The following is a 57,149-nucleotide window of genomic DNA, read 5'->3' as shown; positions in this document are numbered from 1 at the left end:
ACGTTGTGGTTCATGTCATGCAAGACGAAACCCGAGATTTTTATCAGTTAGAAAAAATTTGGAATTAAATGCACATTAATGTCGTTGCCGTGGGCAACAAAATGCCAGACTGGGTCAGCCGTGGCGTAGAGGAGTATTTGCGCCGAATGCCACCTGACTATCGCGTATCATTCACCGAAATCCCACCTGGCAAACGCACGAAAAATGCTGATATAGCTCGAATTCTGCAAAAAGAAGGCGAGCTTATCCAAAACGTCATTCCCAAGGGCAACAGAGTGATCGCTTTAGAGGTAACTGGCGCTGCGTGGGACACCCATAAGCTGGCACAGAACATGGAAAAGTGGCAACTGGACGGGCGCAATGTTAGCCTTATGATCGGTGGCCCGGAAGGATTATCCAAAGATTGTTTGAACCTTGCTGAACAAAAATGGTCACTATCTCCATTGACACTTCCTCACCCTCTGGTGCGCATTATCGTTGCAGAGAGTCTTTTCCGGGGTTGGTCACTGAACAATAACCACCCATATCACAGAGAGTAAAGGATGGCGCCAAAGCGCGTAGTCATTAGAGATCATTCGGCTGAAGCTAACCTGTTTGCTCGTCGAGCCTTAATCGCCATGATAGTTATTACTATGATGGCAGGCGCATTGCTCTTTAATTTATATCACTTGCAAGTGACCCGTTACGACGATTATCAAACTCGCTCCAACGGCAATCGCATCAAGGTTTTGCCGGTCGCCCCTAATCGGGGGCTGATTTATGATCGCAATGGCGTATTACTAGCGGAAAATAAGCCCGTTTTTAGTTTGCAGCTAGTTCCAAATGAAGTTAAAGACCTCAAATCAACGGTGTCTGAATTAGCGCAATTACTCTCTATTTCAGACGCCGACGTAGAAGATTTTTATAAAGATTATCGCCGCCAAAGACGCTTTAAACCCGTCACACTGCTGAATCGCTTAAGAAAAGAAAACGTCGCTTTATTCTCCGCACAACAACACCGTTTTCCCGGCGTATCGATTGAGGCGCGCTTGACCCGCCACTATCCCTTTGGCGATACCTTCACTCACGTTTTGGGTTACGTGGCGAAAATCAACCAAAAAGACTTAAAGAAACTTCAGGAAGCCGGGCAAGAGGCCAATTACGCAGCCACTTATGACATTGGCAAACTCGGCATCGAAAAATACCACGAGAGGATTTTACACGGGCAAGTGGGCTCTCAGGAAGTAGAAGTGAATAACCAGGGCCGTATTATCCGCACCCTCAATTTTGTTCCACCAGTTCCTGGCAAGGACATCACGCTCAACATCGATGTTAAGCTACAACAGGTAGCTCAAAAAGCCCTCGAAAATAACAGAGGGGCCGTTGTGGTGATTGATGCAAGAGATGGCGGTGTACTGGCGCTATATAGTAACCCGGCTTATGATCCCAATTTGTTCGTGCATGGTATCAGCTCCAAAAATTATCGCGGCCTGCTTAACTCTGCAGATAAACCGCTGATCAACCGGGCTACCCAAGGGCAGTATCCACCGGCTTCCACGGTAAAGCCGCATTTAGCACTACTGGGCCTGGAGAAAAACTACACCCGACTCAATAGCACTATTTTCGACCGAGGCGTATTCCAATTAAAAAACGTTAGCCATAAATGGCGAGATTGGCTGTCTTGGGGTCATGGTCACGTCAATGTTACGGCAGCAATTGAACAATCCTGCGACACTTATTTTTATGATCTGGCCTACCGTATGGGAATTGATGAGATCAGTGGTTATATGGCGCAATTCGGCTTTGGTGAATACTCCGGCCTGGATCTTTATGAAGAGTCGAGTGCCATCTTACCTTCTCGAGGTTGGAAAAAAGCCCGCATGAATGAGCCCTGGTATATGGGAGATACCATTGTCGTGGGCATTGGTCAGGGCCCGTGGACGGCAACGCCAGTGCAGCTCGCAAGCTCAGTAACCGCATTGGTTAACCATGGCAAGCGCTTCGTACCGCAAATCTATAGAGGCATCTATCAGGAAGGGCAAACCATTGTTGCAGAGCCGAAAACCCGAGCTCCGATAGAAATCAATGATGTCACCAACTGGCATATTGTGTTGGATGCCATGTACGGTGTTAACCATCGCGAAAAAGGCACGGCGCGAAAGTCATTTAGTGATGCACCTTATGTTTCTGCGGGTAAAACCGGGACAGCTCAGCTAGTTTCCATTGCCCAAGGAGAAAAGTATGATGCTGAAAAACTGGACGAAAGGCATCGAGACAACGCCATGTATGTTGGATTTGCCCCCTATGACGACCCTGAAATAGTGGTAGCTGTGGCGGTAGAAAATGCGGGCAGTGGCAGCGCCGAAGCCGGTCCGGTGGCGCGCATGATTATGGACCAATATTTTGCCACTGATAATGTGACGATTGCCCAAAATACGGCTAAGGAAAACCATGAGTTCTGAGAAGTTAGACTCCCGGAATCAATCATTTCTGTACAAGATCCACATTGATGGGCCCCTGCTTTTGGGCCTTTTGACCTTGATGATTGTCGGCTTATTTACCATCTACTCTGCCGGTGGACAAGATTGGGCATTAGTGCAGCGCCAGATTATCCGATTGGGTGTCGCCACCACAGTTATGCTGGCGTTGGCACAGGTATCACCTACCGTATTTCGACGATTGTCAGTTTACATTTACCTCACAGGCATACTGCTACTCATCGCGGTATTGGTAGTGGGGGTAACCGGTAAAGGTGCCCAACGCTGGCTGGATTTGGGCTTTTTTCGCTTCCAACCTTCAGAATTATTGAAATTGGCAGTACCCATGATGATTGCCTGGTACATCGGCCGGAAAAACCTGCCCCCCAGAACGCTCAATGTATTTGTCGCTCTGATACTCGTGTTAACCCCCACATTGCTTATTGCCAAACAGCCGGATTTAGGGACTTCCTTACTTATTGCCAGCTCCGGTATTTTTGCCATATTTCTGGCGGGATTACGCTGGAAACTGCTTAGTATGTTTGCTATTGCACTATCAGCATTTACACCGATATTGTGGTTTTTCCTGATGAAGGACTATCAAAAACAGCGCGTGCTGACCTTTATGAACCCTGAGTCGGACCCATTGGGCTCGGGTTATCATATTATCCAATCAAAAATAGCTATCGGCTCGGGTGGTATGGAAGGAAAAGGCTGGCTGCAAGGTACTCAATCTCAACTTGAATTTTTACCAGAACGTCACACCGATTTTATCTTTTCTGTGTTTAGTGAAGAATTTGGCTTTTTAGGCGTGCTTTTATTGGTAGCTTTGTACTTATTTATCGTATCGCGAGGCATGCTTATCGCATTTCGTGCTCAAGAGGCCTACAGTAAATTACTCGCAGGCAGTATCACCCTCACCTTCTTTGTTTATGTGTTTGTCAATATGGGCATGGTTTCGGGTATTTTACCGGTAGTAGGTGTGCCTTTGCCTTTAGTGAGTTATGGTGGCACATCAATGGTGACATTGATGGCAGGATTTGGCATTCTAATGTCTGTAGCAACCCGACGAAAGTTGCTATCCAGAGAATAATGATAATTTTCGTTTAACAATAATCAGACCAAAGCAACGTGGAATAAAAACAAAAACAAAATTCCACTAACAACGAGGCTATTGGCATGTGTGCGCTAAAAAATATCAGCAGGCAATATCTCATTGCACTGCTTGGCTGTGTATGTCTATCCACGCCAACTTCAGCAATGGCTCAAAATACTGAGTCAAGAGATGCTGAAACCGAGGCAAAGGTGGAAGCTTTTATCAACTCTACTGTCCAGGAATACGGGTTAGATCCTGAGTTCGTGCGCAGCACAGTTAACCGGGCTCAAAAAAATAGTCAGGTGCTTGAAGCAATTGCCCGACCATGGGAAGCCAAACCCTGGCATCAATATCACCCTATTTTCCTCACCGAAAAACGCCTTGAGCGAGGTACCGCCTTCTGGCAAAAACACCGTGAAACACTGGAACGGGCCGAAGCTGAATTAGGTGTGCCTGCCCATATTATTGTGGCCATCATCGGTGTAGAAACCTTCTATGGCTCATACACGGGTAAATACTCTGTGTTAGACTCGCTGTACTCGTTAGGTTTTTATTATCCACCTCGTTCCAAATTCTTCAAAAAGGAACTGGCGCAATATCTGAAACTGGTACAAGAAGAACAGTGGGATCCCCAGGCCGCTATGGGCTCTTATGCTGGTGCTATGGGCTGGGGACAGTTTATCAGTTCCAGTTATCGTCATTACGCAATCGACTTTGATGGCGATGGCAAACGCGACCTGATGAATAACCCGGTAGATGCCATCGGCAGTGTGGCTAATTACTTCAAATTACACAAATGGCGTGCAGGACAACCTGTAGCCTACCGAGCATCGGTTACCGATAAAACAGCATTGGATTTACTGGATTCTGACCTCGCTATTAAGCACACCTGGCAAGAACTGTCAGATGCTGGTGTTGTACTGCAAGATACAGAGCTATCGTTATCTGGTTCGACTCCTGCCAAATTGCTCTCTCTGGAATTAGAAGAAGGCCAAGAATACTGGCTGGTACTGGACAATTTTTACGTGATCACCCGCTACAACCACAGCCCACTTTACGCCATGGTGGTATATCAATTCAGTGAGCAACTCAAAGCGGTAATGCAGAGGTAAGATCATGACTCGGCTATGGATTCTGACAATCATTGTTGCGCTTAGTGGCTGTGTGTCTTCCGGTCGCTATAGCCAAAAACACGATTCTGCGCCGCGCCATATTCCGGTGGAAGTGAACCTTAATGCAGCTGAGCCACAATATGTGGAGTATAAAGAAGCCAACAGTCGCCCCTACACCGTATTAGGCAAACATTACTTCCCCATGTCTGAAGGCAAAGGTTACGAAGCCGAAGGCGAAGCGTCCTGGTATGGCCAAAAGTTTCATGGCCACCTGACAGCCAACGGCGAAGTCTATAACATGTATGAGCTGACGGCGGCCCACAAAACCTTACCACTGCCCTCTTTTGTAAGAGTCACCAACACTGACAATAACAAATCCACCATTGTCAGAGTTAATGATCGCGGTCCTTTTCACAACAATCGGATTATTGACCTCTCATGGGCAGCAGCTCGTAAATTGGATATTCTTAAAACGGGCACAGCCCATGTTAAGTTAGAGGTGATCCACGTAGATAAAAACGGTACGGTCACCATTGGTCGTGAAGAAGTAAAACCTGAACCGGAGAGTAGCGACAAAGGCACCTTCATTCAGGTGGCCGCGTTAGCCGATGAACAGAGAGCCAATGAATTGGCGCGAGGCCTTGCGCAACTTTATCAAGTACCCACTTATACGCCTGAAACAGACGGAGTTTTCCGCTTGCGCCTGGGTCCATTGAGCGGTGATATCGATCCTGAGAAATTATTACAGGATCTGCGCAGCTCCGGTTTTGTGGAAGCCTTTAAATTAATACAAAATGAATGAAGCGCTAACACCACACAAAATTTAACGATTGGTTTTTCATTACACCCCGTGTATCTGTTATATTACCGCGGGTTTGCATAGTCTTCACGGAAGAGACTCAGTTTTCAACACAGATAAGTCGGATCGAAAATGACTAAAAACAAGAAACTTTTTTCTTTTATTGCAGCTGTTGCGCTCTCGGTTAGCGCCATCTCAAACACCATTGCAGCTGTTATTGTGCCTCCACCACCAGAGGTAAATGCCCAGGGCCATATTTTACTGGACTACACCACTGGTCACATTATTTCTGAGCACAATGCGGATATCAGATTGAATCCGGCCAGTTTAACCAAAATGATGACCTTGTACGTGATTGGTCAGGAGCTCAATGCCGGTAATATCCAGTTAAACGATATGGTCACCATATCCGAAAATGCCTGGGCTAAGAACTTCCCTGATTCCTCTAAAATGTTCATCGAAGTGGGCACTGAGGTGTCAGTTGAAGACTTGATCCACGGTATCGTTGTTCAAAGCGGTAACGACGCTTGTGTCGCCATGGCTGAGCATATCGCTGGTAGTGAGTCCGCGTTTGCCACTATGATGAATTCTTATGCCGCCAAACTAGGCATGAGCACCACCAATTTTGTTAACTCTCACGGCTTACACGATGAAAGCCATTATACTTCGCCTCGCGATATGTCTTTACTTGCAGCTGCACTTATCAGAGACGTACCCGATGCCTATAAGTATTATTCCGTTAAAGAGTTCACCTACAACGGCATTAAGCAATACAACCGCAATAGCTTGCTGTGGGATCGCAGCATGAGTGTTGACGGTATCAAAACTGGCTATACCTCAGATGCTGGCTACAGCTTGATCACTTCTGGTACGCAAGACAACATGCGCCTAATCAGCGTAGTAATGGGTACCGAGAGTGAAAGAGCGCGTAAAGTAGAAAACAAAAAACTCCTTAAATACGGCTTCCGCTTTTATGAAACCGTCGTTCCCTACACCGCCGGCGAGAGTTTTGTCTCCCATCGTATCTACATGGGTGACAGAGAAACCGTAGATCTGGGAATAACGGTAAATACGCCCATCACCATTCCTCGTGGTCAGCGCAAAAACCTGCAAGCGAACTTTGAACTGAACGAAAAACTGGAAGCGCCTTTAGAAAAAGGTGAAGTTGTGGGTACGCTTTACCTGCAACTGGAAGGTGAAGACATCGCGGAATACCCGCTGGTGACGCTACAGTCTGTTGCAGAAGGTGGCTTCTTTAGTCGCATGATGGACTATGCAAAACTCAAGCTAGGCTTGGAAGACTAATTCTTTAACTTCTCCCCCATCAACTCAAGTTTACAGTTATGTTGCCCCAACGGGGCAACATCGCTCTGAGATATAGCTTCTCAATATACCATTCCACTACCAGTATCAGGTATAATCCCCCGATTGTTTTAAGTTTTAGAGTTGAAGTCATGGATACACGTTTCGATGAACTATTAGAATTTCCTTGCAACCAGACCTTTAAAGTCATGGGTGTTGCCGGTGAGCAATTGCCTTTGGATGTGATCGCCTGTTTACAGAAACTGGCGCCGGGAGATTATAATCCTACGATCAAACCCAGCTCAAAAGGCAACTACCACTCGGTTTCAGTGAGTGTTCGAGTCACCAGTAAGGAGCACATGGAAACGGTTTACACAGAATTGGGTAACCTCGAATTGGTAAAGGTTGTGCTTTAATTCCATGATTATCCGAGAACTTGGCAGACAGGACTACATTCCGATTTGGAATGCCATGCAGTCTTTTACCGACGAACGAGACAAAGACACGCCAGATGAAATCTGGTTGGTTGAGCACAATCCGGTTTTTACCCAAGGTCAGGCAGGAAAAGCAGAGCACATCCTCGCTCCCGGCGATATCCCCGTAGTTCAAGTCGACCGCGGGGGGCAAGTGACCTACCACGGTCCGGGTCAGCAAATGATGTATATTTTGCTGGACATCAGACGTTTAAAAACAGGCGTCAGAGAGCTGGTTACAGCGCTGGAACAATGTATTGTGAATACCCTGGCGAAAAACAACGTAGAAGCCTATGCCAAGGCTGATGCGCCAGGTGTTTATGTCAACGAGCAAAAAGTCTGTTCCGTTGGTTTGCGCATCAGAAAAGGCTGCTCTTTTCACGGTCTGGCATTTAACGTCAATATGGATTTAGCGCCTTTTCAACGTATTAATCCGTGCGGTTACCAAGGGCTTGAGATGATTGACAGTGCCCGTTTGGGTGCGGTGGCTGAACTGCAAAGTGCCGGACGAATGATTGTAGAAGAATTTTGTGCCCTGACAGGTATTCAGGAATTCACTTATAAAGAAGGTTTCAATGAGTAATGCAAAACCAGCAGCAGGCGTAAAGCTGCGCGATGACGAAAAAGTAAAACACATTCCCATCACTATTATTCCCACTGAAAAAGCGGAAATGCTGCGCAAGCCTGAGTGGATCAAAATAAAGCTGCCCAGAACCACTGACCGCATTGAAAATATTAAAAAAACCCTGAGAGCAAACAAGCTGCACTCAGTGTGTGAAGAAGCCAGCTGCCCGAATCTGGCAGAGTGTTTCAATCACGGTACCGCCACCTTCATGATACTGGGCGATATCTGCACCAGACGTTGCCCATTCTGCGACGTGGCCCACGGTAAACCTCTACCACCTAACGCAGAAGAGCCTATTAAACTGGCTAAAACCATTGCTGAAATGCAATTGAAGTACGTGGTGATCACCTCCGTAGATAGAGATGATCTGCGCGACGGTGGCGCTCAGCATTTTGTAGATTGTATTAATGCCATCAGAGAGCACAGCCCCAGCACCAAGATTGAAGTGTTGGTACCGGATTTCAGAGGGCGCATGGACAGAGCCTTGGAAATCTTTAAAAACGGCGTGCCGGATGTATTCAACCACAACCTGGAAACCATTCCTCGTTTGTACCGAGAATGTCGCCCCGGGGCTAACTATCAATGGTCTTTAGATCTATTGAAGAAGTTCAAAGCACAACACCCAGACGTCGCGACAAAATCAGGCTTGATGATGGGTATGGGTGAAGAGATCGAAGAAATCGAAACGGTACTGGCAGACTTGCGTGCCCACGATGTGGATATGCTCACCTTGGGCCAATACTTACAGCCCAGTAAGCACCACTACCCGGTTAAACGCTATGTGCACCCTGATGAGTTTAATGCGTTAAAAGACAAAGCAGATGAACTTGGCTTTTTACATGCGGCTTGTGGCCCGCTGGTGCGCTCCAGCTACCACGCAGACAAACAAGCGGCGGGTGAAGAGGTTAAATAACCCAATAAACGGAGTCTGCGCTCGCAGGCTCCGATACTCTCACAAACTAAAGCTCTGCCTGAAGTCGTTGGGAAAACTCTTTAGCGTGAATGGCAAATTGCTCCAATAGTTTATCTTCCTCTGTAATCGGCTCCCAATGGTCCACCTCGACAGGCGCGCCATCATCATCCACCGCCACAAAAGAAATAATGCAAGTACAGGTTTCCTGTAAATTGAGCTCTTTGGGATCGCCTGCATTAACCGTGATAAAAATATGCATACTGGTTTTGCCGGTGTGTACCACTTTGGCATTCAGTACCACTTTCTGTCCCACCAGTATTGGCTTTTTGAAGCGTATCCCACCGACAGATACAGTAACACAGTAACTGCCACTCCATTGCGAAGCACAGGCGTAGCCCGCCTGGTCCAGCCACTTCATCACCATGCCGCCATGCACTTTGCCACCGAAATTTACATCAGTGGGCTCTGCCAGAAATCTAAAGTCTATTTCGCGCTTGTGTAACATCCGCCCTACTCTTTAACAAACTCTACTTCCAGTATTAGTTAGAAAGCGCCACAGAGCAATCAATCAAGGCAAAAACTTAACGCCAGTTATTATAACGCTGCCACCACTTTTGTGCGGCCGGCACATTGCCAATTTCTTCCAGAGACTGGGCGATATTGATCGCTGCAGGCCGGACGTGTTCTTTGGATAATAAGCGTTCCCGCCAGACGGATTTATAGATTGGAGGGATGTAGCCAGTGTCATGAAACTCCATAAAAGTCATTCTACCGGACAATTTATAGGCTTGGGCACTGTGATTTTTACAGGTATTGGCGCGCGACAAGGCAATATCTTGCTCAAAGCCTTGCCAATACTCGAGGTTTATCGATTCCGCAGTGCTTTCTTCGGGCACCACTATCAAGTTGGGGAACTCTCGCTGCCCATCACAATAATAATGAGCAAAATCCTCACTCAATGGGTATTCGTCAACAAAGCCCACAAAATGCGCCAACTCATGCACAAAAACCGAGTATTTGTCTGCCAGATCCAAATACATAACGCCATTAACCACATTGGCTTTGCCTTGCCTGGTAAACACGGTGAGATGGGTAAAGCTATCGGGCTCAAAGATATCATCCAGCACAAATAACGGACATTCGATGCGGTAATTGTTGCTTGCCCTATGCTGGCACTGAAATTCCGGCTGTTCCACCCACACAGGTGTATTCAGGCATATTGGTAGTGTGCTCAACTCCCTATCATCGTCAAAGCGCTGATAAAAATCATTTGCCTGTTTCATGCTATCAAGGGATGTGGCCACAAACTGCAGTTGCATGGCACATTGAGGGGCTTGTGTTGCATTGTTTTTTTGCTTCTGCCAATAGCGGGCAATCAAATTCAGATACTGCGTAGCCTCTTCACTACCCAGTGATTGGGCATGCTTGAAACTGTGTTTCGCCATTTCGCGCTTGCCCGTTCGCCACAGGTGTAACGCCAATGTTAGCGCGGCATTGCCATCTTGTTGAGCTACTTTACGCAACCAGGGCAAGGCTGACTTGTAATCCTCATGAAACCAATACCACTGATACAAGGCTTGCTGTGCCGGGAAGTAATCAAGTTGGGCCGCCTGCTCCAGGAAGTACACTTTAGAGTCGGGGGAATTATCGTGGATACCCAACTCAAACAACGCCTCCAGATGGTGTTTTTCTGCAGCGGCAATTAGGTGTCGGCGCTTTTGAGCCGGACTTTGCGTTTGCATGGCAAGATAATAGTGGGCTTGGGCAAAGCCTTTATCTGCCAACATCTGCATCCAGTGCAGATGTTGTTGCGACTCAGCTAACTTGTGTAAACGTTGTGCAGCCGCTGCAGAGCCACGCTCCGTAGCAGCAAACAGATGAATTTCAGGCGCAATGGATTGCTCCGCCCAAGCTTCTAGCCTGGGTACATAGCCACAACTAGACGCCTGTAATAGCGAACACATTAAAAAGGCTAAAACCAGATAAGCTTTAGCCTTGAGGAGTATTATTAACCTGGCGATAGCGCGTTTATCTCATATCAATTTACGTCTTGGTCACGAAGCAAGTTCAATTCCAATCGAGCGTAGCGATGTTCAACATATTGGTACACATTGGTACTCAATGTTAGCTTAAAATAATTTGAAGCCTTGCCGAATCTGTCATGTGCCGAATGATATTTGCCCAAATAAAAATAGGCTTCACACAATCTATCAGTGAGTTGCTCTTGCGAAGTCACGCCATTGACCAGCACTGACAACAGCTGGTTTTCGCTGATCTCTCCCAGATAAAAATCGACAATTTGCGTCGCCCAGTTTTCGTTGCTTAACTGGGCCCGTGCCTGACGCAGTTTTTCTTGTGCTTGCAACTCGTTCAGTTCACTGGCAATGATGTATTGCCATAAAGCTCGATAAGGATCGCGAGTATCTTTTTCATAGAAACGAGTTAAGTCATCAATGGCTAATTCCGGACGACCACCGTAATACAAGGCAATACCGCGATTGAGCAATGCAAAATCATGATCAGGTTGAATCTCCAGGGTGGAGTCAAACGCATCATAAGCTTGTAGAAAGTCGCCGTTTTGAGTGTAGTGAATCCCCATAAAATTATGGGCTTCGGCCATGTCAGGTTTAAACTTCAGGGCACTGTCAAAATCGTATTGCGCAAGACCTCGCAAACCCACACTGTCGTACAAAGTACCGCGCTGATAAAGTAACTCCGCCTTTTGCTCGTCGGTGATCTGCTCAACTTCTGCCAGTACCTGATTTAATCTGGCCAGCGCCATCTGGCTTCTGTAACTGGCAGGGGCAGGCTCAGCCAACAACAAATTACCCATTTGTTTGCGCGACTCACCATTATCCACCACGGTATTATTGGCGGCACAGCCACTGAGTAAAGAAAGTGCTAACAGCACACTCACTTTTATAGATGAAAGCTTACATTTCATTAATTGTGGAATCTCACCCTTTTTTGTTTTGTCGCGCTTCAAACGCGGCCATCTGCTCTGGTGTCGCTGGAAGTTGATGTTTATCTTTCCATTCGGAATACGGCATCCCGTAAACAATTTCCCTGGCTTGCTCATAGTCCAGCTCTACGCCCTCTTCTGCTGAGGCTTTAACATACCATTTTGACAGGCAATTTCGACAAAAATCAGCCAGAATCATTAAATCAATATTCTGAACTTCTTTATGATTGTCCAGATGTTGCAGTAATTGTCTGAAGACCTTGGATTCGATCTTATCTTGCGTTGCTTTATCCATTTGGAAAAATCCGTGTATTAATACAATACAAACAAAAATGGGAGCGTTAGCTCCCATTTCAAGTCAGGTTGTAAGCTTTATTTACTCAGCGTCTGATTCTTCAGCAGCTGGCTTAGCTTCTTCAGCCTGTGGCTTTTCAATCAGCTCTTTGATGCTAAGACGTACGCGGTTCTGACGATCAATCTCCATCACCTTAACGTCTACCATCTGACCTTCACTCAGGTAATCAGCAACTTTGTTCACTCTTTCGTGAGCGATTTGTGAAATGTGTACCAGACCTTCTTTACCAGGCAACACCTCAACAAAGGCACCAAAGTCAACGATGCGCGTTACTTTACCGTTGTATACTTTACCTACTTCGATATCAGCAGTAATCGCTTCAATGCGAGCGATGGCTTTTTCAGCCTTAGCTAATTCAGTAGCGAAGATCTTGATAGAACCATCATCTTCGATTTCGATATTACACTCAGATTCTTCGGTGATCTGGCGAATAGTCGCACCGCCTTTACCGATAACGTCGCGGATCTTGTCCTGGTCAATCTTCAGAGTATAGATGCGTGGTGCAAATTCAGACATTTCGGTTCTGTGACCACCGATAGCCTCGTCCATTACACCCAAGATGTGCAATCTGGCTTCTTTAGCTTGCTTAAGCGCAATCTGCATGATTTCTTGCGTGATACCTTCAATCTTGATATCCATCTGCAATGCAGTAATACCGTTAGACGTACCCGCTACTTTAAAGTCCATGTCGCCCAAGTGATCTTCATCACCCAAGATGTCAGACAGAACCACGAAGTTGTCATCACCTTTTACCAGCCCCATTGCAATACCAGCAACCGAAGCTTTAATCGGTACACCCGCGTCCATCAATGCCAATGAAGTACCACATACAGACGCCATAGAAGAAGAACCGTTAGACTCAGTAATTTCTGAAACAACACGAACTACATACGGGAAGTCTTCAGCACTTGGCATAACCGCTTGGATACCACGCTTAGCAAGACGACCGTGACCAATTTCACGACGCTTAGGCGAACCCACCATACCTGTTTCACCAACACAGTAAGGAGGGAAGTTATAGTGCAACATAAAGCGGCTGTTAGTTACGCCACTTAACTCATCAATCATTTGCGCATCGCGCTCAGTACCTAAGGTAGCTGCAACGATAGCCTGTGTTTCACCACGAGTGAACAAGGCAGAACCGTGAGTTCTAGGTAAGATGCCCGTTGATACGTCAAGAGCACGGATCATTTGCGGATCACGGCCATCGATACGCGGCTCACCTGCAAGGATGCGCGAGCGAACAACATCACTTTCAAGTTCGTGCAGTAAATCACGTACTTCTTTTTCTTCCAGTTCTTCATCAGCTTCTAACAAGGCTGTAGCCGCTTTGTCAGTTGCCGCATCAACTGCCGCTTTACGCTCAAGCTTGTCAGATATCTGATAAGCCGCTTCCATTTCTGCACCAGCAGCTGCTTTGATTTTGTCTTTAAGGTCGGTATTTTCTACCGGAGGCTGCCAATCCCATGCAGGTGTATTAACTTCTGCTGCAAATTCGTTTACCGCATTAACAACAGCTTGCATCTCCTGGTGACCGTACATTACCGCACCCAGCATCACTTCTTCAGACAGAATGTCTGCTTCAGATTCTACCATCAGTACAGCGTTCGACGTACCAGCGACAACCAGGTCAAGTTGACTGTTTTCTTGCTCAGAAGCTAGCGTGTTCAATACGTATTGATTGTCTTGATAACCAACACGAGCAGCACCTAGTGGACCATTAAATGGGATACCAGAAATAGCTAACGCAGCAGATGTACCAATCAACGAGATGATATCGGTAGGGATTTCCGGGTTTGCAGAAACCACGGTAATGATAACTTGTACTTCGTTTTTAAAACCGTCCGGGAACAGAGGACGAATAGGACGGTCGATTAAGCGAGCAGTAAGGGTTTCGTTTTCAGAAGGTCTTCCCTCACGCTTGAAAAAGCCACCAGGGATTTTACCAGCGGCATACGTTTTTTCCTGATAGTTTACTGTTAATGGGAAAAAATCCTGATCAGGTTTCGCATCTTTTTTACCTACAACAGTTACTAAAACTGCCGTGTCATCCATGCTAGCCATAACTGCTGCAGTGGCCTGACGAGCAATAACACCCGTTTCCAGTGTTACTGTATGTTTTCCATATTGGAAGGTCTTTGTAATAGGAGTCACAATGTATCCTTTATTTTCTTACTTTTACTTTCATTTTGCGGCGCACAGTATAGCTAGTGTTGTGCATTAAAAACAGTCAAAAAACCGATCAAACGCCTTTTTTATTTGACATTTGCTTTCACGTATTTGTAACAAAGCTCAAATGAACTCCACAACCAGCGCTAAACACACCGCTGTGCTGTGCAGATCACTTTCGAAAATAGGCTTGGCCTGTTACGATTTAACGACAATTAGCGGCTTAGAAGCGCAAACTTTTATCTAAAGCACTGTATATTATGTTTAGAACTCTTTTTTTGCTCATTCTCATCCTTTTTCCAGTGTTTAGCTCTGCCAACCTGGCCAAATACGTTCATATCAGAGAAACTGTTTTCTGGCAGCAGCTTTATAATGAGAAATATCACACCTTATACTGCGCCATTCACAAAACCGGACAACAAAATTCGGTGGTAACGCATGCCTACCCACTCTCCTGGATGGCCAATGCCATGGAGTGCTCTTCTGAAGCGCAATGCAATTACGCACGTTACAAAGATGCCGCTGCCGATCTTCACAACCTATGGCCCGTCGAAGAAAAAATTCTGGCCATGCGCAAACATTACGTCTTTTTTGATGGTGACGAATCTCAGGGAAAAAAGAGTGATTGTAACTTTGTAACTTACCCCAGAGGCGTGGAGCCGAGAGATTACGCTAAAGGCGAAATCGCCCGTTCCATGCTTTACATGATGTGGCGCTATCGCATGCCAGACTATGAGCAACTGCCACTCATGATGCAGTGGCATAAAACCTATCCAGTCAACAGCGAAGAACGCTGGCGCAATGAAAAAATCAAAGCCATCCAGGGCAATGAAAATCCTTTCATAAACAAACCTGAATACGCTGATAGCTTTTTTGGGCCAGCGCTTAAATCACGCGAAAAATGAATTATTATTCACTGGTAATACCAGAATCAAAAATGAACCAAGAACCACCTCAGTTACATTTAAGTAATTGACTAATAAGAATAATTATCGTTCAATTAACCTCAACTCTCGTGGATAAATATCCATATATTCAAAATATTTTTGTCCACACTCATGACTGAGTGTCATTTCAATATTGATGCGTTCACAAGACAAGACAGGAAAGCGGTTCATGGAAGCAAGCAATTTCAACACTGGTATTTTAAAGACGCTGAGAAAAGAAGCTGGCTTGTACCAAAAGGATCTTGCTCAGCAGTTAGGTGTAAGCCGTGAAACGGTATTGCATATTGAAAAAGGTAAGCCCGCAAGCGTACGTTCTCTCGAACTTTCACTGCTACAACGCTGGTTCCAGGTTTGCAGTGAAAAAGCCTCCCCTCTAACAAAAAAGCACTTTGCTTTAGAGATCTGCGAATACTTCAGCATTGTCTCGGAACTTGAATTAGAGCTGTAATTTTGCTTACTGCAGGTAATGCAGCGTCACCAGCCATTCTCAACTAGCAACAACTATTTAGCCAGCACCATTAAGTCGGCTACTGCGCGATTCTTCAGCTTTTCCTGTCACCTGACAGGCGATAAAAATCGCGCACAATACCATTAAAGGTATTTCTAAAATCAGAAAACCGATTGCCTTTGCTTAAGGCTCCACTGAAATGCCTTTCCCCAGTTCGCAGACACCCGATCCGAGATTTTGTTGGCTGTTACAGGTTGCGATCGTCTCAGGGATATCAGGATTAAGCAACTCACTCTGCCACGAGCCATCCGCTGCCACAGACACCGACATGTATCCAAAAGACGGATATTGCGAACCATTGAGCGTCAGGCTGTCTGAGGTGCTAAGCACCAACGCTTTTTCACCATCAACCTCTGTCGTATTGGCGCCATAAGGTGCCCCGGAAGACAAGCTTACACCACTGGAACCCACCACTATATTAGGCGCTCTATTACTGCCGGGAAAACTAACACTTTCAAAGCGATGCATGTGACCAGTAAAAATCAATTCCACCGCAGAAGGCAAGCTTTTTGACTTCATTTGATTCAGGGCAGCCTGCATCATCTGATTAATACAGCTAAAGTCATTTTTGCTGGTACAGGGTGCCGAATTCGATCCCGGGCCTTCAACTCCGTATATCGGACGATGGGTCATCAACCAGGCGGGATTTCCGCCAACGGCATTCTCAAGTTCGCTGAATACTTTTTTGTACTTTTTGGTAAATGGAGATTGACTGGAATTGTCACAAGCATTGGCAGAATCAATTACCGCGATATCCAGATGCTCAAAACTCACTACGTAATTGGGAATTTGCACCGTATTGTGTTCAGCGTCTTTTCCGGCGTCAGGGATGGGGCAACTTAATTGTTTACTGCCCGTCAGGCGGGTGTTGTGATCTAAAAAATAAAAATAGCCCGGCCCTGCCCGACTGCACAATTCATGATTACCCCGCGCCACAATCCACGGCGCGCTTGCCATCAAGCTATCGGCCGGTAAAAACAAATCGTCCTGCCAGTTTTCCCAGATATCAGGGCGATTTGAATTGCTGGCCGACTGACTCAGGAATGGTTGCCCGGGCACCTGACCACAATGTTCACCCAAAGATTCACCATCGCCAGCATCATAGGTATATTCCTCAGATTGCTGCCACTTGCCGTCCTGATAATCGGAGAAGAAGGTTTTTCCAGACGTGCCGCGATAGTTGTAATCGCCCATGTGCAAGACCAAGTCAGCTTTTTTTGAAGCGCCGGCATCGGCGAGGGTTTTAAAGGGTTCAGCCGCAGTACCCGCGGCGCAATGGCTGCAGCCAGTATCACCGTATACCAGAATGTTTTCCGGGTTGGATTTGGCCATTGGCAATACCACAGCGCCGGAAGCAAAGTTAATTTGGTAGCTTTTATCAAACTCAATCAAAGCTTCGCACACTAACACACTGAAATGATTGGGATTGTCTCGGGAAATCATTGTGATATCAGACCCACCTCCCACTTGTGATACTGTCGGACAGGTTTGATTGGTATCGATTACCGTGCGTGCGATAGCAATATTATCACCAGAAGCCCCCTCCCCTAAAATCACATAACTGCCATAACTGGTGTCGGTTGCTGAGGCATGGATAGATGCCAAAGCAGCTAAAAGCAGCGCGATTGCCGAAATAAATCGGGGTTTAAAATGATGTCGAAGTGAGTTGTTGTGCATGGAGTTCCCTTGCTGTTTTGTTTCAACAAGGTATAGCAGCAGATCGGTGCAAGAGCGAAGTTTTTTTCACGGGTGATAGTTTTATGTTTTCAGCCCTAAGCCATCTATTTCAGTAAGTGATTGTCATAAATGAGGGGCTTTGCACGCCAGGTGCCAATACTTCAACTTTTGATATTATTTTGCCGGGGCGCCGGCAGCGCCTCAAGGAATGCTGCCTGCGGCACTCCTTGAGAATCCTCCGCAGCCCTTGACACGCAAAGCGTAACCGTCGCATTCAGCACAACAATGACCATCAATGACAGCACTTCCCTGTGCTGGCATTGATTGAGGTATCTTCCCTGATACCTCTCATTGTTGTTTCATCTGAATACTTAGCTTACTGCGTGTAAAGGGAACCCCGAATAGCACTTCGAACTAAACAAAGTGCAGATTTTCAGAAGCTATCTGCAAGGTAGTGTTGAACTGTGAAAAAACTCTTTTTTGTAAAGAACAAATCAAAACAGCCGAAGGCTGGCTTGCGCAGCAAGTGGACCACAGGAGTGTGGGACATAAAATTGTTCCAGACGATTTTGTACTCGGGCTATCCCTGCCCTCGCCTTTCAGGCCATCGTCGTTCCTCCGATGTTCTGGATTGTTCCCTACAATCCAGTCGAACCGAAGGGTTCTCACCACATACTCTCTCACCGCCATATACGAAAAAACCCGCATTGGGGGTATTCAGGCTTTTGAGTTGTTTTCATTACCGTACCCGGGATTACGGAATTAAAACCACTAATAAACTACATTGGGAACATGCAGGCAGCGAGAGGGATTGTAAAATACTTCCCTGTATTTGATTTACAGGGATGTAAAGAATGCAGATTTTGCAGGAGCAAAAACCTGCGGTCGCTTCGCGACCATCGCAAGCGATGTCCACCAAGATTTGTAGGAACAAATCAGAACAGCCGAAGGCTGGCTTGCGAAGCAAGTGGACCACAGGGATGTGGGACATAAAATCGTTCCAGACGATTTTGTCGAACCGAAGGCTTCTCACCACATACTCTCTCACCGCCATATACTAAAAAACCCGCATTACGCGGGTTTTTTAGTATATGGCGGTGAGAGAGGGATTCGAACCCTCGTTAGGGGTTAACCTAAACACACTTTCCAGGCGTGCGCCTTCAGCCAGCTCAGCCATCTCACCTATTAACTTGTTCTATTTGACGTTTAAACTTCAGTGTAATCTAAACGTCGGCGCACTACTCGTGCGCGTTACTCCGGCATCCTGCCTCCGCCCTTCGGGCCATGCTTCGCATGGTCTAATTTGTTCCAGACAAATTAGTCAGCCATCTCACCTATTAACTTTTACTCTGGAGGGGTGTCCCCTCAAACAGGTCGCGTATATTAGGGTTTTCGTATTGGCGAATCAAGCCCTAATCTGCAATTAATTGCCTAACTGAGTAATTGCTCGTCAATTAAGCCATATTGGCTTTAAAATTCAGCATTCTGTTTAGTGGGATCAAGGCTTTTTCGCGCAACGCCTCATCCACAAAAATTTCGTGACCAGAAGTATCGGTTAACGCATTCTCGATCGCACCTAAGCCATTCATCGCCATCCACGGGCAATGTGCACAGCTTCTGCAGGTGGCACCGTTGCCGCCCGTGGGCGCTTCGATAAAGGTTTTTCCTGGAGCCAGTTGCTGCATTTTGTAAAAAATGCCTTTGTCGGTGGCGACGATCAACTGCTGATTAGGTAATTCTTGTGCCGCTTTGATCAGTTGTGACGTAGAACCAACTGCGTCCGCCATCTCAACTACACTGGCAGGTGATTCAGGGTGTACCAAAATCGCCGCATCAGGATAAACCTTTTTCATATCTAACAAGGCTTTAGCTGAGAACTCATCGTGAACGATACACTCCCCTTGCCACATCAGCATATCTGCACCGGTTTGCTTGGCAATATAATTACCCAGGTGACGATCAGGTCCCCAAAGGATTTTTTCACCTTGGCTGTCCAGGTGCTCAACAACTTCCAGGGCAATACTGGAGGTGACCACCCAATCTGCTCGTGCTTTAACAGCAGCAGAAGTATTGGCGTAAACCACAACGGTTCTGTCAGGATGTGCCGAACAAAACTCATCGAATTCTTTAATGGGACAACCCAAGTCCAATGAGCAGGTAGCGTCTAACGTTGGCATCAGAACAGTTTTTTCCGGGCTCAATATTTTAGCGGTTTCGCCCATGAATTTAACGCCTGCCACGATTAGTGTGTCTTGCTCTGCATTTTTACCAAATCGCGCCATTTCCAGTGAGTCAGAGATGAAACCACCGCTTTCCTCTGCCAACGCCTGGATTTCAGGATCAGTGTAATAATGCGCAATCAACACCGCATTCTTCTCTTTCAGCAAAGACTTGATGCGTTGCTTGTACTCTTGCTGCTGCACCGCAGTTAATACAGGGGGCTTCACAGGAAAAGAATAATCGATATCAATTTTGGCTGGTTGGTTCATGCAACCCTAAACTCACTTAATCAAAAATTGGGCGCGAAATTATACTTTAACAAAGAAATAATTAAAGTTAATTCTGTCTAATAAAACAGCAGTAACGGTATTAAAGATCAAAAAAGCGGCCATACGGATGCCCCAATCGAATTACATCAATAATAAAACTCGCATTCAAACTCTCAAAAACTAGCTTGCACAGCAGCTATGGCGTAACCTGACGTAAAAGTGACGTAGACAACAACAGCCTGATTAATAAGACTTCTGTTTTAATAACCAAGAGGGCTGAAAGATGGATATGAAAATAAACGCAAGCAAAATTGTAAACTATCGCAAAGAAAAAGCCTGGAGCCAGCAACACCTGGCCGATGTTTCAGGGTTAAGCTTGCGCACTGTACAACGCATTGAAAATAATGGCTCTGGCTCACCAGACTCAATCAAAGCAATTGCGATGGCGTTTGGGCTTATTCCCGGCGATCTAATGGAGTCGGTACCAGAGATTGCTCCCTCCCCTATATCCGTTATTAAACGCAAAAAAGCATTAATCGCCGTTACCTGTATGTTAGCGAGTTTAGTATTGATTGCACCGCTTACCCTACTTTCCGAAACTGGCACAACCGCAACAAGCGATGAAACGAGCACTCTTGAACTGCAAGATGACAGTAATTCAACAGAAAAAGCCATAATTCAGCAACATGCCCTGAATTGGCTTAGCCTGATTGATAATGGTGATTATGTTGCCGGTTGGCAAGTAGCTGACGCTTTAGTTCACAGTCAGGTAACAGCACAACAATGGCAAGAAGCGGTTAGTCAGGCACGCAGTGTTTTCGGAAAGAACAAACAGCGCAGCATACAATCTCTAGATGTCATGACCCAATTACCCGGTTTACCTGACGGCGAGTATGCGATGCTGGTTTTTAATTCCAAATTTGAAAACAAAGCCAACTCCATTGAGACCCTGCCCATGAGTAAGGCAAGTGGAGAGTGGAAACCCATAGGTTATTTTATCCGATAAGTCTTTCTGGTCTTTCATTATTTCCCCTCTCCTTCCTGGACCTGAAAACAGCATATTGTCTTTCGGGTTCGCGCTCGTCTATTTTTGCTCCCTGCAAAATAGACATTCACGCCATCCATGGCGCTCGTCTAATTTTGCTCCCGGCAAAATTAGACATTCACACCATCCATGGCGCTCAAGCAAGATCCACAACTCTTGTTATTAATGAGAGTAGATGATGAATGCTGATCCCCCGTTTATGGGGTAGAGCCCAAAATGGAAATGATATCCAGACGCGCTTATGGCTTCAGAAATTTTGAAAATTATCGAATAAGAGTAATGACCCATTGTGGATGGGATGGAATAATAAATAGAACTAGATGAATGCTGATCCCCCGTTTATGGGGTAGAGCCATGATGTATAAGTGGTGGGTCGTGCTGGATTCGAACCAGCGACCAATTGATTAAAAGTCAACTGCTCTACCAACTGAGCTAACGACCCACATATCAGATTGTATTAGATAGATTTTTTAGAAGAAGTGGTGGGTCGTGCTGGATTCGAACCAGCGACCAATTGATTAAAAGTCAACTGCTCTACCAACTGAGCTAACGACCCTTTTCTTCTGTGCCTCTCGGCGACGGACGCGTATAATACTTAAATCTTGGCGAGGTGCAAGGATAAATTACACAAATATTGCAGAAATAGGATCGAACGATGAATATCTCCACAATTCGACCATATTTACAGCACTAATTAGCGCCTTCTCTTATATTTTTTAAACGCGTTTCAGCCAATCGTTTTTCCGAGGCATTCGGATATTCAGCAATGACCTGCTCAAATAATTGTGTTGCTTTGGCAATATTAGAGCGCTTTTGCGCAATTACGCCCAACTTCAATATTGAATCAGCACGTTTGCCTGAATCAGGGTAGAACTTAACCACCTGTTCAAAGTGCTGCTCAGCAGCGCCCCAATCACGTTTATTAAATAATAACTGCCCTAACCAGTAATGTGCATTGGGTGCATATTCTGACTGTGGGTAGCTCTTTAAGAACGCCCGAAACTCTGGAATGGCTTCATCGTACTTCTTCTCTTTGAGAATAAGATTTACAGCACCATCGTACATCTCTGACTCTAGCTGAGTTTCGTTAACCACAGGCTCGGACACATCAACTGAAGAAACGGGGGCTTGAGCCAGAGATTCAACACGACGGTCAATCTCCAGATAAAGCTCGCGTTGCCGTTGCAGTATTTGTTCGAGCTTATGGGTATGAAGTTCAACGGCACCACGTAGCTCATTCACTTCCAACTGCATTTCATCCAGTTGAATTTGAATCACTTGCTGTGCATCGTTTCGTGCGGAGATTGTGCGCTCCAGGATCGTTAAACGTTCCATCAAGCTTTTGGAATTGAGGTTTTCAACTGGTGCTTGAGCTACTGCAGAAGCCCCCCACAGCACCAGTGAACAACAAACTAACTTGTTTAATTTCATTGGTTAGCTTAGTTGTATACCAAAACCGCTCTACGGTTTAGTTTGAAAGCGCGCTCAGTGTCACCCATCGCTACTGGCTTTTCTTCACCGTAGGAAACTACAGAGATTTGAGAAGCACTTACACCGGCGTTTTGCATGAAGGTTTCAACTGACTTAGCACGACGCTCACCCAAGGCGATGTTGTACTCTGGTGTACCGCGCTTGTCGCAGTGACCTTCGATAGTTACACGCTGTGACGGGTTGTTGCGTAAAAACTCTGCATGCTCATTTAACAAGCTGTAGAATTCGCTGTTTACACTTGAACGGTCAAAATCAAAGTACACAACTTGATTGCGCATCAAGGCTTCTTTTTGCTCCTGACGAATCTCTTCAGGTGACTTCTCTTTAACTACAGTGCCGACTTCAACACCAGAGTTTTCAGAACCGCTAGTAGAAGAGCTGGCACTGGAGTTAGACGCGTTACGTGCAGCTTCAGCGTCTGATGAACTTGGGCTGGATGAACAAGCCATAAGTGTGACGACTGGTAGAGCGATGAACACCCCTTTGATTATTTTATTTAGTTGCATCCTCTTGATCCTTATAATTTATGAATCTCATTTAAAAATCTTCGTTACAGTAGAAAGGGAGACCAACTGGGAGATTTCACCTCACCCTCTGCTGCAGGTAATCTTGCTTTAAAACGACCATCCAACGACACCAATGACAACACTTGTTGGCCTTGATGTAATGTACTGTAGATAATCATAGCTCCATTTGGTGCAATGCTCGGCGACTCATCCAGATAAGTCTTCGTTAATACTTGCATTGTACTGGTTTTAAAATCTTGTCGGGCAATATGATAGTTACCTTGAGTGCGGTTTACCATAACCATGTCCGCTCCGTCTGGAGTGACAGTTCCACCCAAGTTCATTTCGCCCTGAAAAGTTAACCTACGAACTTTACCAGATGCTAAATTTACGCGATAAATCTGAGGTTTACCACCCCGTTCTGATGTAAATATGATGCTTTTTCCATCCGGAGTCCAACTTGGTTCTGTATCTATATACCTGTTTCGGGTCAAACGACGGGTTTCTCTACTTGCAATATCCAAAAGATAAATTTCAGTATTGCCGTCTTTAGATAAAACCATGGCGATTTGGCGACCATCTGGTGAAAACACTGGTGAGCCATTAATACCATCAAAATCAGTCAGACGAGTTCTGCTGCGATTGTAGATGTCCTGCATGAAAATTTGCGGACGACGATTCTCAAAACTGACATAAACCAGTTTGTTACCATCAGGAGACCAGGAAGGCGACATCAACGGTTCTGGAGACTTCAACAAAATGCTCTCGTTTTCACCGTCATAATCGGCAACAACTAGTTGAAATGGGGTTTTATTACCCTCTTTGCGGTTCACCGTAACATAGGCAATTCGAGTTCTGAATGCCCCCTTGATGCCGGTTAACTCTTCATAGATGACATCACTAATGTAATGGGCATGGCGACGAAACTTATTGCCATCCACCACAATCTGTCGCGAGTCCAGTATATGGTCTCTGGAATCAACCAGTTTGCCTGCACTGAGTACGCGGGCGTTTCCACCGGTGATCTGTCCACGGATCACGTCGATTAGCTCAAAGCTAACAAGGTAACGATCTAAGGAATAAGGCTCTACCGTGCCAACCAGGATCACCTCAACGCCTTTTGATGCCCAAGCGGTGTAATCCACTTCGCTATCAGCCGTTGGCATTTGTGGCATATCTGCCTGGGATAGCGGATTGAATTTTCCGCTGCGCATTAAATCGGCAGAAATTACATCGGCTAACGTACCGGGCATAATGCCATCGCCCTTCCATTTAAATGGCACTATTCCCACGGGTCTCGCTGAATCTATGCCTTCGGTGATAACTATCTCTAAAGCACTGTATGCCTTGCCTGTCACCGCTAACATCGCCAGCAATAAAATTAAATTCAATTTATTTACCAGTGTCTTATGAAAACTCATTATCTTTCCAGTCACTTGCACACCATCATGGTTTTAACGTTAAATTAATTTCTTTCATTTCAGCAAACACCTCCGGATCAGATGACACAGGTAATGTATCTGACTTTAGCACCGCAGAATGGGCAGACCGGCAAACATTAGCATCGCCTTCCAGGGTAGTCACTTGAGTCACCAAACCATTGGATGCCAGGCGAATATTGAGTCGACAAGACTTGCCCTTCATAGACGGATCCACAATCCAGTTGCGCTTGATGGTTTGCTCAATCAATGCCGTATATTTACCAATCTCCGACATGACCTGTCTTTGTCGTCTGGCATTTCGAGCCGCTTGTTCAGTCTTCAATTGTTCTTCTAATATGCGCTCTTGTTCTGCCTTTTCAAGCGCTTCCTGTGCTTTTCGTTCAGCTTCCTCTCTGGCCTTTTGTTCGGCTTCCTTGCGTTTTTTTTCTGCCTCAGCTTTTTTGCGCTCAGCTTCTTTGCGCTCGCGTTCTTTGCGTTCCCGCTCAGCTTTTTCGCGTTTGGCTTTTTCTGCGGCTTCCCGCTTTTTGCGCTCAGCTTCAGCAGCTACTCGCTTTTGTTCTTCCTGCTTGCGCTTGCGCGCCTCGGCTGCTGCTTGTTCAGCACGGCGTACTTCTTCTTCCCGCTCGCGGATCCGTCGTTGTTGTTCTTCTTTCTTACGTCGCTCGGCTTCTAGCTTTTGTTGCTTTTCTTGTTCTATTTTTTGTAATTGTTGATTAATCTCCGCGGCATCCACAACCACGGCATTTATGGGTTGAGCTGTATTATTAGATTCAGGTAGCTGAGGGGTGGGTGAAAAGTGCACACTCACCACCAACACCGTGCCCAGGACAAGGTGTAAAACAAAAGATTTACCTACGGGATGCAGCAACCAGTTCATGCTTCAGGCATATCAGTCATTAATCCAACCGACGGTGCACCAGCTCGTTGTAGCAACACCATAAGTTGCACTACATTATTGTAAGGTACATTGCCGTCACCTTTAACCACCACCGGGGTATCGGGCTCTTTTTGCAGATGCTTAGCCACCAACACTGCCAAATCCTCTGCTGATAAAGGATCTTTCTGGGTGTCTCCCACATTGAGATAGTATTTACCCTCAGCATCCACAGAAGCAATAAGCGGCGGTTTGCTGTCCTCTTTTAAAGGCTCGGCTTCTGCTTTGGGCAGATCCACTTTAACGCCTTGAGTAACCAGTGGCGCTGTCACCATAAAAATGATCAGCAACACCAACATCACATCAATGTAGGGAACGACGTTAATCTCAGAAACGGGACGTCGGCGCTTTCTCACATAAACAACCATAAGGAGACTCCCGGTTATTGCCCGTCTTTACTGTTTGCCAGCGCTTGTCTGTGCAGAATACTGGAAAACTCTTCCATGAAATTGGCGTAGTTATTCTCTAACTTCTCAACTTGATGGCTGAAACGGTTGTAAGCTATCACCGCAGGAATGGCAGCAAACAAGCCCATTGCGGTGGCAATAAGCGCCTCAGCAATACCTGGCGCTACCATGGCCAGTGTCGCCTGGTGTTGACCACCTAATGCGATGAAGGAATTCATGATACCCCACACCGTTCCAAACAGGCCGATATAGGGGCTGATGGAACCTGCCGTTGCGAGGAATGGCAGATGGCTTTCAAGGCTGTCCACTTCGCGAGATAGTGATACCCGCATGGCGCGATGGGTACCGTCCATAATGGCGTCTGGATGAGTGGTAGAGCTTTTACTCAACCTGACAAATTCCTTGAATCCGGCACAGAACAAGCTGGCCAAGCCGCCAATTGATTGCCTGGCAGATAATTCTTGATAGAGTCTATTCAAGTCAGCCCCAGACCAGAAGCGGTCTTCAAATTTCTTAATTTCTTTGCTGGCTTGTGATAGCGCTTTATTGCGTTGAAAAATAAATGCCCATGAAACAACGGATATGATGAGTAGCGCCAGCATTACCAGTTGCACAAGAATACTGGCCTGCCAAAACAGGTCGAAAAAGGATAGCTCAGACGACACGAGTAAGTTCCCCTAATATTGATTTCGGTATAGCCAGAGGTCGCATCTTTTCTAAATCGACACAAGCTACCCGGATTAACGCACTGGCCAACTTATTATTGCTTTGATTGTGTATATCCTGCTGGAATACCAAGCTGGCTCGTTTTAATTCTACAATTTGGCTGGAAATACACAACAAATCATTAAATTTGCCGGGCTGTAGATTTTCAATTTCCACCTTTCTGACCACAAAACCGATAGATTGTTGCAATAAATCTGTCTGTTCAATACCGAGACTTCTCAGCCACTCCGTTCTGGCTCGCTCCATAAATTTGAGATAGTTAGCGTAATAAACAATTCCGCCCGCGTCAGTATCTTCGTAATACACCCTGACTTGCCATTTATGCATATTGCGTCTCTGACTATTTTTGTCATTAAGATTTGGCTGTAAGATAACACAGTTGTGAAAGGCTTGATTCAGTTTAAATTCATTTATCGGTGTCTTTTACTTTTAAAGGGTTAAAGGCAATCATTGCAAATGCCACCCAATAACCTGAATTTCAACATTAAAGCATTGAAATTGTTATACATATTAAAATTCCAAAGCAATTAGCCTTAGCTTCAATGGCCAAAACAAGTCCTTAATAATTAAATTTTTTGAAACAAATAACAAATAACTCAGCCACTTCCACAAACCTCACCATTAAAACAGGTAGCAAGACATTAATTCATGAGTGGACAAGCACCACAAAACATCGCAAGCCATTGTATTTAAAGGGTAATTATTATTTTTTGCGTATATTTAATACAACACTAAAGAATATTAACGAATGATTAACATTAGTTTATCTAATGCGAATGATGAATTTATTTCAGTTGAAGCATTGCTGGATCACTGTACAATGCACACAACTTCAGAGAGGCAGGTAACTGTTTAATTTGCACAGCAGTTCTTCAACTTGATTCTCATGGATATGTTCCTTGGATTTATTTTCCTTCAACACTTGTTGTTTTCGCCCGCTTAACTTTTAAGCGGGCATTTTTCTTTCTGTGTCCCTGAAAATTTCTCATCTGCTACAGCAGAAATATCCGTTAATTTGATTCGGGATTTTCGTAACTCAAGCCAAAATGACTAAAGGTGCGTTGAGTCGCAATGCGGCCTCTGGGTGTGCGCTGTAAAAATCCTTGCTGGATCAAAAAGGGCTCAATCACGTCTTCGATAGTATCTTTAGCTTCACCGATGGCTGCCGCCAGATTGTCCAAACCCACGGGCCCGCCGGCAAACTTTTCCAGAATGGCTGAAAGCAGCTTTCTATCCATATAATCAAAGCCCTCTGCATCCACATGCAGCATATCCAGCGCTTTTGCGGCAATGCTTTTATCCACAACACCAGAGCCTTTAACATCAGCGTAATCCCGTACGCGGCGCAACAGTCGATTAGCTATTCTCGGGGTACCGCGAGATCTGGCAGCGATCTCAAACGCCCCAGGCTCGTCCAGCTCCATATTTAAATAGCGCGCTGATCGGGCAATGATACTGGCTAAATCTTTAACATTATAAAATTCGAGGCGCTGAACAATGCCAAAGCGGTCTCTAAGTGGAGAAGTTAAGGAGCCGGCTCTTGTGGTGGCGCCAATCAAGGTAAAAGGCGGCAAATCAAGTTTAATGGAGCGCGCCGCAGGTCCTTCACCAATCATAATATCCAGCTGATAATCTTCCATCGCTGGATAGAGCACCTCTTCCACCACCGGGCTCAAACGATGTATCTCATCAATAAACAATACATCGTGTGCTTCCAGATTGGTTAACATAGCCGCCAGATCGCCCGCTTTTTCTAACACCGGACCGGATGTGGTTTTAATATTAACCTCAAGTTCATTGGCCACTATATTGGCCAGCGTGGTCTTTCCAAGGCCGGGCGGTCCAAAAATAAGTAGGTGATCTAATGCGTCCTGGCGTTGTCTGGCCGCCTGAATGAAAATTTCCATCTGATCACAGACGTGATCTTGTCCGGTGTAATCTGCCAGTAATTTGGGCCGTATGGCTCTATCGACTGCCTCCTCTTCATTTTTTACGTCAGAGGAGATAATACGGTCGGCTTCTATCATGTGACTATCTCAAAAATAAAATCGGGCTCAAAAATAAAATCAGGCAACGCTTTTCAGCGCGTCGCGAATAAGCTCTTCTGCCGAAGCCTCTTCGGTAAAGACAGTTTTTAGCATTTTATCTGCCTGGGGCGGTTTGTAGCCTAGCGCTAACAATGCACTCAACGCTTCATCACGAGCACTGCCAATCGCGGTTGATGGCGCGAGCTCTCCAATATCCAACGGTGTAACCGCCATAGCTTCAACATTGCCAAACACCGTTTTTAAGCGGTCCTTCATTTCCACCAATAAGCGTTCTGCCGTCTTTTTACCGACGCCAGGAAGCTTGACCAACGAGGAAACATCCCCCTGATTAACCACCTGAGCAAATTGTCCGGCGGTCATACCCGACATAATAGTCAGTGCCATTTTTGGCCCTACGCCATTGGCCTTGATGAGTTCCCGGAACAGCGCTCGCTCCTGCCGGTCGGCAAAGCCAAATAACAACTGGGCATCTTCCCGCACCACAAAGTGGGTATACACCACCACTTCGGCACCAAGCTCGGGTAACTGGTATAAGCTGGTCATGGGCATCTGTATTTCGTACCCCACCCCAGATACGTCGATCAATACTTCAGGCGGGAGTTTTTCCACTAATGTGCCACGAATACGGCCTATCATGCTCTACCTCTTTCTTAGTTATTATTATAACGAACTGTTTTTTTATACAGTATCAGTGCAGCACGCTTAGCGCAAGCGTCCTCGTACGGTTTTAGAGGCTTGCCCGGCTAGTTTAATAAGGTTTTGCTGGGTGTGGAGATGACAAAGTGCCACTGCCAAGGCATCAGCGGCATCTGACTGAGGTTTTTTATTGAGGTTCAGTAAATGCATCACCATGTGTTGCACCTGGGCTTTTTCAGCACTGCCTTTGCCCACCACTGATTGTTTTATTTGTCTGGCAGAATACTCTGCCACAGGCAAACTCTTTTGCGTTGCAGCGACAATTGCCGCGCCTCGCGCCTGGCCGAGTTTTAGCGCTGAATCGGGGTTTTTCGCCATAAACACTTGTTCAATGGCAAATTGCACCGGTTGGTACTGTTCAATGACTTGCGTCACGCCGGCAAAGATTTGCTCTAATCTCTCAGCCAGCCCCTCCCCTTGCACTCTAATGCAACCACTACCGAGATAACGAGTTTTATTGGCACTTTGCTCAATAATGCCAAATCCAGTCACTCGAGAGCCTGGATCTATCCCTAAAATGATAGCCAAAACGAGCCTCGTTTCAGGTTACTTTGCTTGAGATAAAAGTTACGGGGACACATTTGAGAAATGGTTTTCTATGGCTTCTTTATTGCTTTGTGACCAAACTTTTTTCTGCGCTTCAGCTGGGCTCAACCAACAATGGGTAATGTGTTCAGTGAGGACGATGGGCTTGGCACTGTCCACGCAAACCGTAAATACATATTCTGTATTGGTGAACTCACCTGGGGGGTATTTGTGACGCCATTGGGGGCGGATCTCAAATTGATTAATAACTCGAGTATCCACAAGCTCATAACCACAGCCAATGATATCAATCCCCGTCTCTTCCTGGACTTCTCTCGCCGCGGTTTCTATGGGCAACTCTTCCAGTTCTATGGTTCCGGTCACCGATTGCCAAAAGTCGGGATCATCCTTGCGCTGTAGCACCAGAACCCGATCTTGTGGATCATAGATCAGCACTAAAACGGATTCTGGTCGCTTGTATCCCATAGTTTATTCGCTTTCCTTGGCGATGGAAGCGATAGCCAATTCCTGCAGCTGTTGCGGATTGGCAAATCCGGGAGCATCTGTCAGAGGACAGGCAGCCGTAGTGGTTTTCGGGAATGCCATTACGTCGCGAATAGACTCAGAGCCGGTCATCAACATCACCATGCGATCCAAGCCAAATGCCAGACCCGCATGAGGTGGAGCACCAAACTTAAGCGCATCCAATAAGAAGCCAAACTTTTCGCGCGCTTCTTCTTCATCGATACCCAAGATAGAAAACACCTGTTGCTGCATATCCTGATTGTGGATACGCACCGAGCCACCACCTAATTCAACGCCATTTAAAACCATGTCATAGGCATCAGAAAGCGCTGTTCCCGGTGCCTGAGCCAGCTCAGCAGGTGTCATATTACGCGGGGCAGTAAATGGGTGATGCAAAGCGTGGAATTGGTCGTCGATTTCTTCGAACATAGGGAAATCCACAACCCATAACGGACGCCATTCACCTTGCAGTAAATCCAGATCCGTGCCTAGTTTTAAGCGCAACGCACCCAGTGCTTCACAAACTACTGTATAGGAATCAGCACCAAATAACAGAATATCGCCGGTTTCAGCGCCCGTTCTTTGCAACAAGGCTGTAGCAACCTCTTCAGGTAAGAATTTCAGGATCGGAGATTGCAAACCGTCCATGCCGGCGTCTTTGTCGTTCACTTTCAACCAGGCCAGGCCCTTCGCGCCATAGATGCCAACAAACTTGCCGTATTCATCGATGTTTTTACGGGACAAGCTAGCACCACCCGGTACGCGGATCACGGCAACACGGCCTTTGGGATCGTTAGCCGGAACACTGAAGACTTTAAAGTCAACGTCTTTAACCAGGTCAGCAACATCGACAATTTCCAGAGGATTACGCAAATCGGGCTTATCACTGCCATAACGCTGCATTGCTTCGGCATAAGACATTTTCGGAAACTCGCCCAGTTCCACGTCCAATAAATCATTGAACAAACCACGCACCATCTCTTCGGTGACGGCCATCACACCATCGGCATCCATGAAGGTGGTTTCGATATCAATTTGGGTAAACTCTGGCTGTCTGTCGGCGCGCAAGTCTTCGTCACGGAAACACTTAACGATTTGGTAATAGCGATCCATGCCCGACATCATCAGCAACTGTTTGAACAGCTGAGGGGATTGTGGCAAAGCGAAAAACTGACCTTTGTGCGTACGGCTGGGCACCAGATAGTCACGTGCACCTTCTGGGGTAGCTTTGGTCAGAATCGGCGTTTCAATATCCAGGAAACCATTTTGGTCCAGGAAATTGCGCACCGCACTGGTCACGCGCGCACGGAATTTGATTTTGTCAGACATTTCCGGACGACGTAAGTCCAGATAACGATAGCGCAAACGCTGCTCTTCTGAGTTTTCCTGATTGAAGTCCAATGGCAAAACATCAGCTTTGCTCAATATTTCCAGACCTTTACCCAGGATCTCTATTTCACCAGTGCGCATCTGCTTATTGATCTGACCTTCTGGTCTGGCGCGCACAAGCCCTTCGATTTTTACGCAAAATTCCTGACGCAAGGAGTTTGCCGTATCAAATAACTCAGGCAAATCCGGATCGTAAACCACCTGAACAATTCCTTCTCGATCCCGTAAATCAAGGAAGATCACTCCCCCCAAATCACGACGACGATTTACCCAGCCACACAATGTCACTGTCTGACCTACATAACTTGCATCTATATTTCCGCAATAATTGGTGCGCATTAAAAAACCTTTATTTCTTAACAACTGATGAATTCCGATATCACTCAGGGTGAATTTCGGCAATCAAACTTGCCCGGATAAAATGGGCGAATCAAAAATCCCCGGATTATAAACTAAAGCGCAGGCAAGCACAGCATAGAAATCCAGCGACAGCTAATTATTCTTGAATGAATACCAAAGACAGGGCTGGCCAATAGGTGATAATGACGAGCGAAATTAATAACACCGCAACGAACCCCAAAGTGGCTTTATAAATTTCAGTAATCGGCTTACCGAAACGATAACTGGCAATAAATAGGTTCATTCCCACAGGCGGAGTCAGGTAACCGATTTGCATGTTGGCCAGAAAAATCACGCCCAAGTGCACTGGATGTATACCAAAGGACAGCGCTATAGGTAACAACAGCGGTACCATGATCACAATGGCAGAGAAAATATCTAAAAATGCTCCTAGTACCAACAAGAACAGGTTGAGCATAATAAGAAAACTAAGTGGGCTATCTATCCTTTGACTCACCCAATCAAACAATTGCGTCGGCGCTTCAATCTCAATGAAATAGCTTGTGAGTACCAGTGATGCAGTGAGTATGATGAGGATTCCACCTACCATCACCATTGCTTCACATATCAGCGCAGGCAATTTCTTAAGGGAAATATCTTTGTAAACCAGCACCTGAACAATCAGCAGGTAAATCACGGTCACAACCGCCGCCTCGGACAAAGCGAAAAAGCCGGAATAAATACCTCCCAAGAGCACTATCGGCAATGGGATTTCCCACTTAGCCAACTTAGCAGCATCCACCAACTCGCGAAAAGAGAATGACTGGCGCGCTATCTGATTACCGCGCTGCATCCACATACTCCAGGCGGATAGCATCACAATCATCAATAAACCAGGTAATAACCCAGCCACCAGCAAATCTTCGATGGTCATACTGACGGGCATATCCAGTTGCAAGGCAATAACGCCAAACAGGATCAAGGGCAAAGATGGCGGGAACAATAAACCCAAGCTACCGGAAGTGGTAACTAATCCTAAGCTGAATTTTTGCTGATAACCCGCTTGCTGCAATGCCGGATACAATAGTGCACCGAGGGCTACAATCGTCACCCCAGATGCGCCAGTAAAGGCAGTAAATAACGCGCAAGTGATAAACGCCACAATAGCAAGGCCGCCAGGTATCCAACCCAACAAAGCTTGGGTTAACTTCACTAAGCGCTGTGAACTGTTACTGGCACTGAGCAAATAACCAGCGAAGGTGAACAAGGGAATAGCTTCGATGAGCGGGGTTTCAGTAATGCGATACATATCAATGGCAATAACCATCAAATCAATATCCACTGAATAAAAACCTAGCATCGCGATCGCGAGAATACCGGCAAACAACGGCATTCCCATCAATAACAGCAGTACCACCAGTAGCATTGTCAGAAGCATCATGAGGCGCCGGACTCCAGTTCTTCAGGCAGACAAACGGCTAACCATAAAAACCGTAACGCCATCAAAAGTAAGGTGACAGGGATAACCGCTTGGGTAAACCAGGTTGGCAGGGTCAGAAAAGCTAATGTTGGATCTTCAAACTCTAGCAATACAAATTGATAGCAATACCAGGCGGCCACGATGCAAACCGCGCCTGTTAGTGTAAACAATAAACGACGGGTCAGTCTTGCCAGATGTAAAGGTAAAAAACGAGAAATCACATCGATGCTGATATGACGAGCCGTGCGCGTAGCATACAGTGCCCCCGACATAGCCACCCAAAGCACCAATACTTTGATAGCATCATCAGCCCACACGATCCCTGAATCAAACAGATTGCGCAGCAGGATCTGCGCACAAGTTAAACCCACCAGCGCAACGAATAAAGCCACCAGAACCGTCTGCTCCAGTAGCTCAACAATTCGAATCACAGGATGCTTGTCTTTTCCCTTCCCTGCCATTATTAATTTATTCTGCTTTATCCGCCAAAAGACGCTCGAGTTTGTCAGCCATAGATTGTGAAACGGCACCTTGATCGATCATGGCTTGCTCGGCTTTTTTAGCAAGATTCTTCCAGGCCGCCAATTGCTGTGCATCTGGCGTGATCAAATTAATACCCTGCGCTGCCAGTGCGTCCAACGCTTTTTGGTTGTCTTTTTCACTCTCAGCATCCAACTCTTTAAAGGCTTTGCCAAACAAACTGCGCACCACTTGCTGATCTTCTGGTTTGAGCTTATCAAACGCTTTTTTCTGCACTGCCAACACCGCATACACATAGATAAGTGGTACCTGTGTGACGTGTTTTATTTGCGTATGCCACTGTAGGGTAATCGCCGCCACGGGTGAGGTCGCTACCGTATCAATCAGGCCAGTTTGCAGGCCCGCCAACACATCCCCAATCCCCAGTGGAATAGGCGAGATAGAAAAGGCATCAAATGCAGCCACCGTTGCTGCATCGGCACTTGGCGCCCAGGTTTTACGGCCTTTCAAGTCTTCAGGATGGGCAATCGGCTGCTTCGACATGATGTAAGCAAAACCACCACCGGCCAGTCCAAAGGTAACAAAGCCACCGTCTTCATAGCCTTGGGAGATATCGGCATCAATTTCATTACGCACTTTGCGTACCTGACTTAAACTGTCGAACTTCAAAGGCAATGAATAAACCTGACTATCAGCATAAAAACGCGACAGACTACCTCCAGTCATCGCACCACCATGAAGCTGGCGGATTTTGATTTTTTTCAAAACCGCTTCGTCATCTCCCATCACGCCGCCAGGGTAAAACTTAATCTTCACGCGGCCATCGGTTTGCTCTTTAACCTCACTTGCTACCTGACGAAACTTTTGCATCCAGATAGAGCCTTCAGGCGATAAAGTGGCAATTTTCAAGGTCTTGGCTGATATCGAAGCCGAGGTCACAACCAAACCAAGCAATAAAATCCTTAACAACATGGTGTATCTGCTCTCTTAAAAATAATCTTCTGCACTATCAAGCAGTGCTTTTGCTGCATCTTGCGCCAGGGTATTGTTCAACGTTAAACCGGGAACAACCGGATCAGCATTAACAACCTCTGTTAGCAATTTATCGTGTAACTCTCTGTCAAATAACATACGGGCATACTGCTGAGCGTAAGTCACTTTCATCATCAGGTTCTGCTGTCCGGATATTTCTATTGCGCGCTCAAAGTGTTTTTTTGCCAACACGGGTTTGCCACCAACCGCCGGAGGCGTCAATGTATGTATGATGCCCAAATACAAATGTCCATTGCCTTGCTGAAAATCATCATCCAGAGCCACCAAACGCTCCATTAAACGAGTAATTTTGGGTAAGTCTGCAATGGCATTAAAATCATCGCTATTGGCTTTCAACCAAGTTCCCCAAGCCGTACCGTAGGTGCCTAACACAGCGACATCCTCCAATTCTGCCTGCTCTATGATGTCTAAAAAGCTGTCATAGTCTGACGATTTTAGACCACAAAACGCCGCTTTGTGGGCGCAAATAGCAGATTTGGCATAATCAAAGCCGCGTTGGGATAATTTCTTTTGCCTGTCTGGCTCAGTAACGAACGCGCCACTATAGGCAACGTACAATTGCGCGGCACTAATGAGACTGTCCACGGAAGGATCGTCTGCATCTTGCATACTTTCCAGTAGCAACATGTAAGCGGGTAAGGCCGCTTTAACCACTTCCGGATCGTTGTGATTACTAATGGTATCTTGCAACTGAGAGGCAAGATTCTCAGTGGCACCAGAAATTAAAGAAGAACATCCTGATAACCCCAATATCGCAGCAATTAAAAGAGCACAGGATGAGCGAATACGTTTATTGAAAACCATAATAGTACTAGTAACCAGTGAAAATCGTTCTCGACACTCTGATGCCTCGCATCAGTTATAAAAGCGCGCGCACTTTACCATCAAGTGCAACTTTATTGAAGTTTACTTTAGTAGTGTTACAAACAGACTAAGCGAAAGTGTCAGCGATAAAATACGGGCTTCTATCTCAATGCTGCTTGCTCAGCTCAAGAAGCGTATTCAACGAGGGAAAACTCTGTGCCCTGCGGTGCATCAACATAAATATGACATTGCCCCCAATCTTTCGGGATAACAAAGCCTTGTTTTTCAAAGTTGCGATAAGTTGAGCGTTTGTTCTGGCAGCGAATTTCAATGCGCTCAAAAGCGTTTCCTTCGCTCACCAAATCAAACTTGTTGAGCAATAATTGATGATGCCAGGTTTTTGTTCCCTGGATTTTACCCTGCACAGCAATGGAATCTTGCTGGGCAACATAGTCTTGTATCTTAGCCACCATATCATTAATCGCGGCAAGCCCCGGTGCATCCGCGTTTACGGTATCATTTACTTGCTCCGCTAACTCAAATACCTCGGATATGCGATTTTGCTGGACATGCAGTATTAGCAGCTTGCTCACCATAGTTATGTAAGCTTCGTCGCCTAAATAACGATGGCCGTTAGTGGCGATGGCTTGCAACTCTCGCTTAAAAGCGACATGATCTTTTTTGGCTTCAAAATACATAGCTGACACCACCGAAGCATGCACTGTTTCAGCAAAGTTGTGATGAGCCTCCTGTTTAAATTCAGCATACAGGGCATCTGCTTGGGTTTGATCCCCGGCAACGATCGCGTCTCTTAACGCCTGATATTGATTGCGAAAGGAACGGGTCACGCCTTTGTCTTGATCGCCTAATCTGAAATCCAATTGGATTTTAGAATTACATTGCTCCACGGGTTTGCCATCCACCATCGCCGGGCTGTATTTCCAGTCTTTCACCGCTTTTAATGCGGCTCTTTCGAAGCGCTCTATGCCTGAAGAATCGTGCACAATGGGATCGACGACATTACCTTCCTCGTCAATAACGAAACTCAAACGCACCCAGCCTTCCTGGCCTTTTCTCGCGGCCATACGGGGGTATTTCGGCACTTTTCGCTCCAGTGGCTCAGCACTGATGAGGGTTTCTAAAGAAACAGGTTGAGTGTCTGTTGCTTGTGCAATGGGCGCTAATGCTAAAGATAAGAGAAGGGTTTTAAGTCCGTTTTTCATATAATTCCTTTTTAAATTGCCGACGCCTAAGATACCTGGCAGTAGGATAGAGGCAATAAATTACCCGGCACAAGGCCGGGATGTCAATTATTTAACGGGCTTTTTCTTGATATTGCGAGCTTTGTGTTTTTGAATCGAGCGGCGCATACGCGATAAGCGCACGTGGTCCAGTTTACCCTGCTCTTTTTTGATTTTGGTTTCTGTTTCCGGTGGTAGTTGCACCGTGGAACGCAGCTGATTGATTTCTTTCAGTTCCAGCTCTACCCATGCGCCTTGTGGCAGTCGCTTGTTGAGTTCAACACTGCCATATCGGGTACGCATCAGTCGGCTTACTTGCACTTCCTGGGATTCCCACATTCTGCGCACTTCGCGATTTCGTCCCTCGGCAATGGTCACGGAAAACCACTGATTCAGACCTGTGTCTTCCCCTTTACGGCGCTTCACATCGATAAACTTAGCTTCACCATCTTCTAACATCACGCCTTTTTTCAGTCGCCTGATCATGGCATCGTCCACTTCTCCAAATACGCGCACGGCGTATTCCCGTTCTACTACATGGCGTGGGTGCATCAATCGATTGGCCAGCTCACCATCATTGGTAAATAACAACAAGCCACTGGTATTGATGTCTAGTCGTCCAATGGAAATCCAACGGCCGTGCTTAATGTTGGGCAGACGATCGAATACTGTGGTGCGTCCTTCCGGATCTTTACGGCTACAGATTTCGCCTTCGGGTTTGTTGTACATAATCACCCGGCAAAAGGCTTCTGCAGGGTTTTGTCGCAATGGCTCACCGTCGACGCGAATATCGTCAGAGGTCTCTACTCGTGCGCCTAAGGTGGCAATGCTGCCATTTACTGAGATCCTGCCGGCTTCAATCCAGCGCTCCATTTCCCGACGGGAACCGATACCAGCATTGGCCAGTACTTTTTGTAATTTTTCACTCATGATTGTTATTTCTCAATAATAATATTGTTTAATGTAGACACCTAAGCCTCTTCTTTGACGGGTTCGTCAGGAAAAAGCGCTTGTGTGTCTTGTTTGTTTTGTTCTTCAAACAGCGCCACTGATGGCAACTCTGCCAAGGTTTTCAAGCCAAAATAATCTAAAAATTCGCTGGTAGTGGCATAAAGTGCGGGTCTTCCCGGCACCTCTTTATGACCAACAGATTTTATCCAGTCCCGCTCCATCAGGGTTTTAAGAATATTAGAGCTGACACTGACACCGCGTACCTGCTCTATTTCACCACGGGTAATGGGTTGCCGATAGGCAATTAAACTCAACGTTTCCAGCAGGGCTCGGGAATAACGCGGCACTTGTTCTTGCCATAACCGCCCCACCCAGGGATTCAAACTGGCATCCGATTGAAAACGAAAACCCGAGGCGACTTTTACCAGACGTATGCCCCTGTCGGCATAATCTTTTTCAATTTCGTTGAGCAACTGGGTCAAATACTTTTTGGATAACTCAAATTCCGCCAGAATCGACTCTTGCAACAGCTCATGGGTTACTGGCTTATCCGCCACAAAAATGGCCGCTTCAATAATTTGTTTCAGTTGTGCTTTTTTAACTTTTGCCACAATGCCCATTCACCCAATTAAAGACATACCAGAGAACGCCCGACAAAGTTAGCGGCGAATTTGGCCGATTCAGGTAAAGACTAACTGTCGGAATATTCATCATCATTGTATAGCTTAACATGGATAAGCCCGTAGGGTTCCTGTTGTTGCACCATCAACATCTTTTCTTTTACGAGTTCCAGAATAGCCAGAAATGTCACCACGACTCCAGCTTTACCTTCGTCTTTGCTAAAAAACGCTTCAAAGCCAGTGTAGCTGTGCTCTGTTACCATATCCAGAATCTGACTCATACGTTCCCGAGTAGACAGGGACTCGCGCTCAATCTGGTGGTGTTCAAACGCAGCTTCTCTTTGCAATGCCGATTGAAAACTGAATACCAGTTCCTGAAGTGTAATATCCGGCAGTATTTTGAGGGGCTCGCAGGCTTCATCAGTAACCGCTTTGGCGCGTCGGAAGTCCCGTTCCATGCGGGGAATGCCATCCAACTCTTCCGCCGCTTTTTTGATAATTTCGTATTCTCGTAATCGCCGCACAAGTTCAGCACGAGGATCCTCTTCTTCGTCATCCTCGTTGATGATCTTGGGTAATAATAAGCGACTTTTAATTTCCGCCAGTATCGCCGCCATCACCAGATATTCCGCAGCCAGTTCCAGCTTGATATCTTTCATCACCTCCACGTACTCCATGTACTGCTGGGTGATCTGCAAAATGGGCAGATTAACCACGTCGAAGCGCTGTTTGCGAATGAGATATAATAGTAAATCCAATGGCCCTTCAAACGCTTCCAGAATCACTTCCAGGGCATCGGGTGGAATATATAAATCCTCCGGTTTATCCATCAAGGCTTCGCCATTGATAAACGCCAGAGGTAAAGACTGCTGCTGGGTGATTTGTTCAGCCGACATCTGCTCTTGCGGGTCAGTTGTCAACTGCTCAGTCCCGTGCGGAATCTCCTCGCTCAACTCAGAATCCCAATGGCTCGAGAGCGCCGCTGCCTTCGCGAATTAACTCAATATTGCCATCGGACATATCCACTACGGTAGTGGGCTGCTCGCCGAGATAACCACCATGAATAATTAAGCCCACTTGTTTCTCCAGCTTGTCGCGAATTTCGTCGGGATCAAACTCGGCCATCTGGCTGCCCGGCAAAATAAGGGTGGTGGACATCAAAGGCTCACCTAACTCTTCCAGAATGGCCAAGGCGATGGCGTTATCTGGCACCCGAATCCCTATGGTTTTTTTCTTGGGATTCATCACTCGATTAGGGACATCTTTGGTGGCTTTCAGAATAAAGGTGTAAGGTCCGGGGGTATTGTTTTTGATAATGCGAAACGCATCGTTGTCGACTCTTGCGTATAACGACAGTTCCGACATGTCACGACACATCAAGGTAAAATTATGATTTTTACCAATTTGTCTGATACGACAAATTTGCTCCAGGGCGTTTTTATTATCAAGGCTGCAACCCAGCGAATAGCCAGAATCGGTGGGATAAACAATCACCTCTCCACTTTTTATCAGTTCGCAGGCCTGACGCACCAAGCGCACCTGCGGGTTATCGGGATGGATATAGAAAAATTGGCTCATGATAATGACTCATTATTATTGTGATTTTTGTCTGTGGAACTAACGTTTTTTGCAGATAAATCTTTGGCGTCGTTTATGGATTGCCAGTCATGCCAAACCGGTGTTAAATGTTCGGGAATATATAAGTGACGTCCCAATTCTGTCCAACGACCAGGCGCGTGAAAATCCGAACCGGCAGACGCTTCTAACTGGTATTCCTGTGCATAAGTCGCCATTTGACGTTGGCGATCTGGCGCTAAATGCGGATGACACACTTCCATGCCATCACCGCCCGCTTGTTTAAAATAGAGAATGAGTTTTCTCAGCCACTTAGCACTGAGATCATAGTGTCCGGGATGGGCCAGCACGGCTTTGCCTTTAGCATCGTGGATCCACTGAATGGCTTCATCAATCGTGATCCACTTAGGCGCTACATGCGCACGCTTCCCTTTACCCAGATACTTTCTAAAGGCCCCATCAAAATTATGCACGTAGCCCTTTTCCACCATAACGCGGGCAAAGTGGGCTCGGGTGATCTGGCCTTTACCAGCGTATCTGGCAGCACTTTCGTAAACGTCATCAAGGCCACATTTTGCCAGCTTTTCCGCGATAATTAATGCGCGTTCTTGTCTCGCTTCGGCTTGCTGCGCCAATCGTTCCTGAAAAAGCCCATCTTCGCGGTCAACATTTAAGCCCAGAATATGAATATCAAATCCATGCCAACTGGTAGACAACTCAATACCCGGAATAATATTTAGAGGTCGCCTTTGTGTTTCTTGAAAAGCCACGGCTTCGTCAATGGCAGCGACAGTATCGTGATCGGTAATGGCTAATGCATCCAGCTGCATGTTATGAGCGCGCAGTATCAGCTCTTGCGGACTCAGATGCCCATCTGAATAATGGGTGTGGCTATGTAAATCAATTTTCATACAGCTAATCTGTTGCGGAAATGACAGTTCGATGGCAATGAAGGCAATCTTTGAATAGTCTTAAATTCCTGCTTGACATAAATCCAGTTTTGTTTTCTTCTATACATAATAAACGTTATCCAATAACTAGAACAGAATTTAATCTCAATGCAAAACACAATCATTAACACAATTTGGTGGTGGCACGTCCTGACTAATCGCGGGTTGTGACCTTTTTGCATTGCTAAAATTTGTAAAAAACCCGCTCAAGAAGCGGGTTTTTTAGTTTTTATTCCAGGAAATTTACAGAGAACAACATGAGTCTGGCAGAACTAAGCGAACAACCAGGAAAGGTTGCCACAATAGAAACCGAGTGTCCTTACATTGAGGATCCGCTCACGACGTTCAAACGATTGTGCCACCAAAAAACCAATGCGATGTTGCTGGAGTCAGCAGAAATCGACAGTAAAAACAGTACCAATAGTTTATTACTTGTAGATGCCGCCTTGAAACTTGTATGTCGCGGACACGAGGTGAGAGTCAGTGCATTGAGCGACAACGGTTTACCTGTCTTGCAGTTTTTAGCACAGCAATTAACGGCACTTCCAGGCACCGCCATTGAGCAGCAAGAACAATCTCTATCCGTAACTTTTACCGCAACCGATGAATTACTAGATGAAGATGCACGGCTTAAATCGGCATCGGTATTTGATGTGTTGCGTATATTGCAATCGGAATTAGTGGCACTGAGCAACCACCCAATGGCGATATTTGTTGGCGGTACTTTCGCATACGACTTGCTAGCCACCTTCGAAACACTGCCTGAAGTCGCGGAAGGTGATAATGATTGCCCTGATTATGTGTTTTACCTTGCGGAAACCTTGATCACCATTGATCATCAACAAAAAAGCGCTCGTATGCTGGGTAGCGTTTTTAGTGGTCAGCAAGTAGCGCAATCTTATTTTCAGCTAAGTCAGCGTATTGAGTTTTTAAAGCAACAATTGCAAACCAATGTCGAAGACATCACAGCTTCAGCTTTAACCACCGATATTTCGAATGAACTCAAGGTTAACCAAAGCGATGCCCAATACTGCCAGCATGTATTGGATTTAAAAGAAAATATATTGGCAGGGGATATTTTCCAGGTAGTACCTTCACGTACTTTTTCCCTGCCCTGCCCGTCTACTTACAACGCCTATCACGAACTGAAAAAAAGCAATCCGAGTCCTTATATGTTTTACATTCAGGACAGTGATTTTGTGATTTTTGGCGCCAGTCCAGAATCAGCACTGAAATATCAAAAAGACAGCAACGTAGTGGAAGTGTATCCCATTGCGGGCACCCGACCTCGTGGTAAACGCGAGGATGGTAGCATCGACCATGACCTTGATAGCCGTATCGAATTAACCTTGCGGGAAGACGATAAAGAAAAGTCTGAGCACCTTATGTTAGTTGATTTGGCCCGCAACGATATTGCGCGCGTCTCCATTCCTGGCACACGGCACGTAAAAGACCTACTAAAAGTAGACCGATATTCCCATGTTATGCACCTGGTGTCTCGTGTGGTGGGACAACTACGCGAAGACCTGGACAGCTTACACGCCTACCAGGCCTGTATGAACATGGGAACCTTGGTAGGTGCCCCTAAAGTCAAGGCCGCCACCCTCATTCGCGATGTAGAGCAACATCGTCGCGGCAGTTATGGTGGCGCGGTAGGTTACATTAATGGTCATGGTGATATGGACACCTGCATTGTGATCCGATCGGCATTTGTGAAAAACGGCATGGCTTATGTTCAGGCGGGCGCGGGTGTGGTGTATGACTCAGATCCACAATCAGAAGCCGACGAAACTCGAGGCAAAGCACAAGCGGTGATCAGCGCCATTCAGCAAGCCAATCGCAAATTAACACAGGAGGTTTAAGGACATGTCCAATGTGGTGTTATTAGACAACTTCGATTCTTTCACTTATAACCTGGTGGACGAATTGCGGGCAGCAGGTATGTCGCTGACAATCTTTCGCAACAATGTGCCCGCCCAGCACGTGGTGAACAAAATGCAGGAACTGGGTGAAGATACCCTGTTATTGCTGTCCCCTGGCCCCGGCGATCCGGCCAGTGCAGGCTGCATGTTGGAACTAATATCATTGGTTCAGGGTCGTTATCCGGTGCTGGGCATTTGCCTTGGACACCAAGCAATTGTGCAACATTACGGCGGTGAGATTGTACGAGCACCGCAAGTGCTGCACGGTAAATCCTCATTGATTAATCACTGTGGCGACAAAATGTTTGCAGGCTTGCCCAATCCCTTCCCGGTGGCACGTTATCATTCACTGGTGGCCGCAGATATGCCTGCCGATTTGCAATGTATTGCCCGCTACGAGCCAGAAGATGGGCAAAGTATCATCATGGCGGTGTGGCATGCCACAGATAATATGCTGGGAATGCAGTTCCACCCGGAATCCATTTTAACTTCACAGGGTAGCCAATTGCTAAAACAGAGCATTGCCTACCTGACCAACAAGCAAAGCGGAGTATAACCATGGCAGATATTCACGCCCTTTTAGAAAAAATTTACGCTCAACAAGATTTGAGCCAAAGAGAAACGCAGTGTTTTTTCAATATGGTTATGCAAGGTGAGTTGGATGATATCGTATTATCTTCCATGCTTACCGGTTTGAAAATCAAAGGCGAGACCCCAGAAGAAATAGCCGGTGCTGCCAGTGCCATGATGGAAAACGCCGCGCCGATAGAACGTCCGGATTATCTATTTGCTGATATCGTTGGGACCGGAGGTGATGGCCACAATACCATTAATATTTCTTCTGCTTCAGCCATTGTGGCTGCCAGCTGCGGTTTACCCGTAGCCAAGCACGGTAACCGCAGTGTTTCCAGTAAATCCGGCTCCGCTGATTTGTTCCGCGAATTTGGCGTGGACCTCACCATGACACCTCAAACCGCCAGAGCTTGCCTGGATGAAAGTGGACTGTGCTTTTTATTCGCCCCCAATTACCACGCGGGAGTGCGCCACGCCATGAATGTGCGCACCACTTTAAAAACTCGCACCTTGTTTAATTTATTAGGGCCGCTGGCTAACCCTGCCAAACCCAGCCACATCATGATTGGAGTATACAGCCCTGATTTGATCTCAGCTTATGCAGAGACACTACAACTACTGGGTTATCAAAATGCCATGGTGGTGCACGGTGCCGGACTGGATGAAATTGCCCTGCACGGTGTCAGCCAGGTAGCGGAAATCCACGGTGATAAAATTAGCTATAGTGAACTATCGGCCAGGGATTTTGATTTAGAAAGCTATCCACTGGAGGCCATCAAAGGTGGTGAGCCAGAAGAAAATAAAGCCTTGATTGAGGCCGTATTGCAAGGTCAGGGGCAGCCTGCCCATATTGCCGCCGTAGCCGCCAACACAGGTGCCCTGTTAAAACTAGCTGGGTTAGCAGACAGCTTCGCCGATGGCGCTCACAAGGCAATGCAAAGCATGCAATCTGGCCGCCCTTTGCAAACCATCCATAAAGCGGCCCAAATTAGCCAAAATAATCAAATCCAGCAGGATACGGTGGAGTAAGCCCGAAACCATGAACGTACTACAAAAAATCGTTGCCGATAAAGAAGTTGAACTACAGCAGCGCAAAGCCGAACTGCCGCTTGAAAGCTTCCAGGCGCAGCTTACCGTCTCAGAAAAAAGCTTATTTGATGCCCTGAAACAGCCCAATGCCGGTTATATCCTGGAGTGCAAAAAAGCGTCTCCCTCAAAAGGGTTAATCCGTGAGCAATTCGATTTAGATGAAATCCTGCAAGCTTACACACCCCACGCTGCCGGTATTTCCGTGCTCACCGATGAAAAATATTTTCAAGGTAAGTATGAGTATCTGCAATACGTTACCCAGCGGGTAACACAACCGGTATTAAACAAAGACTTTTTCATTGACGAATACCAGGTGCACCTGGCGCGTAAATACAACGCCGATGCTATTTTGCTGATGTTATCGGTATTAGACGATAGTCAATATCAAACGCTGGCAAAGCTGGCCGACCACTATCAACTAGATGTGCTGACAGAAGTCAGCAACGAAGAAGAAGCTCATAGAGCCGTCAAACTTGGCGCTAAAATTATCGGCATTAACAATCGCAACTTGCGGGATTTAAGCACCGACCTTGCCGCGACTGAAAAGCTGGTTCCCCTGCTGAAACAGCAGCTGGATTACGATGCCGTGATCATCTCCGAATCTGGCATATACACCCACCAGGATGTATTGCGTCTGGTGCATCTGGTGGATGGCTTTTTAGTGGGCAGCTCTTTGATGGCTGAACAGGACCTGGATCAGGCAGTAAACAACCTGGTATTGGGCCGAACCAAGGTGTGCGGTATTACCCGCGCTGAGGATGCTGCAAAAGCCAAAGCACTGGGCGCTTGTTATGCCGGGTTTATCTTTGCGCCGAAATCGAAACGCTATATTGATCTTGCCACGGCAAAGCAAATAGCGGAGCAAGTGCCGTTTAATTATGTGGGTGTCTTCGTCAATGCCAGCAGCGCTGAAATAGTTAACACTGCCACCACGCTGAAACTAGCCGCGGTGCAACTGCACGGGGACGAAAACCAGGCTTTCATTAGTGAATTACGAGCACAGCTCGCTCCAGAAGTTGCCATCTGGAAAGCCAAAGGTATCTCAGATGCTCTGCCTGATTTTTTAGAAACCGAGGTGGATCTGTTTTTATTAGATTGCAAAGTCGGCAGCGAAACAGGAGGCACCGGACAGCAATTCTCCTGGCAATTGCTCAACAATTTATCCAATAAAGATCGATTTGCCTTGGCAGGCGGTATCAACCTTGAAAACATCCAGTCTGCAGTGGCACAGGGATTACACCTAATCGATATTAACTCTGGCGTGGAAAGTGCGCCGGGCGTAAAAGATCATCAAAAATTAGCCGCGGCGTTTACCGCATTAAGACAATATTAAAATAGTATCCGAGTAGTGAAACCATGAACAAACTAGACAGTAAATTTGGCGATTTTGGTGGCATGTATGTACCCGAATTGCTGATCCCCGCCCTTGATCAATTAGAAGCGGCCTTTGTAGAAGCGCAAGCGGATCCTGAGTTCCAGAAGCAATTTTATGAGTTATTAACCGATTATGCAGGTCGCCCTACCCCTTTGTTTTTAACGCGTAACCTGGTAAGCAACCCGAAGGTAAAACTGTACCTAAAACGGGAAGATTTATTGCACGGCGGTGCCCATAAAACCAATCAGGTGTTAGGACAGGCTTTGCTTACCAAACGCATGGGTAAAACTGAAGTAATCGCCGAAACTGGCGCAGGACAACACGGTGTTGCTACTGCACTGGCATGTGCCTTATTAGGCTTAAAAGCCCGTATTTACATGGGGGCCAAAGACGTTGAACGCCAGGCACCCAATGTGTTCAGAATGCGCTTGATGGGTGCAGAAGTTATTCCGGTTAATGCCGGTTCAGGTACGCTGAAGGATGCCGTTAATGAAGCCATGCGCGACTGGTCAGCAACGTATAACGATGCCCACTACCTATTGGGTACGGCCGCCGGGCCACATCCTTTCCCTACGATAGTGCGGGAATTCCATCGTATGATCGGCGAAGAAACGCGCAAGCAGATCATGGAAAAAGAAGGTCGTTTACCGGATGCCGTTGTAGCCTGTGTGGGCGGTGGCTCTAATGCCATTGGCATGTTTGCAGACTTTATTGAAGAGCCAGGCGTTCGCCTTATCGGTGTTGAACCCGGCGGTAAAGGTATCCACACCGCCGATCACGGTGCCGCTATCGCTACAGGTAGCAAAGGTATTTTGCACGGCGCGTACAGCTATATTATGCAAACGCAGGAAGGCCAGATTGAAGAATCCTATTCGGTTTCTGCAGGATTGGATTATCCGGCTGTGGGACCGCAACACGCTCACCTGCACGCTACAGGGCGCGCTGAGTATGTCGCTATCGACGACGACGAAGCCTTAAACGCTTTTCAGTTGTTAGCACAAAAAGAAGGCATTATACCGGCACTGGAATCCTCTCACGCATTGGCTCATGCCTTGAATATGGCCGATGAGGCCGAGGACGACACCATAATTGTAGTGAACCTTTCCGGTCGAGGCGATAAAGACCTCACCCATGTTCACAGTATTTTAGAAGCGCGTAATAAGGAATCTCACTAATGGCTGATAAAACACAACGCTACACGAAGCTGTTTCAGGCACTGGACGCAAAAAACCAAGGCGCATTCGTTCCTTTTGTCACTGTGGGCGATCCGGATAAACAAACCAGCATCGATATTATTTGTGCCCTAGTTGAAGGCGGCGCTGATGCGCTGGAATTAGGTATTCCGTTTTCCGATCCCATCGCCGATGGCCCCACCATACAAAAAGCCAGTATCCGGGCACTGAGCGAGAAAATCACGCCAGATGACTGCTTTGATATTATTAAAGCCGTGCGCGATAAACATGCCGATGTGCCTATTGGCCTGCTGTTATACAGCAACCTTGTGCTGGCGCAAGGAATAGAAAACTTTTACCAAAAAGCCATGACGGCTGGCGTAGATTCTATTTTGATTGCAGATGTACCCGTGCGCGAATCGGCGCCCTTTAAAGACGCTGCCGATGCCACAGGTATTCAACAAATCCTGATTGCGCCGCCCAATGCCAGTGAAGAAACCCTGGCTCATATCGCCAAGCACAGTGAAGGCTATACCTATTTACTAGGTCGTGCTGGTGTCACTGGTGCTGAAACCAAAGCAGAAATGCCAGCCTCAGAATTGGTGGAACGTTTAAGCTCATTGCAAGTGGCGCCGCCATTATTAGGCTTTGGTATCTCTCAGCCGGAACAGGTAAAAGGCGCGATTGCCGCAGGTGCTGCCGGTGCCATTTCAGGCTCTGCCACGGTTAAAATTATTGAAGACAATCTCAACGATAAAGCCGCCATGCTGGCAGCACTAAAAGGCTTTGTGGCTGAGATGAAAGCCGCTACGCAGAAGTAATCGTTGTAGGTTCGAATGTAAGTTCGACATGAGCTACAGGGACTTAGTGAATGCCGTTTATGTCGGGAACATTTAAACGGCGATGCGGACAACGGTGGTTGATTCAAACGCCGTTGTCGAACTCACCTATTTTTTGCTCCCTGCAAAATAGGCATTCACACCATCCATGGTGATCAAGTTCGACCTACAAAATATGAATGCCGTTTATGTCGGGCACATTTAAACGGCCAGCTGGACAATGTAGGTTCGGCTTTAGCCGGACAACGGTGGTTGATATAAACTCCGCTGTCCAGCTAAAGCAGGACCTACAAAAATTGGCATTCACACAATCCATGGTGATCAAGTTCGACCTACAATCACCAGCACTTTGTAACAGTTTGTAGTTTCGCTTGTTTTCACCACTCTATTTCCCTACCATCGGTAGGTATTAAAAATTCCCAAACCTACTGCTATAAAAGGAATTCGAGTCATGGATAAAGGCCGGCTGATTGGCTATTTGGCACCACTACTGCTTATCAATGGATGTGGTTCTGATAGTGTTACTAACATCACAATTATCGAAGCGCCAAAATCTCCACAAGCACCTTTAGTCTTCAGTGCCGATACCCTGAATTACTTTATCGATGATACGCCTGAAGCTAACCGTCTTTCCGGTGGTTCTGGTGCGGGCAATATCGTCTACACCAGCAGTGATAGCAGCATAGCTAGCGTCGATCCTGACACAGGATTACTCACCCTATTGGATGATGGCACTATTACTATCACAGCCACCAAAGCGGGAGATGATGTCTATACTGCCATTTCTGCAAGCTATGGGTTAACCATCAGCAAGTATGACAGATGGTATGTCTCCGACGGATTTTTTGCTGAAGAGACTTACACGGTATCCCTGGCCAGCGGTGAAGTGTCAGGTAATATATTTAAACCCACAAATCAAACTCCAGCAGCAACCACGGAAGTTGAAATCGAGGCGAACTTACCTGCAAACAATACCGCCCTCGACCCGGATGATTTTAATCCTGATGATACCACCACTTATAACGCCTCCACTTCACTCACCATCTACGACAGTTTGGGCGAGTCGCACATTCAAACAATGTACTTTATTAAGGACTCAGGCGCTGCTGCCAACGAGTGGCTAATGATCACCGCTATCGATGGCGAGTTTTATGATTTTACCAACTCGGATGGCACCGAACCGGCTGATGCAACCTTTGCCAACAACGGGCGTTTTAACCACGTTGGTTTTGGGCAAACCCTATACGGCCCCAGTAGTACGTCCATCAATAGCGGAATATGGGGCACTCGTTTAGTGTTTGATTCGTCAGGTGACTATATTGATGTTGAAGCTGCAGATGGTAACAGCCTGCCAACAGGGGTCGCTGGTGATGTCTTAATACCCACCACAATCCCGCTATGGGGTTTAACAACGGGTGCTGATACAACGCAGACGATAGCCTTTAAGATCCAGCCTAATAACATTGGCCCTTGGGATGAAGCCTTTAGTCAATACGCCAGTCCTTTTGAAATTTCCTGGTTAGCACAAGATGGTTTGCCCATAGGAACACTTGATGCCGCTATGGTTAGCTATACATCAGCAGACACCAATATCGCCCTGGTGGATAGCAATACAGGTTTGCTGACATTGGTAAGTAATGGTGAGACCACTATCACAGCGACGGTTGCAGAAGATGACTATTACGCGGAAACGCAAGTTTCATACAGGCTAGTAGTGCAATAAAAAGCGGATATAACAAGAAAATAACAAGTTAATTTAGGGGCTGTGGTTGGCACAGCCCTAATCGTTTGTAAAAGGAAAAGCTGAACAACAAAAGCAATATCCCAGAGCGAATTGTTTAGTGCTCAACCAGATTCAGATCCTTTTTTTGCTGCAGCTGCACAAAGCTAAAAGCCGCTTCAGCGGTTTCAAATACACCCACCGGATGCAAATGCACATCACTCACTAAAGCCAGGGTTTTCATTTTGTCCCCTACCCAGTCAGTTACGGGTACCACAGTAAAATCTCTCTGCTCTTCACACCACAATACCACCAACGGCAGCTCGTGAGATAAATCATCAAAACTCAGTTGTTCCGCAATCATAATACACCTTCCCCGGTTAACTAATTAACCTTAACCAAGGCGCGGGTAATTATCAAGGTTAAATATTGAACTCGTACCACTTTAGGGGTTAACTATTATCAAAGCAGCCCCACTGCACAAAGTCCTAACATGCTGGCCAAACACAGATTAAACATGCGCCGGAACATTGTTTTCTGTAGTTGCCTCATCATCAGCCGTCCTGCCACCGCCCAAAGCGCCACAGAACAAAAACAAACAATAAAATAAACCAACAAGAACAAAGCAAATTCAGTATAACTTTTGCCTAAGATAAAAGCAGAGGTTCCCGCCACGCAGGCAATCCAGGCTTTGGGATTAATCCATTGTATTAGCAGCCCGCTGGCAAACCCGTTTTGCTGCTCCATTTTTGCTTCAGCACCGGGCTTGCTGCGCAATATCACAACAGCAAGGTATAGCATGTAGAGCGCACCGGGATAGCGCAAATAATGCGAGTAATTAACCAGGTCGACGAGCACCAGGCTGGCAGAAAGACCGGTAACGAAAAGCTGCACAATAAAGCCAATCGTCGCGCCAGCCACAAAGCGCAATGCCCGATTAAATCCCAAGGTACTGCCCAGGTTCATAGAGACAATGTTTACCGGACCAGGAGAAATCGACATAGACAAAGAGAACATAAACATAGCAAACAACACAGCTTCACAACCTTTATTTGGAACTAGACCTGAAGCATAACTGTCGACATAATAAGCAACAATACAGAACATTAAGAACTCTTTGTTCGCAAATTTTACACAATCGTTACTAGTTATGATCGATAACCTAAAGTCCCTGGCCATATTTAGAGAGGTGGTAACACATGGCTCTTTTCGCGCCGCTGCACAATTTTTAAATCTCTCGCCTTCGGTGATCAGCCAACATGTCTCAACTTTGGAAGACAATCTGAGTACTAAGCTTCTGCACAGGACGACACGTAAGCTACAACTGACAGAATCCGGAAATAGCCTTTTCAAACATGCAGAAGCAATGTGTCGGCATGCAAACCAGGGGTTTGCAGAGATAGCGCAAACTACCGGGGAACTCACGGGTAAGCGCACCATTACGCTGCCCTCAGCTATGCTGCAATCCCCTTGGCTCATCAGGCTGGCTGAATTTGCCAAAGCCCACGATAGACTGACCTTGTCGCTTGAATTCAGTGATGAACAACTGGATTTGATAGAGAACAATATTGATCTGGCTTTTCGCACCGGCCAGCTCAAAGACAGTCAATTAAAGTGCAAAAAGATTGGCGGTATCGAACGCAAGCTAGTGGCTTCACCCGAGCTATTGCAAACCCTCTCAACGCCACAAGATATTCAGCAGTTATCCGATTTTCCTTGGGTATACCTCAATCGATTACCCGCCAGACGCGAATTCGTGCACAACAATGGCACTAGATCCACAATCAATTATACGGCGGCCATCTCCGTGAATAGTGTTATCGCATTAAAAGATCTAACACTACAAGGTTTGGGAGTGAGTACTCCTCCTTACTACCTGGTACAAGCAGAACTTGCCTCTGGCGCACTGGTTGAAATCTGCCAGCAGTGGCAAATCCCCGACATCCCATTGTATCTGGTGTGGCCAGATAGCCCGGAAAATAGCTTACTCGTTGAACGACTTTTGCCTTTTATTGAAGAGTAAATTTATCTGCGGCTATGGATGAAATCATAATGGCAAATCTATTAGCATCTCTTTCTACAGCTGCACCTAATGTGCTTAAATGAAAAAAAAAATTAACAGGAATACCATGTACTACCTCATATACTCCGAAGATGTTGAAAACAGCCTGCCATTGAGAAAACAAGCACGTCCTGCCCACCTCGCTCGTTTGCAAACCCTGAAAGAAGAAGGGCGTTTATTAGTGGCGGGGCCTTGCCCGGCGATTGATGCCGAGGATCCGGCCGAAGCGGGTTTTACCGGCTCTATGGTGGTGGCAGAATTTGAGAATCTGGCCGCAGCACAGGCCTGGGCCGATGCCGATCCCTATATCGAGGCGGGTGTTTATCAGAGTACCGTGGTTAAACCCTACAAAAAGGTTTTGCCGTAACCAGGCCAGCACAGTCCATTGTCCGGCTAAAGCCGAACCTACATTGTCCGGCTCGCCGATATTTGTTCCCTACAATATCGGCATTCACCGCGTCCCTCCGGGTTCTGCTTGTGCTGGACAAAGGTGTAAAACTCAACCTCTATTGTCCGGCTTAAGCCGAACCTACACCGTATTCACCGCACATTGCTTGCTGCTTAGACACAAATACGTTAAAACATTGTAAATAAATTTCAATTTTTGCCTGAAAAACAGTATATATTGTCTATAATTCATGGGCTAAGGTAAAAACCTGTAATTAACTTTCGCGCTGTTTTAAGTTCTGCCGCAATACAGACGATAACAGTAGAGACAAAATACTATTAGACGACCCGACTTATGAGATTGAATTCCGTTTTATTAATCATCATTTCTTTGTTCCTGTCCATATCCGCCAATGGGGCGAACATTGTGGTTAAACATCCCAATGTCGACCCACAATCTCCGAGAGACTATTGGCCTGTAGAATTGTTAAAAATGGCGCTGAGCTATGACACTGCCAACAACTACGACGCTTCTCCGGCTTCTGAACAAGAAGTAAACCAGGAACGCCTGAAAAGCATGATGAAAGACGGGTCCTTGAGTGTCTTTTGGATCGGTACCTCACAAGAGGTTGAACGGGAATTCAGGCCCATCCGTGTACCTCTGTTCAAAGGCTTATTAGGCCATCGTATTTTCATTATCCGCCAGGGTGACCAGGCCAAATTCAGCCGGGTTAATAGCATGTCGGATTTATTGCAATTACAGGCAGGTCAAGGCCGCTTCTGGTCAGATACCCCAATATTGGAATCGGCTGGTATTGATGTGGTTAAACCGGTGAAATATATCAACTTGTTCCATATGTTAGACGGTGGTCGTTTTGATTACTTCCCTCGCGCCGTACACGAGCCCTGGTCTGAAGTAAATCGCGATCCCAAGCTGTCACTCACTATCGAAAGTGATTTAATGTTGATATACCCGATGCCGCTTTATTTCTTTACTGCGGCCGACAATGTCGAATTGGCTTCAGCCATCGAGTCCGGACTACGCCAAAGCATTGCCGATGGTACTTTTGATCGCATGTTCCTGGAAAATCCCGACATCCGCTCCGCGCTGGAAAAAACCGATGTGGCACGGCGCAAAGTGTTCAGAATCAATAATCCCAGCCTGTCGCCAGAAACCCCTCTGGACGAAAAAGCGCTGTGGTTTGATATCGAAAGCGTGGCCAATTTGTAAACCAGCGCAGCATTTAGCACGTCTCACAAAGAAAGCCTCTCACCACAGAGGCTTTTTTAGTCTTATATGAAATTTCCTGTTAGTTTTTTCCACACAATCATAACTTAATCGTTGCGCCATTAACCTTCAACCCAACGGCAATCCAGCTACCAGGCAGCAAATCCAATGCTCTCAGTGAGATTTTTAACTAATTCGCTTTACCCCTTGCCTTCTTGTACAAGTGTCGTACACTACAACTCTTATATAAGATACATATTTAATAAATTTTGAGCGGCTAATATGACAAACCTTCGCAAAAGTAATCTGGAAAAACTAGATAACCAGGAGTTCGATGTCTTGATTATCGGTGGCGGTATCAATGGTGCCGTATCCGCATCCGCTCTGGCAGCCAAAGGCGCAAAAGTGGCTTTAATTGACAAAGGCGACTTTGCCGGTTTTACCAGTTCAAATTCTTCAAATCTGGCCTGGGGTGGCATTAAATACCTCGAGTCTCACGAATATGGACTGGTGTATAAGCTCTGCAAAAGCCGCAATCACTTGATGAGCAATTACCCTTCTACCGTGCAGGAAATTCGCTTTCTCACCAGTATTCAAAAAGGCTTTCGCTTTCCGCCTTTCTTTGTGTTTTTGGGGACTATTTTTTACTGGATCATCGGTAAATTCTTCACCCTGGCACCAAAGTTTTTAAGTGCCGCTAAAATCAAAAAACTGGAGAAGGTGATCAACACCGCAAACGTGCAAGGCGGTTTTGAATATTCCGACTGTTATCTGCACGATAACGACGCAAGATTCGTATTCAACTTTATTCGCCAGGGAATGAGTTATGGCTGTATCGCCGCTAATTACGTAGAAGCCAGTAGTGCTGATCGCATCGACGGAATGTGGCATACCAAAGCAAAAGATGGCATCAGTGGTAAAGAGTTCACCATAAGATCCAAAGTATTCATTAATGCCGCAGGCCCCTTTGTTGATAAATTAAACAAGGTAATTGCGCAACAAACTCAGCACCATCACCTTTTTTCCAAAGGCATTCACCTTATCGTGGACCAAATAACCGACAGTGGCAAAGTACTCACATTTTTTGCCGACGATGGTCGGTTGTTTTTTGTTATTCCAATGGGGCGTAAAACGTGTATTGGTACGACTGACACCCAGGTAGAATCACCTCTTTCCTATGTTACCGAGCAAGATCGGCAATTTGTTTTAGACAATGTTAATCGCCTGTTGGACTTGAAAAAAAACCTCACCACTGAAGATATTATTGCCGAGCGCTGCGGTGTCAGGCCGCTTGCTATAAAAGGAGAAAGTGGCAAAGCCGACTGGGTGCAGTTAAGCCGCAAACACGCTGTGGATATCGACAGCGGCAGCAAACACCTGTCCATTTTTGGTGGCAAACTCACCGACTGTATCAATGTTGGTGATGAAATCGCCCACGAAGTAGAAAAATTGGGCATACACCTGCCCTATCCAGAACAAAAATGGTACGGCGAGCCCGGCGACGAAGTAAAACAAGAGTTTCTGCACAGAGCACGCTTAATGGATCTGGATGGCATGACACCAGAGGGCGCTTCAGAGCCACTTACACAGCGCTTTTGGCGCAGGTATGGGCGTAATGCCATCAGCATGCTGGAAAGCATCAGGGAAGACCAATCTAAGGCAGAACGTCTTATTGAAAATGCCGAGTATCTACGGGTAGAAATCGAACATGCCGCGAAACGGGAAATGGTCACTAAGCTGGAGGATTTTTTACGTCGTCGTTCCAAAATATCCCTGGTAGTGCGGGAAGAAGAGATCCTCGCAGCTCCGGGATTAAAAGAAGCGTGTGATATTCTGTTCGGTGATGAGGCAGAGGCCAAACTGCAAGAATACAAAGCTATGCTGGCGGAACGAAAAAATCAGCAATAAAATCTGGCCTTACCTCATTTGAGGCACAGCTAATATTCTGTAACAAAAGTGTCATAAAAGCTTAATTTCACCTACACTGCAAAATCATTACAATCGTCATCGAATTTGATGATACACAAGAGTGTTAGCGGAATGGGCAAAGATCCAAAAGAAAAAAGCAAAGTTGAAAAAGAGCTAGATAAACAGGCCGCCATCGAAATTAAGCGAAACATAAAGGCTGAAATGGCCATGGCGGGGCTTACCTATAAAGATATCGCTAAGCGCATGAATAAACTGGGTCGTCCCATCTCCGAGCAAAGCTTGCGCAACAAAGTCAGTAAAGGTTCACACCGCACCACCTGGTATTGGGATCTAATGAAGATCATTCGCGCTAAATCGGCGCCAGACTTAGCCACTGACGACAGCGAATCGCCAGTAACTGATAACTCGTCCCCCAGCGAAACCGAAAGTTAATCCAAGACTAAGCAACAACCTTTTGTTGCTTAGTCATAGCAATTGCGGCTTGACAATATCTTTAAACACAAAGACCCGTGATCAAGTCACAGTGCTGAGATTAATCCTGACGTTCAATATTATGAAAATACTCGCCTTTTACTCTATTACGCCCTTCTGATTTGGCTTCATAAAGTAATTTGTCTGTGGCCGTTAGCAAAGCATGTGCTCCCTGATCTTCAGGAAACAGAGTGCAAAGCCCACAACTAAAAGTGGCAAAGTCGGCTACTGAAGAGCCCGCATGAGGAATACACTGACTTGCAAAATCCGCTAACAGCTCATTGAGAATATTGCTTGCCTGCTGCAAGTCGCAATCAAAAAGAATAACCGCAAACTCCTCACCACCATAGCGGGCAATATGATCAGCACCGCGTTTGATATTATTGCGCAAACAATTCGCCAGAGCCTTTAAACACTCATCTCCGGCCGGATGACCGTAGATATCGTTGTATTGTTTGAAAAAGTCTATATCCAACATGGCTAAGGATAAGGGCGCAGAAATGCGCCGAGCGTGGCTCCATGATTTATCCAGGTAATCATCAAAAGCGCGACGATTGGGGATCTCCGTTAAGCCATCAATTCGGGCAAGATTGGCTAACAGCTCAGTTTTGCGAATAAGCTGTGCCTGAAGGTCTACACGCGCTTTCAGCACCGATACATTAATGGGTTTGGAGATGTAATCACTGGCTCCAAGCCTGATGCCTTCAATTTCGTCGGCAGGCTTATCTCGCCCGGTAATAAATACAATATTAATTTCGCCATAAACATCGTGATTGGCTTTCACTTCACGACAAATATCCGTGCCACTGCCGTCGGGCAGGCCGATGTCTAACAGAACGATTTCGAATTGCTGTTTCAATAAAGCATCCATGGCATCAGCTTTATTGTCCACCAAGGTCAACTGATAATCTTCCTGAAGTTTTTCAGCCACAATTTGACGATTGGCAATATCGTCCTCAACTACGAGGATTCGGTATTTATAGTTATTGCTAGAGTGCATGCCGTATTCCCGGAAAAAAGAAAACAGCATACCGTACCCTATATGACAAGGAATAGTGCTTTAGTCGCAAATGTCATGATTTATCGATTTGGCGCAGGTTCGACTTAATCGACAGGGATGTCGTGAATGCCGTTTATGTCGGGAACATTTAAGCGGCGAGTCGGACAACAGTGGTTGAATGAAATCCGCTGTCGACATAAATGTCGACCTACAAAAACATCATCGAGCCTGAAATTGTAGGTTCGCTTTGAGCTGCAGGGATGCAGTGAATG

General features: G+C 46.3%; 57 protein-coding genes, 3 tRNA genes and 1 pseudogene (1 of these 61 running past the window's edge). 26 read left to right on the top strand and 35 right to left on the bottom strand.

Annotated features, from left to right (window positions below; all coding sequences use genetic code 11):
- The 10 genes from rsfS to lipA all read left to right on the top strand — a co-directional run.
- Positions 1-68 carry the 3' end of a ribosome silencing factor gene (rsfS, locus tag ACXAGP_RS21255; RefSeq protein ID WP_338294862.1) on the top strand. 250 nt of this gene lie to the left of the window's left edge, so only the last 68 of its 318 coding nucleotides appear in the window; its start codon lies off the left edge, out of view; it ends in the stop codon at positions 66-68.
- Positions 69-539, top strand: coding sequence for a 23S rRNA (pseudouridine(1915)-N(3))-methyltransferase RlmH (rlmH, locus tag ACXAGP_RS21250; RefSeq protein WP_475263771.1), 471 nt, complete (start codon positions 69-71; stop codon positions 537-539). It begins immediately after the preceding gene.
- Positions 540-542: 3 nt separating this feature from the next.
- Positions 543-2,441: a penicillin-binding protein 2 gene (gene mrdA / locus ACXAGP_RS21245; protein WP_475263769.1), complete on the top strand. Its 1,899-nt coding sequence runs from the start codon at positions 543-545 to the stop codon at positions 2,439-2,441.
- Positions 2,431-3,549 carry a rod shape-determining protein RodA gene (gene rodA / locus ACXAGP_RS21240; protein ID WP_475263767.1) on the top strand — a complete coding sequence of 373 codons (1,119 nt, stop codon included), beginning with the start codon at positions 2,431-2,433 and terminating at the stop codon, positions 3,547-3,549. The genes mrdA and rodA overlap by 11 nt, the downstream gene beginning before the upstream one ends.
- 86 nt (positions 3,550-3,635) lie before the next feature.
- Positions 3,636-4,664 (top strand): lytic murein transglycosylase B, encoded by a 1,029-nt coding sequence (mltB, locus tag ACXAGP_RS21235; RefSeq protein WP_475263765.1) that lies wholly within the window; start codon positions 3,636-3,638, stop codon positions 4,662-4,664.
- A 4-nt stretch (positions 4,665-4,668) separates the two neighbouring features.
- A complete protein-coding gene (locus ACXAGP_RS21230) occupies positions 4,669-5,466 on the top strand; it encodes a septal ring lytic transglycosylase RlpA family protein (protein WP_475263763.1) in 798 nt (265 codons plus the stop codon).
- Between the two features lie 129 nt (positions 5,467-5,595).
- A complete protein-coding gene (locus ACXAGP_RS21225; protein ID WP_475263762.1) occupies positions 5,596-6,768 on the top strand; it encodes a serine hydrolase in 1,173 nt (390 codons plus the stop codon).
- 149 nt (positions 6,769-6,917) lie between these two features.
- The gene (gene ybeD / locus ACXAGP_RS21220; RefSeq protein WP_475263761.1) at positions 6,918-7,181 is read left to right on the top strand and encodes a DUF493 family protein YbeD; all 264 of its coding nucleotides are present in this window, start codon (positions 6,918-6,920) and stop codon (positions 7,179-7,181) included.
- A 4-nt stretch (positions 7,182-7,185) separates the two neighbouring features.
- Complete coding sequence (lipB, locus tag ACXAGP_RS21215; RefSeq protein WP_475263760.1) at positions 7,186-7,821, top strand: lipoyl(octanoyl) transferase LipB; 636 nt, start codon at positions 7,186-7,188, stop codon at positions 7,819-7,821.
- Positions 7,814-8,776, top strand: a complete 963-nt coding sequence (gene lipA / locus ACXAGP_RS21210) for a lipoyl synthase (RefSeq protein ID WP_475263758.1) — start codon at positions 7,814-7,816, stop codon at positions 8,774-8,776. Before lipB ends, lipA begins: the two co-directional genes overlap by 8 nt.
- A 46-nt stretch (positions 8,777-8,822) precedes the next feature.
- On the opposite strand, the gene ACXAGP_RS21205 is transcribed toward lipA, so the two are convergent.
- From ACXAGP_RS21205 to pnp, 5 genes are all read right to left on the bottom strand, one after another.
- Positions 8,823-9,281 (bottom strand): acyl-CoA thioesterase, encoded by a 459-nt coding sequence (locus tag ACXAGP_RS21205; RefSeq protein ID WP_338293262.1) that lies wholly within the window; start codon positions 9,279-9,281, stop codon positions 8,823-8,825.
- A gap of 76 nt (positions 9,282-9,357) precedes the next feature.
- Positions 9,358-10,740, bottom strand: a complete 1,383-nt coding sequence (locus ACXAGP_RS21200) for an SEL1-like repeat protein (RefSeq protein ID WP_475263756.1) — start codon at positions 10,738-10,740, stop codon at positions 9,358-9,360.
- A 74-nt stretch (positions 10,741-10,814) separates the two neighbouring features.
- A complete protein-coding gene (gene nlpI, locus ACXAGP_RS21195) occupies positions 10,815-11,720 on the bottom strand; it encodes a lipoprotein NlpI (protein ID WP_475263755.1) in 906 nt (301 codons plus the stop codon).
- 13 nt (positions 11,721-11,733) lie between these two features.
- The gene (locus tag ACXAGP_RS21190) at positions 11,734-12,033 is read right to left on the bottom strand and encodes a DUF1244 domain-containing protein (RefSeq protein ID WP_475263753.1); all 300 of its coding nucleotides are present in this window, start codon (positions 12,031-12,033) and stop codon (positions 11,734-11,736) included.
- A gap of 81 nt (positions 12,034-12,114) precedes the next feature.
- The gene (pnp, locus tag ACXAGP_RS21185; protein ID WP_475263752.1) at positions 12,115-14,247 is read right to left on the bottom strand and encodes a polyribonucleotide nucleotidyltransferase; all 2,133 of its coding nucleotides are present in this window, start codon (positions 14,245-14,247) and stop codon (positions 12,115-12,117) included.
- A gap of 275 nt (positions 14,248-14,522) precedes the next feature.
- On the opposite strand from pnp, the gene ACXAGP_RS21180 reads away from it, so the two are divergent.
- Together ACXAGP_RS21180 and ACXAGP_RS21175 are read left to right on the top strand one after the other, a co-directional pair.
- Positions 14,523-15,167 carry an endonuclease gene (locus tag ACXAGP_RS21180; RefSeq protein ID WP_475263750.1) on the top strand — a complete coding sequence of 215 codons (645 nt, stop codon included), beginning with the start codon at positions 14,523-14,525 and terminating at the stop codon, positions 15,165-15,167.
- Between the two features lie 211 nt (positions 15,168-15,378).
- On the top strand, positions 15,379-15,657 hold the full coding sequence (locus ACXAGP_RS21175; RefSeq protein WP_475263748.1) for a helix-turn-helix transcriptional regulator: 279 nt from the start codon (positions 15,379-15,381) through the stop codon (positions 15,655-15,657).
- A 183-nt stretch (positions 15,658-15,840) separates the two neighbouring features.
- Here the strand turns inward: ACXAGP_RS21175 and ACXAGP_RS21170 are convergent, their stop codons facing one another.
- From ACXAGP_RS21170 to nadA, 3 genes are all read right to left on the bottom strand, one after another.
- Complete coding sequence (locus ACXAGP_RS21170) at positions 15,841-17,394, bottom strand: metallophosphoesterase (protein WP_475263746.1); 1,554 nt, start codon at positions 17,392-17,394, stop codon at positions 15,841-15,843.
- Between the two features lie 1,092 nt (positions 17,395-18,486).
- Positions 18,487-18,577: transfer RNA gene (locus tag ACXAGP_RS21165), tRNA-Ser, on the bottom strand.
- Positions 18,578-18,848: 271 nt separating this feature from the next.
- Positions 18,849-19,883, bottom strand: coding sequence for a quinolinate synthase NadA (nadA, locus tag ACXAGP_RS21160; RefSeq protein WP_338293281.1), 1,035 nt, complete (start codon positions 19,881-19,883; stop codon positions 18,849-18,851).
- A gap of 289 nt (positions 19,884-20,172) precedes the next feature.
- On the opposite strand from nadA, the gene ACXAGP_RS21155 reads away from it, so the two are divergent.
- Together ACXAGP_RS21155 and ACXAGP_RS21150 are read left to right on the top strand one after the other, a co-directional pair.
- On the top strand, positions 20,173-20,889 hold the full coding sequence (locus ACXAGP_RS21155; protein WP_475263744.1) for a DUF4019 domain-containing protein: 717 nt from the start codon (positions 20,173-20,175) through the stop codon (positions 20,887-20,889).
- Positions 20,890-21,129: 240 nt separating this feature from the next.
- Positions 21,130-21,252: pseudogene (locus tag ACXAGP_RS21150) on the top strand (transposase); the annotation flags it as partial.
- Between the two features lie 42 nt (positions 21,253-21,294).
- On the opposite strand, the gene ACXAGP_RS21145 reads toward ACXAGP_RS21150, so the two are convergent.
- The 24 genes from ACXAGP_RS21145 to ACXAGP_RS21030 form a co-directional block, all read right to left on the bottom strand.
- Positions 21,295-21,370, bottom strand: a tRNA-Lys gene (locus tag ACXAGP_RS21145).
- A gap of 38 nt (positions 21,371-21,408) precedes the next feature.
- Positions 21,409-21,484: transfer RNA gene (locus tag ACXAGP_RS21140), tRNA-Lys, on the bottom strand.
- A gap of 134 nt (positions 21,485-21,618) precedes the next feature.
- Positions 21,619-22,359 (bottom strand): tol-pal system protein YbgF, encoded by a 741-nt coding sequence (ybgF, locus tag ACXAGP_RS21135; protein WP_475263743.1) that lies wholly within the window; start codon positions 22,357-22,359, stop codon positions 21,619-21,621.
- A gap of 8 nt (positions 22,360-22,367) precedes the next feature.
- Positions 22,368-22,925, bottom strand: a complete 558-nt coding sequence (gene pal / locus ACXAGP_RS21130) for a peptidoglycan-associated lipoprotein Pal (protein ID WP_475263741.1) — start codon at positions 22,923-22,925, stop codon at positions 22,368-22,370.
- Between the two features lie 44 nt (positions 22,926-22,969).
- Positions 22,970-24,292: a Tol-Pal system beta propeller repeat protein TolB gene (tolB, locus tag ACXAGP_RS21125; protein WP_475263802.1), complete on the bottom strand. Its 1,323-nt coding sequence runs from the start codon at positions 24,290-24,292 to the stop codon at positions 22,970-22,972.
- Positions 24,293-24,371: 79 nt separating this feature from the next.
- Positions 24,372-25,244, bottom strand: a complete 873-nt coding sequence (tolA, locus tag ACXAGP_RS21120; RefSeq protein ID WP_475263740.1) for a cell envelope integrity protein TolA — start codon at positions 25,242-25,244, stop codon at positions 24,372-24,374.
- Positions 25,241-25,669 (bottom strand): protein TolR, encoded by a 429-nt coding sequence (gene tolR, locus ACXAGP_RS21115; protein ID WP_475263739.1) that lies wholly within the window; start codon positions 25,667-25,669, stop codon positions 25,241-25,243. The genes tolA and tolR overlap by 4 nt, the downstream gene beginning before the upstream one ends.
- Before the next feature lie 14 nt (positions 25,670-25,683).
- Positions 25,684-26,373 (bottom strand): protein TolQ, encoded by a 690-nt coding sequence (gene tolQ, locus ACXAGP_RS21110; protein WP_475263738.1) that lies wholly within the window; start codon positions 26,371-26,373, stop codon positions 25,684-25,686.
- Entirely contained in the window at positions 26,363-26,761 is a 399-nt protein-coding gene (gene ybgC / locus ACXAGP_RS21105) for a tol-pal system-associated acyl-CoA thioesterase (RefSeq protein ID WP_475263736.1), read from the bottom strand. The genes tolQ and ybgC overlap by 11 nt, the downstream gene beginning before the upstream one ends.
- A 683-nt stretch (positions 26,762-27,444) precedes the next feature.
- A complete protein-coding gene (ruvB, locus tag ACXAGP_RS21100) occupies positions 27,445-28,461 on the bottom strand; it encodes a Holliday junction branch migration DNA helicase RuvB (RefSeq protein ID WP_475263735.1) in 1,017 nt (338 codons plus the stop codon).
- Positions 28,462-28,500: 39 nt separating this feature from the next.
- Positions 28,501-29,118: a Holliday junction branch migration protein RuvA gene (ruvA, locus tag ACXAGP_RS21095; RefSeq protein WP_475263734.1), complete on the bottom strand. Its 618-nt coding sequence runs from the start codon at positions 29,116-29,118 to the stop codon at positions 28,501-28,503.
- Between the two features lie 66 nt (positions 29,119-29,184).
- The gene (gene ruvC, locus ACXAGP_RS21090; RefSeq protein WP_475263733.1) at positions 29,185-29,706 is read right to left on the bottom strand and encodes a crossover junction endodeoxyribonuclease RuvC; all 522 of its coding nucleotides are present in this window, start codon (positions 29,704-29,706) and stop codon (positions 29,185-29,187) included.
- A 39-nt stretch (positions 29,707-29,745) separates the two neighbouring features.
- A complete protein-coding gene (nudB, locus tag ACXAGP_RS21085) occupies positions 29,746-30,189 on the bottom strand; it encodes a dihydroneopterin triphosphate diphosphatase (protein ID WP_475263732.1) in 444 nt (147 codons plus the stop codon).
- Positions 30,190-30,192: 3 nt separating this feature from the next.
- Positions 30,193-31,956: an aspartate--tRNA ligase gene (aspS, locus tag ACXAGP_RS21080; protein WP_475263731.1), complete on the bottom strand. Its 1,764-nt coding sequence runs from the start codon at positions 31,954-31,956 to the stop codon at positions 30,193-30,195.
- Between the two features lie 157 nt (positions 31,957-32,113).
- A complete protein-coding gene (locus ACXAGP_RS21075; RefSeq protein ID WP_475263729.1) occupies positions 32,114-33,397 on the bottom strand; it encodes a TRAP transporter large permease in 1,284 nt (427 codons plus the stop codon).
- The gene (locus ACXAGP_RS21070; protein WP_475263727.1) at positions 33,394-33,897 is read right to left on the bottom strand and encodes a TRAP transporter small permease; all 504 of its coding nucleotides are present in this window, start codon (positions 33,895-33,897) and stop codon (positions 33,394-33,396) included. Before ACXAGP_RS21070 ends, ACXAGP_RS21075 begins: the two co-directional genes overlap by 4 nt.
- Positions 33,898-33,904: 7 nt before the next feature.
- A complete protein-coding gene (locus ACXAGP_RS21065; protein WP_475263725.1) occupies positions 33,905-34,888 on the bottom strand; it encodes a TRAP transporter substrate-binding protein in 984 nt (327 codons plus the stop codon).
- Positions 34,889-34,903: 15 nt separating this feature from the next.
- The gene (locus ACXAGP_RS21060; RefSeq protein ID WP_475263724.1) at positions 34,904-35,773 is read right to left on the bottom strand and encodes a TRAP transporter TatT component family protein; all 870 of its coding nucleotides are present in this window, start codon (positions 35,771-35,773) and stop codon (positions 34,904-34,906) included.
- Positions 35,774-35,958: 185 nt separating this feature from the next.
- The gene (locus tag ACXAGP_RS21055; RefSeq protein ID WP_475263723.1) at positions 35,959-36,996 is read right to left on the bottom strand and encodes an energy transducer TonB; all 1,038 of its coding nucleotides are present in this window, start codon (positions 36,994-36,996) and stop codon (positions 35,959-35,961) included.
- An 87-nt stretch (positions 36,997-37,083) separates the two neighbouring features.
- Positions 37,084-37,944, bottom strand: a complete 861-nt coding sequence (rluB, locus tag ACXAGP_RS21050) for a 23S rRNA pseudouridine(2605) synthase RluB (RefSeq protein WP_475263721.1) — start codon at positions 37,942-37,944, stop codon at positions 37,084-37,086.
- A 41-nt stretch (positions 37,945-37,985) separates the two neighbouring features.
- Entirely contained in the window at positions 37,986-38,576 is a 591-nt protein-coding gene (gene scpB, locus ACXAGP_RS21045; RefSeq protein WP_475263720.1) for an SMC-Scp complex subunit ScpB, read from the bottom strand.
- Positions 38,577-38,656: 80 nt separating this feature from the next.
- Positions 38,657-39,481 carry a segregation and condensation protein A gene (locus ACXAGP_RS21040; RefSeq protein ID WP_475263801.1) on the bottom strand — a complete coding sequence of 275 codons (825 nt, stop codon included), beginning with the start codon at positions 39,479-39,481 and terminating at the stop codon, positions 38,657-38,659.
- 58 nt (positions 39,482-39,539) lie between these two features.
- Positions 39,540-40,163, bottom strand: coding sequence for an L-threonylcarbamoyladenylate synthase (locus ACXAGP_RS21035; protein WP_475263719.1), 624 nt, complete (start codon positions 40,161-40,163; stop codon positions 39,540-39,542).
- Entirely contained in the window at positions 40,160-41,071 is a 912-nt protein-coding gene (locus ACXAGP_RS21030) for a PHP domain-containing protein (RefSeq protein WP_475263718.1), read from the bottom strand. Before ACXAGP_RS21030 ends, ACXAGP_RS21035 begins: the two co-directional genes overlap by 4 nt.
- Before the next feature lie 296 nt (positions 41,072-41,367).
- Here ACXAGP_RS21030 and ACXAGP_RS21025 point away from each other — a divergent pair, with 296 nt between their 5' ends.
- From ACXAGP_RS21025 to ACXAGP_RS20995, 7 genes are all read left to right on the top strand, one after another.
- Entirely contained in the window at positions 41,368-42,972 is a 1,605-nt protein-coding gene (locus ACXAGP_RS21025; RefSeq protein ID WP_475263716.1) for an anthranilate synthase component 1, read from the top strand.
- Positions 42,973-42,976: 4 nt separating this feature from the next.
- Positions 42,977-43,588: an aminodeoxychorismate/anthranilate synthase component II gene (locus tag ACXAGP_RS21020; protein WP_475263715.1), complete on the top strand. Its 612-nt coding sequence runs from the start codon at positions 42,977-42,979 to the stop codon at positions 43,586-43,588.
- Between the two features lie 2 nt (positions 43,589-43,590).
- On the top strand, positions 43,591-44,634 hold the full coding sequence (gene trpD / locus ACXAGP_RS21015) for an anthranilate phosphoribosyltransferase (protein ID WP_475263714.1): 1,044 nt from the start codon (positions 43,591-43,593) through the stop codon (positions 44,632-44,634).
- 10 nt (positions 44,635-44,644) lie between these two features.
- Positions 44,645-46,027, top strand: a complete 1,383-nt coding sequence (trpCF, locus tag ACXAGP_RS21010; RefSeq protein ID WP_475263712.1) for a bifunctional indole-3-glycerol-phosphate synthase TrpC/phosphoribosylanthranilate isomerase TrpF — start codon at positions 44,645-44,647, stop codon at positions 46,025-46,027.
- A 23-nt stretch (positions 46,028-46,050) separates the two neighbouring features.
- Positions 46,051-47,244 (top strand): tryptophan synthase subunit beta, encoded by a 1,194-nt coding sequence (gene trpB / locus ACXAGP_RS21005; protein ID WP_475263711.1) that lies wholly within the window; start codon positions 46,051-46,053, stop codon positions 47,242-47,244.
- Positions 47,244-48,062 (top strand): tryptophan synthase subunit alpha, encoded by an 819-nt coding sequence (trpA, locus tag ACXAGP_RS21000; RefSeq protein ID WP_475263709.1) that lies wholly within the window; start codon positions 47,244-47,246, stop codon positions 48,060-48,062. The genes trpB and trpA overlap by 1 nt, the downstream gene beginning before the upstream one ends.
- A 469-nt stretch (positions 48,063-48,531) precedes the next feature.
- Positions 48,532-49,803 carry a flagellar basal body FlgE domain-containing protein gene (locus ACXAGP_RS20995; protein WP_475263707.1) on the top strand — a complete coding sequence of 424 codons (1,272 nt, stop codon included), beginning with the start codon at positions 48,532-48,534 and terminating at the stop codon, positions 49,801-49,803.
- Between the two features lie 115 nt (positions 49,804-49,918).
- Here ACXAGP_RS20995 and ACXAGP_RS20990 read toward each other — a convergent pair whose 3' ends face one another.
- Complete coding sequence (locus tag ACXAGP_RS20990; RefSeq protein WP_475263706.1) at positions 49,919-50,164, bottom strand: hypothetical protein; 246 nt, start codon at positions 50,162-50,164, stop codon at positions 49,919-49,921.
- 98 nt (positions 50,165-50,262) lie between these two features.
- Entirely contained in the window at positions 50,263-50,907 is a 645-nt protein-coding gene (locus tag ACXAGP_RS20985) for a LysE family translocator (protein ID WP_475263705.1), read from the bottom strand.
- Between the two features lie 43 nt (positions 50,908-50,950).
- Here ACXAGP_RS20985 and ACXAGP_RS20980 point away from each other — a divergent pair, with 43 nt between their 5' ends.
- The 5 genes from ACXAGP_RS20980 (at position 50,951) to ACXAGP_RS20960 (ending at position 55,838) form a co-directional block, all read left to right on the top strand.
- Positions 50,951-51,823, top strand: coding sequence for a LysR family transcriptional regulator (locus ACXAGP_RS20980; protein WP_475263704.1), 873 nt, complete (start codon positions 50,951-50,953; stop codon positions 51,821-51,823).
- A gap of 106 nt (positions 51,824-51,929) precedes the next feature.
- Positions 51,930-52,229, top strand: coding sequence for a YciI family protein (locus ACXAGP_RS20975; RefSeq protein WP_475263703.1), 300 nt, complete (start codon positions 51,930-51,932; stop codon positions 52,227-52,229).
- Positions 52,230-52,604: 375 nt separating this feature from the next.
- On the top strand, positions 52,605-53,480 hold the full coding sequence (locus ACXAGP_RS20970) for a diguanylate cyclase (RefSeq protein WP_475263702.1): 876 nt from the start codon (positions 52,605-52,607) through the stop codon (positions 53,478-53,480).
- Positions 53,481-53,759: 279 nt separating this feature from the next.
- Positions 53,760-55,385 carry a glycerol-3-phosphate dehydrogenase/oxidase gene (locus tag ACXAGP_RS20965; RefSeq protein ID WP_475263700.1) on the top strand — a complete coding sequence of 542 codons (1,626 nt, stop codon included), beginning with the start codon at positions 53,760-53,762 and terminating at the stop codon, positions 55,383-55,385.
- 132 nt (positions 55,386-55,517) lie between these two features.
- Positions 55,518-55,838 (top strand): DUF6471 domain-containing protein, encoded by a 321-nt coding sequence (locus ACXAGP_RS20960; protein WP_475263699.1) that lies wholly within the window; start codon positions 55,518-55,520, stop codon positions 55,836-55,838.
- Positions 55,839-55,938: 100 nt separating this feature from the next.
- On the opposite strand, the gene ACXAGP_RS20955 is transcribed toward ACXAGP_RS20960, so the two are convergent.
- Positions 55,939-56,877 (bottom strand): GGDEF domain-containing response regulator, encoded by a 939-nt coding sequence (locus tag ACXAGP_RS20955; RefSeq protein ID WP_475263697.1) that lies wholly within the window; start codon positions 56,875-56,877, stop codon positions 55,939-55,941.
- Between the last annotated feature and the right edge of the window lie 272 nt (positions 56,878-57,149).

This window comes from Planctobacterium sp. AWM4_229, assembly GCF_056160305.1.
The sequence above is the reverse complement of the archived record's forward strand: the minus strand, read 5'-3'. Positions and strand labels throughout refer to the sequence as shown.

What these genes read in the sequence shown, in the direction of transcription:
- rlmH (WP_475263771.1), top strand. Translation starts at nt 69, where the DNA reads ATGCACATTAATGTCGTTGCCGTGGGCAACAAAATGCCAGACTGGGTC.
- mrdA (WP_475263769.1), top strand. Translation starts at nt 543, where the DNA reads ATGGCGCCAAAGCGCGTAGTCATTAGAGATCATTCGGCTGAAGCTAAC.
- rodA (WP_475263767.1), top strand. Translation starts at nt 2,431, where the DNA reads ATGAGTTCTGAGAAGTTAGACTCCCGGAATCAATCATTTCTGTACAAG.
- mltB (WP_475263765.1), top strand. Translation starts at nt 3,636, where the DNA reads ATGTGTGCGCTAAAAAATATCAGCAGGCAATATCTCATTGCACTGCTT.
- ACXAGP_RS21230 (WP_475263763.1), top strand. Translation starts at nt 4,669, where the DNA reads ATGACTCGGCTATGGATTCTGACAATCATTGTTGCGCTTAGTGGCTGT.
- ACXAGP_RS21225 (WP_475263762.1), top strand. Translation starts at nt 5,596, where the DNA reads ATGACTAAAAACAAGAAACTTTTTTCTTTTATTGCAGCTGTTGCGCTC.
- ybeD (WP_475263761.1), top strand. Translation starts at nt 6,918, where the DNA reads ATGGATACACGTTTCGATGAACTATTAGAATTTCCTTGCAACCAGACC.
- lipB (WP_475263760.1), top strand. Translation starts at nt 7,186, where the DNA reads ATGATTATCCGAGAACTTGGCAGACAGGACTACATTCCGATTTGGAAT.
- lipA (WP_475263758.1), top strand. Translation starts at nt 7,814, where the DNA reads ATGAGTAATGCAAAACCAGCAGCAGGCGTAAAGCTGCGCGATGACGAA.
- ACXAGP_RS21205 (WP_338293262.1), bottom strand. Translation starts at nt 9,281, where the DNA reads ATGTTACACAAGCGCGAAATAGACTTTAGATTTCTGGCAGAGCCCACT.
- ACXAGP_RS21200 (WP_475263756.1), bottom strand. Translation starts at nt 10,740, where the DNA reads ATGTGTTCGCTATTACAGGCGTCTAGTTGTGGCTATGTACCCAGGCTA.
- nlpI (WP_475263755.1), bottom strand. Translation starts at nt 11,720, where the DNA reads ATGAAATGTAAGCTTTCATCTATAAAAGTGAGTGTGCTGTTAGCACTT.
- ACXAGP_RS21190 (WP_475263753.1), bottom strand. Translation starts at nt 12,033, where the DNA reads ATGGATAAAGCAACGCAAGATAAGATCGAATCCAAGGTCTTCAGACAA.
- ACXAGP_RS21180 (WP_475263750.1), top strand. Translation starts at nt 14,523, where the DNA reads ATGTTTAGAACTCTTTTTTTGCTCATTCTCATCCTTTTTCCAGTGTTT.
- ACXAGP_RS21175 (WP_475263748.1), top strand. Translation starts at nt 15,379, where the DNA reads ATGGAAGCAAGCAATTTCAACACTGGTATTTTAAAGACGCTGAGAAAA.
- ACXAGP_RS21170 (WP_475263746.1), bottom strand. Translation starts at nt 17,394, where the DNA reads ATGCACAACAACTCACTTCGACATCATTTTAAACCCCGATTTATTTCG.
- nadA (WP_338293281.1), bottom strand. Translation starts at nt 19,883, where the DNA reads ATGAACCAACCAGCCAAAATTGATATCGATTATTCTTTTCCTGTGAAG.
- ACXAGP_RS21155 (WP_475263744.1), top strand. Translation starts at nt 20,173, where the DNA reads ATGAAAATAAACGCAAGCAAAATTGTAAACTATCGCAAAGAAAAAGCC.
- ybgF (WP_475263743.1), bottom strand. Translation starts at nt 22,359, where the DNA reads ATGAAATTAAACAAGTTAGTTTGTTGTTCACTGGTGCTGTGGGGGGCT.
- pal (WP_475263741.1), bottom strand. Translation starts at nt 22,925, where the DNA reads ATGCAACTAAATAAAATAATCAAAGGGGTGTTCATCGCTCTACCAGTC.
- tolB (WP_475263802.1), bottom strand. Translation starts at nt 24,292, where the DNA reads ATGTTAGCGGTGACAGGCAAGGCATACAGTGCTTTAGAGATAGTTATC.
- tolA (WP_475263740.1), bottom strand. Translation starts at nt 25,244, where the DNA reads ATGAACTGGTTGCTGCATCCCGTAGGTAAATCTTTTGTTTTACACCTT.
- tolR (WP_475263739.1), bottom strand. Translation starts at nt 25,669, where the DNA reads ATGGTTGTTTATGTGAGAAAGCGCCGACGTCCCGTTTCTGAGATTAAC.
- ybgC (WP_475263736.1), bottom strand. Translation starts at nt 26,761, where the DNA reads ATGCATAAATGGCAAGTCAGGGTGTATTACGAAGATACTGACGCGGGC.
- ruvB (WP_475263735.1), bottom strand. Translation starts at nt 28,461, where the DNA reads ATGATAGAAGCCGACCGTATTATCTCCTCTGACGTAAAAAATGAAGAG.
- ruvA (WP_475263734.1), bottom strand. Translation starts at nt 29,118, where the DNA reads ATGATAGGCCGTATTCGTGGCACATTAGTGGAAAAACTCCCGCCTGAA.
- nudB (WP_475263732.1), bottom strand. Translation starts at nt 30,189, where the DNA reads ATGGGATACAAGCGACCAGAATCCGTTTTAGTGCTGATCTATGATCCA.
- aspS (WP_475263731.1), bottom strand. Translation starts at nt 31,956, where the DNA reads ATGCGCACCAATTATTGCGGAAATATAGATGCAAGTTATGTAGGTCAG.
- ACXAGP_RS21075 (WP_475263729.1), bottom strand. Translation starts at nt 33,397, where the DNA reads ATGATGCTTCTGACAATGCTACTGGTGGTACTGCTGTTATTGATGGGA.
- ACXAGP_RS21070 (WP_475263727.1), bottom strand. Translation starts at nt 33,897, where the DNA reads ATGGCAGGGAAGGGAAAAGACAAGCATCCTGTGATTCGAATTGTTGAG.
- ACXAGP_RS21065 (WP_475263725.1), bottom strand. Translation starts at nt 34,888, where the DNA reads ATGTTGTTAAGGATTTTATTGCTTGGTTTGGTTGTGACCTCGGCTTCG.
- ACXAGP_RS21060 (WP_475263724.1), bottom strand. Translation starts at nt 35,773, where the DNA reads ATGGTTTTCAATAAACGTATTCGCTCATCCTGTGCTCTTTTAATTGCT.
- ACXAGP_RS21055 (WP_475263723.1), bottom strand. Translation starts at nt 36,996, where the DNA reads ATGAAAAACGGACTTAAAACCCTTCTCTTATCTTTAGCATTAGCGCCC.
- rluB (WP_475263721.1), bottom strand. Translation starts at nt 37,944, where the DNA reads ATGAGTGAAAAATTACAAAAAGTACTGGCCAATGCTGGTATCGGTTCC.
- ACXAGP_RS21040 (WP_475263801.1), bottom strand. Translation starts at nt 39,481, where the DNA reads ATGTCGGCTGAACAAATCACCCAGCAGCAGTCTTTACCTCTGGCGTTT.
- ACXAGP_RS21035 (WP_475263719.1), bottom strand. Translation starts at nt 40,163, where the DNA reads ATGAGCCAATTTTTCTATATCCATCCCGATAACCCGCAGGTGCGCTTG.
- ACXAGP_RS21030 (WP_475263718.1), bottom strand. Translation starts at nt 41,071, where the DNA reads ATGAAAATTGATTTACATAGCCACACCCATTATTCAGATGGGCATCTG.
- ACXAGP_RS21025 (WP_475263716.1), top strand. Translation starts at nt 41,368, where the DNA reads ATGAGTCTGGCAGAACTAAGCGAACAACCAGGAAAGGTTGCCACAATA.
- ACXAGP_RS21020 (WP_475263715.1), top strand. Translation starts at nt 42,977, where the DNA reads ATGTCCAATGTGGTGTTATTAGACAACTTCGATTCTTTCACTTATAAC.
- trpD (WP_475263714.1), top strand. Translation starts at nt 43,591, where the DNA reads ATGGCAGATATTCACGCCCTTTTAGAAAAAATTTACGCTCAACAAGAT.
- trpCF (WP_475263712.1), top strand. Translation starts at nt 44,645, where the DNA reads ATGAACGTACTACAAAAAATCGTTGCCGATAAAGAAGTTGAACTACAG.
- trpB (WP_475263711.1), top strand. Translation starts at nt 46,051, where the DNA reads ATGAACAAACTAGACAGTAAATTTGGCGATTTTGGTGGCATGTATGTA.
- trpA (WP_475263709.1), top strand. Translation starts at nt 47,244, where the DNA reads ATGGCTGATAAAACACAACGCTACACGAAGCTGTTTCAGGCACTGGAC.
- ACXAGP_RS20995 (WP_475263707.1), top strand. Translation starts at nt 48,532, where the DNA reads ATGGATAAAGGCCGGCTGATTGGCTATTTGGCACCACTACTGCTTATC.
- ACXAGP_RS20990 (WP_475263706.1), bottom strand. Translation starts at nt 50,164, where the DNA reads ATGATTGCGGAACAACTGAGTTTTGATGATTTATCTCACGAGCTGCCG.
- ACXAGP_RS20985 (WP_475263705.1), bottom strand. Translation starts at nt 50,907, where the DNA reads ATGTTCTGTATTGTTGCTTATTATGTCGACAGTTATGCTTCAGGTCTA.
- ACXAGP_RS20980 (WP_475263704.1), top strand. Translation starts at nt 50,951, where the DNA reads ATGATCGATAACCTAAAGTCCCTGGCCATATTTAGAGAGGTGGTAACA.
- ACXAGP_RS20975 (WP_475263703.1), top strand. Translation starts at nt 51,930, where the DNA reads ATGTACTACCTCATATACTCCGAAGATGTTGAAAACAGCCTGCCATTG.
- ACXAGP_RS20970 (WP_475263702.1), top strand. Translation starts at nt 52,605, where the DNA reads ATGAGATTGAATTCCGTTTTATTAATCATCATTTCTTTGTTCCTGTCC.
- ACXAGP_RS20965 (WP_475263700.1), top strand. Translation starts at nt 53,760, where the DNA reads ATGACAAACCTTCGCAAAAGTAATCTGGAAAAACTAGATAACCAGGAG.
- ACXAGP_RS20960 (WP_475263699.1), top strand. Translation starts at nt 55,518, where the DNA reads ATGGGCAAAGATCCAAAAGAAAAAAGCAAAGTTGAAAAAGAGCTAGAT.
- ACXAGP_RS20955 (WP_475263697.1), bottom strand. Translation starts at nt 56,877, where the DNA reads ATGCACTCTAGCAATAACTATAAATACCGAATCCTCGTAGTTGAGGAC.